Genomic DNA, 57,671 nt, shown 5'->3' on the forward strand with positions numbered 1-57,671 from the left:
TTACACACGTTCTTTTAATTGTTAATTGCGTGTGAAGTAAATCTGTATCATGTCATATATTCAGGATCGACTTCTACAGCGGCAACCAACAGACCAGGTATCTCTACGATCAAACGTTTCACACGGGAACCCCGTATAGAGAGTAAACGCCCCTCGTAGCCATCCAATGGGCCACCCTCGATGCGGATCATGCGACCGTACATCGCAGGAGTTAATTCTTCAACCAAGAAATAACGTGGAGAATCATCGGAATGGACAGCACGGATAAAACGGTTCATCTCCGCATGGCCTACCGTCATCGGCTTACGGTAGCCACCACGCAAATAACGATATTGGAGAGTACTGATCTCTTCTACGATTGGATCCATACACGCACAGGTCGTATGGGCAAAAAGTAAATCGTGCAGAAGAGGAACCTCCTCACGAATCCGCTTACCCTTTCTCTCAACCAACTGCCAACGCATAGGAGTGAAAACCTCTATGCCCTTTTCCTTTAGCAACCTATAGGCCGGGCGTTTAGCATTGGGACGAGTCAGGTCTCGCAATACGAACCAATTGTCTGTCAAAGGATGTTCCACTAGATGATGGGATAATTCTTCTAGTCCTGAAAGAATGCGTATTTTATTAATATCCAATCAGTTACAAAATAAAATCTTATAAGCTAGAAAGCGTATTCGGCGAATAGCATTCGTTTCACGTCGCAAATATAGCAAAAAATAACCAAACGCAAGTAAACATCAAGCCTTGTTTGTGTTTAGTTATTTTTCACTACATTTGTGTTCGCTAAAAAAGGAGTAATTTAAAATGATCGATCAACCTACCATAGACCGGATATTGGACGCGGCGAACATTGTAGATGTTGTCTCTGAATTCGTGACTCTTCGGAAACGAGGGATCAACTATGTAGGATTATGCCCGTTTCATTCGGACAAATCACCGTCTTTTTACGTATCCCCCTCAAAGAATATCTGTAAGTGTTTCGCTTGCGGAGAAGGTGGGACCGCTGTTCACTTCATCATGAAGCACGAGCAACTCAACTATTTCGACGCTTTACGCTTTCTAGCAAAAAAATACAATATAGAGATACAGGAACGGGAACTTACCGAAAAAGAGAAACAAATCCGTAGCGACCGGGAAAGTATGCTTATCGTCAATAGTTGGGCAGGACAATACTTCTCTACTTTATTACATGAGCATATTGAAGGGAAAAGCGTAGGTATGCGCTACTTCGCCGAGCGAGGATTGCGGGAAGATATCATCCGTAAATTCCAGCTCGGGTATAGCTTAGACCAGCGGGATGCCTTATACAAAACCGCTATAAAAGCAGGCTATAAAAAGGAATTCCTCGAGAAAACCGGTTTAGTTATCGCTTATGATAACGGAAACGTGAACGATCGTTTTCGGGGACGTGTCATCTTTCCCGTCCATACGCTAAGCGGAAAGGTCGTGGCATTCGGTGGACGTGTATTGAAAAAGGACGAGAAGACCGCGAAGTACGTAAACTCTCCCGAAAGCGAGATTTATCATAAGAGCAACGAGCTTTACGGTATCTATTTCGCCAAGCAAGCGATCATGAAGCAAGATCGCTGTTTCTTGGTGGAAGGATATATGGACGTGATCGGTATGCACCAAGTGGGCGTAGAGAACGTTGTTGCCTCCTCGGGTACAGCTCTCACGCAAGGACAAATCCGACTCATACACCGTTTCACGAATAATATCACGGTATTATATGATGGAGACGCCGCCGGAATCAAAGCGGCTCTCCGGGGTATCGATATGTTATTGGAAGAAGGGATGAACGTCAAAGTCGTGCTTCTTCCGGCGGGAGAAGATCCGGACTCGTTTGCCCGTAGCCATAGCACGAGCGAGTTCGCAGAGTTTATCAGCCAGAACGAGACAGATTTCATCCGTTTCAAGACAAAGTTACTATTGGCAGAAGCGGATGGCGATCCGATCAAACGTTCTGCCCTGATCTCGGATATTATCCGTACGGTAGCGATCATACCTGATAATATCGCTCGCTCCGTGTATATCCGGGAATGTAGTACTACCATGGAAATAGACGAACAAGTCTTACTCAACGAAGTCAATAAGATCCGCCTCAACAAGGAAGGGAACCAAGCGTCTAAATCCGTAAGGAATACACCGCCCGTTCAACCTCCTGTCAATACGCTCCCTGAGTATCCGGATTTCCCCGGCTACCAACCCTATACACCAGAAGAAGCAAGCACCCTTCCACCGGAAAATATTCCACCTCCACCACCCGAGGATTATATTTCGGAAGAGGAAACGGGTCCACCCTCTACCCCTCCCTACGAGATTCCGACAGCTCCCAACATACAGGTCCAACCGAAACGTTCTCCTTTCGAGGCTTACGAATTGGCTCTTTTACGCTATATCGTACGATACGGCGAACGTGTCCTTTATGACTACGTAGATGAGGAGACCAACGAGCATGTTATCATGCGGGTCGCCGATTATATCCGTTTTGATCTGGAACGCGACGACCTTACGTTTTATACGCCGACCTTCAAACAAATGTTGTACGAGGCCGCCGAGCATTGCCAGAACGAGGGCTTTATGGCCAGTCGTTATTTCCTTGCCCATCCGGACCCGAATATCAGCCGGCTTGCCGCTAACCTTATCAGCGATAAGTATCAACTTAGTAAATATCATACGAAGTTCAGGGAACTGGAACAAGAAGAAGACAAATTGGATTACTTGGTACCCCGGGAGATCTATTCTATGAAAGATGCCTATATCCTCCATAAAATAAAGGATATCCAAGCGAAAATCAAAGAGGCTCAAAACAAGGGAGACATGGAACAAATCTTTGATTTAATGAAACAGAACACTCACCTCAACGAGATCAAGAACGTGCTCTGCAAAGAGCTGGGTGAGCGTATCGTATTAAAAATGTAATAAAAAACATCTATGAATTTCCTTGAGACAGAAAACGTGGTAAAACAGTACGCCGGACATTTGGCACTAAACAAGGTGAGTATCCAAGTTCCTCAAGGAACTATCTTTGGATTACTGGGGCCTAACGGAGCGGGCAAGACTACCTTGATCCGGATCATCAACCGGATTACGGCGCCGGATAGCGGAATCGTTCGCTTCAACGGCCATGAATCCAGCCCGGAAGACATCTATCAGATCGGTTACTTGCCGGAAGAAAGAGGATTATATAAAAAGATGAAAGTCGGAGAGCAGGCTATCTATTTGGCGCAATTGAAAGGTCTCTCCTATTCAGAGGCACGCAAGCGTTTGACCCGTTGGTTCGACAAATTTGACATCATGCCTTGGTGGAATCGCAAGCTGGAGGAGCTGTCGAAAGGTATGCAGCAGAAAGTACAATTCATCATTACCGTGATACACGAACCCGAGTTATTGATCTTTGACGAGCCTTTTAGTGGGTTTGATCCAGTCAACGCCGATCGCCTTAAACAAGAGATACTGGAATTGAAGGCTGCCGGACATACGATTATCTTCTCCACCCATAATATGTCGTCTGTAGAGGAGATTTGTGACGAGATCGCTTTGATCAATCGCTCAGAGGTCGTCCTGTCCGGTAATGTCAAAGAGGTACGGGAACGGTTTAAGAGCAATACCTATATATTAAATGTACGCAAGGGGACTGGAGGAACAGAAAAGTTAAAGATACACAAGGAAGAGAATATCAGTAACTCCGACTGGCTCACCCAGCTGGCGTCCCAATATGAGATTCTTTCCTTCACGGAAGAGATCCCTTCCATGAATGACATTTTTATCAACACCGTTTCCGGTACAAACACATCAAAGGTATGAGCAAAATTGGATTAATCATCAAACGGGAATATCTCCGGAGAGTAAGCAAGAAGTCATTTATCCTGCTCACGTTCCTCACACCGTTTCTATTCGCAGCGCTTGTATTCGTCCCCCTATGGCTCTCTTCCATCAAGGGAGATGAGGTTCATACAGTCGCCATACTCGACGCCACCGACAAATATGCCCCGTTGTTCGAAGATACGGAAAGTTATCGTTTTATCAACGGCGACAAAGATATGGATGAGTACAGGCAAATGTCGGAAAAGGAGATATTCGCATTTCTCAACATCTCCGACGACTTGCAGAAAAATCCGAAAAACGCAACCCTCTATTCCAAGAAACAAATCCCGGCGGATTTGAGCCGACTCGTCAATATGACATTAAAGAAGCAGATAGAGAGTGACAAACTGGCAACATTCAATATCCCCAACCTACAAGAGATCATAAAAGAAAGTAAAGTAGATTTCAACATACAAACGATCAAGTGGGGGGATGACGGAAGCGAAAAACAATCCTCATCCGTAGTGGCATCCATAACCGGAGTAATTTTCACCATGCTTATTTATATGTTCATCCTAATCTATGGAGGAATGGTCATGCAAGGGGTTATGGAAGAAAAGACGAACCGGATCATCGAGATTATGATCTCGTCCGTCAAACCTTTCGACTTGATGATGGGTAAGATTATAGGAATCGGCTTTGTCGGGCTTACGCAAGTATTCCTTTGGACAATTATGACCTTTATTCTCATCACCGGGGGAACTTTCTTTTTGGGAGGAGGTATGGAAAGCGAGATCTTGCGATCAAGCATGGCACTTAACACAGCCCCTAACATGACGGCTATCGCAGCCCAACAGCCGGGAAATGAATGGATAGGGGTGCTTCATACGATTAACTTCACCGAGATAGGCATCTTGTTTATCGCTTATTTCATAGGCGGCTACTTATTATATTCTTCTTTATTCGCTGCTATCGGATCAGCCGTAGATGGCCAAGAAGACACGCAACAATTCATGCTGCCAATCACACTCCTTTTGATTTTCGCCCTTTATGCGGGAATCTATAGCATGGAAAACCCCGACGGGCCATTAGCTTTCTGGTGCTCCATGATCCCATTCACCTCTCCGATCGTCATGATGGTCCGGGTACCATTCGAGGTACCTTTGTGGGAAATACTACTTTCCATTGGATTTTTGTATATATCATCCATCAGTTTCACTTGGTTTTCCGCCAAAATATACCGTGTAGGCATTCTTATGTATGGTAAGAAACCCAGTATAAAGGAGATATTCAAATGGCTTCGTTACAAATAAAAACAAAATATCTACAACAAAAGCCTCGCTACTCTTATCGAATAACGAGGCTTTTATGTTGTTCTACCTGGATTCGAACCAGGACAAACAGGACCAGAATCTGTTGTGCTACCATTACACCATAGAACAATATTTAACAAATCACCAACTCTCTTGTTAGCGAGTGCAAAGGTATATACTTTTTCAAAATTTACAAATAAACCTTCGAAAAAATGTCTAGAAAAAAGACATAGGTGTTTTTTTAAAAGCTTATAACAATCGAGGAAACAATCTTAAACAAGGTATTACACATATATTAATGAAAGAAAAAGACGTATGTAACGAATTAAGAAGTATATTTGCAACTTGGAAAATTATATCAGTAAGAAATAAATGGATCAAACAAAAGAATTAGTAAAAACGATTGTTGAAGGCCTTCAAGAAAAAAGAGGCAAAAATATTGTAACTGTAGATTTAAGCCAGACTTCTGGTGCCATTTGTCAATACATGGTTATTTGTGAGGGAAACACTCCTACCCAAGTTTCTGCTTTATCCGATTCCGTATGGGATTTCGCACGCAAGAATGCAAATGAGAAGCCTCTGTCCATTGATGGTACACAGGGTGCTCAATGGATCGGCATGGATTATGGCACAGTTCTTGTACATATATTCTTGCCGGAGCAACGTGCATTTTATAACTTGGAGAACCTTTGGGCAGACTCGAAGGTTATACAAGTACCTAACATTGATTAAGCCGGCCTAAATATTTGATGATAATTTTTTATGGAAAATAAAAACGACATATTTAATAAGACACCGAAGGGAGGGAAACCCAAAATGTTTCGTTTTAATTTGTATTGGATGTACGGGTTAATCTTTATTATGCTTGTCGCCCTATACATGACAAATGATTCTTCGGGAACGAAAGAGCTTGGCTGGACGGAGTTCCAGAAACTAGCGCAAGAAAACGTATTCGATAAAATGACAGTCTACAACAAGAAGAACTTGGTGGAGGCGACAGTGAAAAACGGACATACCGAACAGGTCTTCGGGAATATGGACATTTCTAAAATCGGGGTTTCTCCGAAAGTATATGTAAAGATCCCATCAGCCGACAAATTTTCCGATTTCTATGACAAAGCGGTAGCCGATAATCATATCGACACGCAAGTTCGATTCGAGGAAGGCGATGACGCTATTTGGAATTTCCTAGTTTCATTTGGCCCGATTATCTTATTGATCGGTGTATGGATGTTCTTGATGAGGCGAATGTCAGGTGGCACCGGCGCAGGTCCGGGTAATGTATTCAGCGTTGGTAAGGCCAAAGCCCAGCTTTTTGATAAAGATAACGACCGTAAGGTGACATTCAAGGATGTTGCTGGATTGGCGGAAGCGAAACAAGAGGTAGAGGAGATCGTCTCTTTCTTGAAGAATCCGGAAAAATACACCGAATTAGGAGGTAAGATACCTAAGGGTGCATTATTGGTAGGTCCTCCGGGAACCGGTAAGACATTATTGGCAAAGGCTGTTGCCGGAGAAGCTAATGTACCATTTTTCTCCTTGTCTGGCTCTGATTTCGTGGAGATGTTTGTTGGTGTAGGTGCCTCCCGTGTGCGTGACTTATTCCGCCAAGCGAAGGAAAAATCTCCTTGTATCGTCTTTATTGATGAGATCGATGCGGTAGGCCGTGCCCGTGGAAAGAACGCAAATATGAATAGCAACGATGAGCGTGAGAACACGTTGAACCAGTTGTTGACCGAAATGGATGGTTTTGGCTCTAACAGTGGTGTTATTATCTTAGCCGCTACAAACCGTGCGGACATTTTGGATAAAGCGTTGTTGCGTGCCGGACGTTTTGACCGACAAATCCATGTTGAATTACCAGATTTGAATGAACGTAAAGAGATATTCGGGGTGCATTTGCGTCCGATCAAGATCGATGAAAGTGTAGACGCTGAGTTCCTAGCAAGGCAGACTCCGGGTTTCTCGGGGGCTGATATCGCTAATGTTTGTAATGAGGCTGCTTTGATCGCCGCCCGTAATGGAAAGAAATTCGTACAGAAAGAAGATTTCATGAATGCGGTAGACCGCATTGTCGGTGGTTTGGAGAAACGTTCGAAGATCACAACGGAGGAAGAACGTAAATGTATCGCAAACCATGAGGCCGGCCACGCTACGTTAAGTTGGTTGTTGGAACATGCCAATCCACTGGTTAAGGTGACAATCGTTCCCCGTGGTAAGGCATTAGGTGCGGCATGGTATTTGCCGGAAGAGAGACAGATCACCACCCGCGAGCAATTACAGGATGAGATGTGTGCCACCTTAGGTGGACGTGCCGCAGAGGAATTAGTCTTGGGAAAAATATCCACAGGCGCATCCAACGATTTGGAACGTGTCACGAAACAAGCATATGCGATGGTCGTTTACTTCGGTATGAGCGATAAGCTTCCTAACTTGAACTATTACGACTCCACCGGACAGGATTGGGGATTTACCAAGCCTTATAGTGAGGAGACCGCAAAATTGATAGATACGGAAGTACAGAAGATCATCAATGAGCAATACGACAGGGCAAAACGGATATTATCCGAGAACAAGGAAGGACATAGCAAGTTAGCACAGGTATTATTGGATCGTGAGGTAATCTACTCAGAAGATGTAGAGCATATCTTCGGGAAACGCGCCTGGATCTCCCGTTCCCAAGAGATTCTGGAGTTGCAGGAAAAGGCTAACGGAAGGAACAGGGAAAATGCGGATAAGGAGGCAGAAGCGGGCGCTACAACGGAAAACGTAACCGATGCTCCTACCGAAGAAAACAAGACAGGAAAAATAGCTTGACCAAAGTCAAGACATTCATAACAAGGAAGGCTGGGGCGTATCTTTGATCAAAAGTTACTATCCAGCCTTCCTTATTGCTGTATTATCAATTTATTAGTTATATTTGCAGCAAAAATTACAAACAAGCAAAAACACTATTGTTTTGAAAAATCTGATTACACGTGCATTGACTGGCGTCATTTTCGTAGCGGTATTAGTCGGTGCGATCTATTTCCACTCCTATTATTTTCTTGCGGTATTTGGACTCATTACCGGGCTTTCTCTATGGGAGTTCTACGGATTGGTCAAACATTATGAGAATGCCGCCATCAAACGGTTTGTCAGTTCCTTAGGGGGTGCCTACCTTTTCGCCGCCACATTCGGTTACGCCAATGGGTTGGTAGGAGGCAATATATTTCTACCCTATCTTTTATTTTTAATATATACCATGATCACCGAGCTTTACGATAAAGCCAGCAATCCGATCAATAACTGGGCTTTGACCTTATTCGGCCAAATCTATTGCGCAGGCTCTTTTTCTCTACTAAACTTTATCACATCGGTTCCCAACACACCGGGCGAGATCATACATATCCCCTATTTTGCCTTGGCTATTTTTGTTTTCGTATGGGTAAATGATACGGGAGCTTATCTGGTAGGATCTATGTTCGGAAAAAGAAGATTGTTCGAACGTATCTCTCCTAAGAAGTCATGGGAAGGTTTCTATGGGGGATTAACGTTCGTTTTAATAGCTTCCCAAATATTCGCTTGGTTCATGCCGGCCACCAATTGGTACACATGGCTTGGACTAGCCGTGGCGATCGTAGTATTCGGGACTTGGGGAGACTTGATCGAATCTCTAATGAAACGTACGCTAGGCGTGAAAGATTCCGGGTATATATTACCCGGACACGGAGGCATGCTGGATCGCTTCGATAGCGTAATGATGGCAATTCCAGCCGCTTATATCTATATCGAGTTATTTATTCGAAATTAAATGTCAAGATCACCATACGGGAAGTAGCCTTCGATAGCGCATCCGTATATTTGATATTTACCTGATCTACCAAGTCCGGACGATCTTTCTCCAATAGGTTAACCAATCCGAAACAGAATTTAAGCTCCGGACATAACTTAAAATAGGGTAGATAGATATCACATCCCAAGCCGAACTCAAATCCGAAGTCCGTACTTTTCAATAGAATCGGATTACCTTTCTTACGCCCTATATCCACAGCCCCATAGATACCGCCGATCAAATAAGGACGATAATTGTTCAAGCGCAAGGCCGTATATTTAACGTCTAACGGGAAATTCAGATAACTGGAACGAACGTTCGTAATGAATTCCTCTCCCGTAGCCTGCTCCCGGAACTTAAATTTCTTATCTCCGAAATGGATAGAAGGCGTAAAGCGTAAATTAAAATAAGGATTCATATACATATCTCCGATCACCCCGACACTGAAGCCAGGTGAATAAGAAGGAATCTCCGCAAACCAAGTCTCTCCATTAGCCGTACTACCAGTATGGGTCAATAACAAATCTTGAGAGTGGATACCCACATGAAACCCAAGATGAAGCCATTTCAAATCAGCGTACGGCTGATTCCTCACTCTCTCCTTCTGAGCCATGGCTCCCATGGAAACCAAGCTTACTACATATAATATAAGTAATAATCGTCTCAAATCTCAACCTAATTTTGTTTAATAACGAAAACGGAACAAAGATATTGCAAAAAACAAGATTTTTGAAGAAAATAAGCCAGTAGATATTTTTTAAATAGAAAGAAAGCTATATTTTTGCACTTACTAATAGTTATCAATTTAAACGTTAAAAAAATGGCTTACGTAATTAGCGATGATTGTATTGCATGCGGAACTTGTATTGATGAATGTCCGGTAGGAGCAATTTCAGAAGGTGATAAATATAGCATCAACCCTGAAATGTGTACAGATTGTGGAACTTGCGCTGACGCATGTCCTACAGAGGCTATCCATCCGGCTGAATAATTCGCAGCAAAGAATAGGATTTTCCTTTACGGGAAGTACCTAACACATAACGGGCTGTTTTCTCATAAAGAGAAACAGCCCGTTATCTTTTTTTCTTCGTGTTACATTAAAACTCAATATCCAACTTTATATCACCGGAAGACATATCCTCCTCCGGAGAATCGTTTGGTATTGTTTCCTCCTCTTCGGATTCCACCACCTCTTCCGCAGATTTCTTCAGATTTGAGCTCTTGATATAACTGATTACATCTTGCATTCCCTCCATGAACTTCTCAAAGTCTTCCTTATAAAGGAAAATCTTATGCTTCTCAAATGAGATTTGCAAGCCATCCTTTGATTGAACTTTCTTACTTTCCGTAACAGCAACGAATAGGTCATCTTTCAAATTCCTCTTCACATCCAGATAATAAATCCGTTTTCCCGCCTTAATGGCTTTGGAATACAAAATCTCCCTGTCGCCACCTTCAACATGTTTTTTCTTTATTGATTCTTCCATGACAGCTAACATTCGTTAAAAACCCACCCTCTTTATATAAATTGCTTCAAATATGTGCATTTTTTTTTAATTAGCAACTATTTTTACGATCGAAAATACGCTCATTCAGGCTAAATTTATAAAATATCATCTAACACATATAAATTTAAGTGAATCCGGATTCTTTTATGGAAAAAACAACTACCTTTGCAACCTAATTTATAATAAGAAGTTCCTTCAAACGATGATCAACAGAATTTTAATCCGCATTAAAGTTTTACAGATAGTATATTCTTACTATCAAAACGGAAACGGTGACCTCAAAGTTGCGGAAAACGAATTGCTTTTCAGCCTTCAGAAGTCATATGACTTATATTATTATTTTTTACTCCTAATTATCGACGTTACCAACCAGCAAAGAAGGATCCTTGACACCCGGAAGTGCAAATACATGCCTACTGACGAGGAGTTAAACCCGAATACACGCTTCATAGACAATCGCTTCGTCGCTCAATTAGCGGAAAATGATACGTTGAAAAAGTATATAGACGAGCAAGGTCTCTCATGGAGCAACGACGAGGAGTTCATTAAAAACGTATTGGATACGATCTTAAATTCTGAGATCTACGCCGAATACTTGAAAAACGAAGAAGACTCGTACGAGACGGATCGTGAGTTCTGGCGCCAGATCTTTAAGAAAGTAATCTGTGGAAACGAGATGATAGAGGAATATCTAGAAGATAAAAGCATCTACTGGAACGACGATATTGAGATCGTAGAGACTTTCGCCTTAAAGACTATCAAAAAATTCGAGGAGAAGAAAGGTAGTAGACAAGCCTTATTGCCCATGTTCAAGGATTTGGAAGACAAGGCTTTCGCAATCAAATTATTCCGTCAAAGTTTGTTGAAAGGTAAGGAATATCGTGAACGCATCGACAAACATATGAAGAATTGGGAGACCGAACGTATCGCTAACATGGACTTGATCATCATGCAAGTTGCCTTAGCCGAGATTTTATCGTTCCCGACCATTCCCATCAGCGTTACCTTAAATGAATATATCGATGCCGCAAAGTATTATAGCACACCAAAAAGCGGAACATTCATTAACGGAATTCTGGATTCAATCGTCAACGAATTAAAAAAAGAGAAGTTATTGCTCAAAGATTAATTATTATCATTACATTTGTGCATATCATTATTGATATTAACTTGTAAAACGATTATTATAGTATGAACTTACTCAGTATTTTACTTCAAGCTCCAGCTGGAGGAAGTCAGTGGTCCGGTATTTTGATGATGGTAGTTATCGTAGCTATCTTCTATTTCTTCATGATCCGTCCGCAACAAAAGAAACAAAAAGAAATCCAGAAAGCCCGTGAGGCGTTGAAAACAGGCGATAAAGTGATTACCGCCGGGGGTATCTATGGAAAGATCAAAGAGATCGGTGACACTTATATGCTAATTGAGGTAGCGGATGGAGTACGTATCCGTGTAGATAAAACGTCTATTTTCGCTTCAGCGGAAGACGCTCAGCAGCAGAAATAATCTAACTACAGAATATGTCGCGACTTGAGAACATACAAAATTCCTTCAAGTCTATCCAAGCAAAGACTAAGGCTTTTTTCCACGGAGATAAATGGAAAGAGGCCTTGGTCTTTTTCTTTTTCGTCCTTTTGGCTTTCGGCTTCTGGCTACTCCAAAGCTTGCAGCAGGAATATGAGATAGAGCTTGTTTTTCCGGTTAAGTATAAAAACGTACCTGCCGATATAGCATTTAATGCTCCTGAGGTGGAAACGATCACCGCAAAGGTAAAAGATAAGGGTAGCGTTTTACTCAACTATACTTTTGGAAGATCGTTTGCCCCGATCGAGGTGAACATGAAGAATACGAAGAAAAAAAATGGTTCGGTTCAAGTAAGTAAAAGGCAGATCGAGAACGATATTCAAAAACAATTGATAGCCACTACGGCATTACAAAGTTTTGATCCGCAACAAATTGATCTAGATTTCAGTCAACGGGTCCATAAGGAAATACCGGTCGTTTTTAATGGTGATATTCATATGGAAGCTGGCTTTCAATTATCCGGAGATATCCAGATTAATCCCCAAAAGATCAATGCTTATGCTACCGCAGCGATCTTGGATACGTTGACCTCGGTTAAGACGGTTTTCACCGAAGTTAAAAAGGCGAATAAAAACATTACGAGAACCGTACAACTGATCAAGATAGACGGCGTTAATTTTGATCCGGAAAGCGTATCTATGACGATTCCGATAGAGGAGTACACAGAGAAGACGCTGGAAATACCGGTCTCTTGCAGTCATATACCGCCACATTATACGGTACGAATGTTTCCGGCAGTCATAAAAGTGACTTGTAGTGTACCTTTGTCCCGGTTCAAAGGACTTTCGGAAGATATGTTCTCGATTCATATACCTTTTGAGGATCTGGAGCAAAACGTATCCGGTACCCTACCAGTCAAACTCACCAAGAAACCAGACTGGGTACATACGGCGACCTTATTACCTGATAAAGTAGAATTTATTTTGGAACACAACAATAAGCATGATTAAAATAGGTATTACAGGAGGGATCGGAAGCGGTAAATCCGTCGTAGCCTCATTATTAGCGTTATCTGGTGTACCAGTCTATATAGCGGATGAGGAAAGTAAGTTATTAACTAACACCTCCCCTGTTATCCGCAAAAAACTGATCGAGCTTTTCGGCAAAGAGCTTTATACGGACAATGGACTAGATAGGAGGCTCCTCGCTTCCCATATCTTTAATAATCCAAAACAATTAAAGAGGGTTAATGAGATTATACACCCAGAAGTAAACCGTCATTTCTCGACTTGGGTAAAAAGGCAGAATACGCCATTATGTGCCATAGAATCTGCCATATTATTTGAATCAAGCTTCAATAAAGCAGTAGACGTTAGCCTAATGGTCTACGCCCCCAAAGAACTTCGAATCAAGAGAGCCTTGAGCCGTGATGCCGTACCTAAAGCGGAGATTGAGCGTCGGATCAATAATCAAATGCCGGACGAGGAGAAAAAAGAACGTTCCGATTATGTCATATATAATGATGACAAGAGGGCACTCATTCCACAAGTCCAGCACTTGATCCACCATCTTCTCACCCAAAAACACAGTTCTTTCATTTAAAATCAAAATTATCCTGTATGAAACATCGATTATCCATTATTATTATTCTAGCATCCTACGCAACCATCGTTTGCGGTCAGATTGTACTTCCCTCCCCCAATCAAGTGGAAATAAAAAAAGGTAAACTGACTTTACAGAAAGACATTTCCATATGCACTACGGATACCGCCGCTTTTTATGTAAGCCTTTTCCGTAGCGAAGTACTCCACAATGCTCCCATCAGATGGCAACCCAAAGCATCCGACGCCCATATCTGCTGGATGAACGATCCGTCACTCCCACCCGAAGGATATAAAATAACTATCAATCCGAGACAGATGACAGTTAGTGCCTCAAATGAAAGAGGATTTATCTATGCTATACAGACCTTGCGGCAATGGGTTACCGGTTCGACAGGGAAATTGACATTTATCTGTGCTGACATCACCGATAGTCCTCGCATGCAATGGCGTTGCTTCCTACTGGATTCCGGACGCCAATACCAAAAAATATCTACCATCAAAAAGTATATAGACATGGCTTCTCTACTTAAAATGAATTATTTCCATTGGCACCTGACAGAAGGATTGGGATGGCGGATAGAAATCAAGAAATATCCGTACCTTGCACAAGTAGGAGGTTCGGTAGGAAAGGGAGAAGAACAATGCGGATTCTATACACAGGAAGAAATACGGGAAATCGTTCAATATGCCAGCCAACGCAACATCACCATTGTTCCGGAAATAGATATGCCAGGACATGCAGAAGCCGCTCTTTCCGCTCATCCAGAACTGGGATGTTTCGGTCAGCCCGTCAAAGTGCCACAACAGGGATTCACCCAAAACATATTCTGTGCCGGAAAAGAAGAAGTACTAACTTTCTTGAAAAACGTATTGGACGAAGTATGCTCGCTTTTCCCCTCCCCCTATATCCATTTGGGGGGAGACGAAGCACCGAAAGGTAATTGGAATAAATGTGAAGATTGCCAAAAGAAAATCGCTACGTTGAACTTGAAAGACAGTAACGACCTTCAGCTTTGGTTCTCTGCTCAAATGGCAAAACACTTGAAGCAGAAAGGACGCAAAGCCATATTTTGGGGCGATGTGATTTATCAAGACGGCTATCCACTACCCGACAACACTGTAATTCAATGGTGGAACTATCGCGGCCACAAGGACCTAGCACTTCGCAATGCGCTCAAACACCACTATCCAGTCATTTGTAGTTCCAACTACTATACATACTTGAATTTTCCGCTCACTCCTTGGCGGGGATACACAAAAGAACGCACGTTCGACTTAAAAGATCTGTATTTGGACAACCCTTCCAATCAAGCATACAATGAAAAGAATCCTTTGATTCTCGGTATGAGTTGCGCATTGTGGACTGACGAAGGAGTGACAGAAGGCATGATAGACCAACGTCTGTTTCCCCGTATCCTCGGATTGGCAGAACAGATGTGGCATCAAGGAAATCCATTGGATTTTACCCATTTTTATCAACACGTACTTCAAAAGAAAGGATGGTTCGAGCAACAGGGATTCGGATTCGGTCCTGCTTTAAAAAGCGAAGTCGAAAAAGATTATAAATGGGACTAAAGAAAAGACCGTCTGCTGTTCTGTCTCGCAATGATATATCGTATCATCCTTATATCTTTCGATATAGTATGTAGAACAATTTATAATCATTCATTTTTTGGGATATGTCCACAGGTGGTTCTCTTCTGAGCCTATTTGTAAATGAAAGAGCCATATCCAAAAAATGGATTTTTATCAAAAATCTATCGTTTAATTCACATAGTTATACTACATTTGCAACTTTGAAGTTTAACATTAATAGAAAATAAAGAACATTATGTTGAAGACTATTTTGTCTATTTCGGGAAAACCCGGTCTGTATAAACTAGTTTCCCATGGAAAAAACATGTTGATCGTTGAATCGCTGACTGATAACAAGAGAGTACCCGCATACGCAAAAGATAAAGTAATCTCATTAGGCGATATCGCAATCTATACAAATGAAACAGAGGTGCCTTTGCACGAGGTATTGACTAGCGTAAAGAACAAGGAAGAAGGAAAAACCGCTTCTTTAGTACCTTCAAAAGCCACACCAGACGAGTTGCGTTCCTATTTCGCAGAAGTATTACCGAACTTCGACCGTGAGCGTGTTTACCCAAGCGACATCAAGAAATTACTCTCTTGGTATAACATCTTGATCAACGCAGGTATCACTGATTTCACCCCGGAAGATGCTCTGACAGAAGAGGAAGCTACAGAAAAAGGAGCAGAATAACAGCATACGACATAAAGATTAAAGAAAGGACTGTTCAATATCCATCGTTCAGTCCTTTTTATTATAGCCACATTAACCAACAAAAGCACTTATACAAAAATAGTCCACTATTTTAGGCTAAATCTCACATTATCTAAGGCAGGCAACTCCTCTATCTTTACCAACAAATAATTAATTCACTCTATTGACCTCATAAAATAAAGAGCAAAGATGAAAAGCACCAAGCATTATCTCGGTCTGGACGTTGACAGCACCAATATGGTGCTCTGCGCAGTAGATGAGAATCACCAAATTATCGCAAAGGAAAGTATACCAACACAAGCCAGACGCATCAAAGTGGCGCATTAGAAAAACCTCACCGACAAGCAGAAAGACGCTACATGGGGAACCGGGATCTTACCGATAAAAGCGTTCGTCAACGATTGGAATTCTTACAGAAATGCTCTAAATAAAAGTACACGCTTCCCTTAAAAACACCTATATCGGCGTAGGCCCACACGTATATACGTATAAGCCCACACCTATATATACCTAAAAAGTCGTTATCAGAACAAAGGATTATCCACCTTTTCTCTCAGTAACGCCAGATCCACCACCTGTTGAATGTCATTCACATAATGGAACACCAAGCCTTTCAAATACTCTGGTTTGATCTCATTGATATCCTTTTCATTCTCCTTACAAAGAATCAATTCCTTAATCCCGGCACGTTTAGCCGCCAAAATCTTCTCCTTGATACCTCCTACGGGAAGCACTTTGCCACGCAGCGTAATCTCACCGGTCATAGCCAAGTTCTTTTTCACCTTACGCTGGGTAAAGGCGGAAACAAGAGAAGTCACCATCGTTATTCCAGCACTCGGCCCGTCTTTCGGGATCGCCCCTTCCGGTACGTGGACATGCACATTCCAATTCTCGAACAACTCCTCGTTGATATTAAACTGGGCCGCATGCGCATGGATATACTCAAGTGCCAACATGGCAGATTCTTTCATCACATCTCCCAGATTTCCGGTCAAAGTAAGTTTTGATCCCTTACCTTTACTTAAGCTTGACTCCACGAAAAGAATCTCACCACCAACAGCCGTCCAAGCTAATCCCGTAACCACGCCGGCATAGTCATTCCCTTGATATTTATCGCAGGAATATTCGATTGCCCCTAGATATCCATACAAATCTTCCGGCTTAATACTAGTCGGGATAGGCTCGTCGCTAGCAACCTTACGGGCTAGCTTACGCATGATTTTGGCGATTTTCTTATCCAATTCCCGGACACCGCTCTCATGCGTATAGGCTTCTACGATCACTTGTAAGGTTTTCTTAGGGAATTTCACGGAACCTTTCTTCAAACCGTGTACATCCATCTGCTTAGGTACAAGATGCTTCACGGCGATCTCTACCTTCTCCTCCATGATATAACCGCTCACCTCAATCAGTTCCATACGATCCAGCAACGGCTGGGAAATCGTATTCAAATTGTTAGCGGTAGCGATAAACATTACCTTACTTAAATCGTAATCAATATCCAAATAATTGTCGTGAAACGCATTATTCTGCTCCGGATCTAAGACCTCCAATAAAGCGGATGCCGGATCCCCCTTGAAATCATTCGTGATCTTATCGATCTCATCTAAGATAAAGACAGGGTTCGATGTTCCCGCCTTCTGTATATTCTGGATGATACGTCCGCACATAGCACCGATATAGGTACGACGATGTCCGCGAATCTCGGCCTCATCGTGCAATCCACCTAAAGAGACACGTACATATTTACGGTGCAAAGCCTCTGCAATGGAACGCCCCAACGAAGTCTTGCCGACTCCCGGAGGACCATACAAACAGATGATCGGAGATTTCATATCCCCTTTCAGTTTCAATACCGCCAAATGCTCTATAATACGTTCTTTCACCTTCTCCAAACCATAATGATCACGATCCAAGACCTTTTGGGCATGAGATAAGTTGAAATTGTCCTTGCTATACTCGTCCCACGGCAAGTTAACGATATTCTGGACATATTGTGTCTGTACAGAATAATCCGGAGATTGCGGATGCAATCGTTCCAATTTTCGCAATTCCTTCTCAAAGATCTGCGCTACCTCGGCAGGCCATTTCTTACAACTGGCTTTCTCCCGTAATTCTTTTATCTCCAACTCATTGATATTCCCGCCAAGTTCCTCTTGAATGGTCTTGATTTGCTGCTGAAGGAAATATTCTTTTTGTTGTTGATTGATATCCTCATGCGTCTTCATTTGGATGGAAGCTTTCAACTCCACCAGCTGATACTCGCGGTTCAAGATAAAAAGTAACCGATACGCACGTTCTTTTAAATCCCCGATCAATAACAATTGCTGTTTCTCGGCCGATCCACTCGGTATATTGCTACAAGAGAAATTGACCACATACAAGACATTCTTATTATTCTTGATCGAGAATATCAAATCCCGTGGAGGTTCAGCCACGGCACCAAGCATCTTGATTGTCAAATCCTTGATCGTGGAGATCAAAGCTTCGAACTCCCGATCGGTCTTGTCCGGCTTCGTATCCTCCAACACGGTGATCTTACCGGAAAGATACGGATCGGTCTCGGTCAACTCATTCAATTCAAAACGTTTCTTACCTTGAAGAATAACAGTAGTGCTACCATCCGGCATCTCTAAGACACGAACGATGTCAGCGATTACCCCAGTAGTATATAAATCCTCTAAAACCGGATCTTCCGTATCCATCTCTTTCTGGCAAACAACTCCGATCAAACTCTTTTTATGTACAGCTTCTTTGATCAAGCGCATCGATTTAGGACGCCCGACAATCACCGGCATGGCAACACCTGGAAAGAGTACCATATTCCTTAACGGAAGAATGGGTATGGTGTCTCCAACTTTCTCTACTCCTTCTGTGAAATCTTCATCTACATCGCATTCTGTAAGTATTGGCATTACGATACCAATATTATCATCCAAGTCATCAAACGAATTCTGGCAAAATATTCTCGTCTTTTCTTTCATATATACATTCATCAAAATTGTATATGTTAATACAATAAACGTGCCAAAGTTACAGTTTTTCATTCAATTCTTACTAATTTTGCGGCATACAATCGACAGAGATATGGCAAATCCTTATTTTCAATTCAAGAGATTTACGGTATGGCACGACAAATGCGCTATGAAAGTCGGAACGGATGGCGTTTTGCTTGGGGCATGGGCTAACATAGAGAGATGTCAGAGGACTTTGGATGTGGGAACTGGAACGGGATTGATCGCCCTCATGCTGGCTCAGCGCAGCACCGCAATCCTAGACGCTATCGATATAGATCCAGACGCATGTTTACAAGCCCGGGAAAATATCGCTAAATCTCCTTTCACCAACCGGATACAAGTCTATCAAACCTCACTCTCTGAATACAAACCGAATGAGAATATCAAATACGACTTGATCGTATCCAACCCTCCTTATTTTATTGATTCATTGAAATGCCCGGATACTAAACGTAATCTAGCCCGGCATACAGATACCTTATCTCTCCCTGATTTATTGCGTGATAGCCGAAAACTGTTGGCACCAGAAGGAAATATCGCCTTGGTGCTTCCCTTCGAGCAACGGGAGTATTTAATAGGTCTCGCTCGAGAAGAGTCTTTGTCTCCATCAAGAGAAACCCACGTTTCCCCCATACCGGACGCCACACCTAAGCGCTTATTAATAGAACTTTCAGCGAAGCCGGTAGCAGAGCCCAAGTTGTCTCATCTGACCCTAGAAATCAAGCGGCATCGATATACCGATGAATTCACCGCTCTAGCTAAAGACTTTTACCTGAAAATGTAAGGAAGCTTTTTATCGAAGAAGCGAGTTACCTCGTCAAATAAATTATGTACCTCCTTGGTAAAAGACACAACCTCAGGAGTCAGCACATGTAAAGCCTTTGGTTCCACCGTAATATCAATACGGCGATCTGCCATAATCGGTTCTCCATCCAAGTGCATCACGCCCGGATGTTGGCGAATAATCGTGACTTGCCGGGCTTTCATCGTCTTAATCTTACTATTCCGATCAATCTGTTTGGTAAACAATTGAATGGCTAAAGGAGCGATATCCAATGGCATAAAAGGGGATAAGATCGTAACATCCATCCGTCCGTCCTGTATATTCGCATGCGGAGCGATAAATGCGTTATTACCATATTGCGAAGCATTCGCACAAGCGACTAGAAACGCTTTCTCCTTGATCGTCTGGTTATCCACCACCAACTCATAAGGTTCAGGCTTATAACTCAGATACTCCTCTATCGTATTCTTTATATAAGTAAGAGACCCGCGCCGTTTCTCATTTGCGAATTTTTGGCTGACAGCGGCATCAAAGCCGACTCCACACGTACAGAAAAAGACTTGTCCGTTCGCCCGGCAACAATCTATCGTCGTAACATGCCCTTTCGAAATCAGATCGATAGCCCTTTTCACGTCCATCGGTATGTGCAATTCTCTAGCTAAGCCATTGCCCGAACCTTTCGGGATGATACCCAAGATTGCATTCGAATGGATCATAGCTCTCGCTATCTCATTCACTGTCCCGTCACCTCCTACCGCCAAAATACATTCAGCTCCCCCTTCGATGGCTTGACGAGTCAACTCGCTGGCATGACCCGCATACTCTGTAAAAGATATGTTTAACGAACAGTTCTTTTTCGAGCAGATTCCCTCAATCATTTTAGGTATCTTGCGCTTCGATCCTACACCAGATATAGGGTTTATGATAGCTTGTACTTTTATATCCCGTTCGCTCATCCTCACTTCTTCTTTTTATTTGAGAGGACAAAAATAATGCTTTTATAAAACTTTTAAAGCATTTCGACTACTATAAGTTATTTTTTTACTACTTTTGTGGCTGGATTTGCCGAAACATAGGATTATGTATGCGGCGAATCTGTGTTCTTTAGTAAGAATAAACAAATAGCGAGATAAATCATTCTCTTTTATAATAATATGAAACTTTTACAAGAGAAACTAGCAAAGTACGACGCTCCTCAAAGAGCCATGGCAATGGGAATCTATCCTTACTTCAGGGAAATCCAGAGCGATCAGGACACGGAAGTTCTAATCAGTGGGAAGAAAGTCTTGATGTTTGGTTCTAATGCGTACTTAGGATTAACCAATCATCCTAAAGTAAAAGAAGCAGCGATCGAGGCCATTAAAAAGTATGGTACAGGTTGTGCCGGCTCACGTTTCTTAAACGGAACGTTAGACTTACACCTCCAGTTGGAAAAACGTTTAGCAGAATTTGTTGGTAAAGAAGATGCCATCGTATACTCAACAGGTTTCCAAGTTAATTTAGGTGTTGTATCCTGTATCACCGGACGTGAGGACTATATCCTTTGGGATGAGTTGGATCATGCATCCATTATCGAAGGACATCGTCTTTCTTTTTCCACGAAATTGAAATTCAAGCATAACGATATGGATTCTTTGGAGAAACAACTCCAGAAATGCGAGCCAGACAAGGTGAAACTTATCGTTATCGACGGGGTTTTCAGTATGGAAGGTGATGTCGCTAAATTACCGGAAATCGTAGCTCTCGCAAAAAAATACAACGCAAGTGTAATGGTTGACGAGGCTCATGGTATCGGTGTATTCGGTGATCATGGCCGCGGTACTTGTAACCACTTTGGCGTTACAAACGATGTCGATTTGATCATGGGAACTTTCAGTAAGTCTTTTGCTTCCATCGGTGGTTTTATCGCATCGGATGAATCTGTCATCAATTACTTACGTCACCACTCTCGTTCCTATATCTTTAGCGCAAGCAATACTCCTGCCGCTACTGCCGCAGCGAACGCAGCATTAGATATTATGTTAAGCGAGCCAGAACGTATCCAACATTTATGGGATTTGACTCATTACGCATTGGACGGTTTCCGTAACATGGGTTGTGAGATCGGACAAACTTCTACTCCGATCATCCCGTTATTTATCCGTGACAACGACTTGACATTCCTTATCGTAAAAGAATTATTTGAGGCCGGAATCTTCGTAAATCCGGTAGTAGCCCCTGCGGTTGCTTCCGAAGACACACTGATTCGCTTCTCCCTTATGGCTACCCACACAAAAGAGCAACTAGATTACGCCTTGGAGACAATCCATAAGGTATTTAAGAGCCATGGGTTGGTAGACTAATCGTGTAAATATATAAAAAAAGGCCCGAAGATTAGGTATAACACCTATCTTCGGGTCTTTTTTATAACTGAAAAAATCATAACTATGATTTTGAATGGGAATAAATCACTATTTTTGCATATTTAGATAAATTGGGTGGTTATGTCGATACCCCTCTTACAAATTAAAAATAAATGGATTTCATATTAGATAAAGGAAGTAGCCATATGGGCTGCAAAGGTTGCAGCAAAAGGCAAAACAATAAACTGAATACTTATGATTGGTTGTGCGATGTACCCGATGCGGAAGGCTCAACCGATTTCGTAGAGGTTCAATTTAAAAATACCCGCAAAGGGTATTACTTGAATAGTGCTAAAATCCCTTTGGAAAAAGGAGATATAGTAGCCGTTGAGGCAAGTCCCGGTCATGATATAGGTACGGTTTCTTTAACGGGCAAATTGGTTCTGCTGCAAATGAAGAAAAACAATGTGCGCACAGAAGCCGAACCTAAACGGATTTACCGAAAGGCTAAGCCAACCGATATTGAGAAATATGAGGAAGCAAAAGCAAAGGAACACGCCACGATGATTCGCTCGCGGCAAATCGCAGCTGATTTAGGATTGAATATGAAAATCGGTGATGTAGAATATCAAGGTGACGGTAATAAGGCGATTTTTTATTATATAGCGGATGAACGTGTGGATTTCCGTCAACTAATTAAAGTACTAGCGGAGGCATTTCGGGTTCGCATCGAAATGAAACAGATCGGTGCCCGTCAAGAAGCCGGACGCATCGGTGGTATCGGCCCTTGCGGTAGAGAACTATGCTGTTCCAGTTGGATGACAAGTTTCGTATCGGTCGCTACCGGAGCTGCCCGTTATCAAGATATTTCCATGAATCCCCAGAAATTGGCCGGACAATGCGCAAAATTGAAATGTTGCATTAATTATGAGGTAGACACGTATGTGGAAGCCCAAAAACGCCTTCCTTCCAGGGAGATTGTCTTGGAGACAAAAGATAATAATTACTACCATTTCAAAACAGATATTTTCAAACGGGAAATTACCTATTCTACGGATAAATCATTTGCGGCTAATCTTATCACAATTCCGGCAAGCCGTGCTTTCGATGTCATTAACATGAATAAGAAAGGCATGAAACCAATATCTCTAGAGGCGGATACGAAGCCACAACCACCGAAACGAGATGCTCAAGATATTCTTGGCCAAGAAAGTGTCACACGTTTCGACTCTGTTAAGAAGAAAAAGAAAAAACGTCCTGCCAACAAGAATAATGGCGAGAACAATGGAAACGGGAACGGAGCTAATACTACTGCGGCAGCAGTTACTAACACGGACACACCTGCTTCTGAGAATAAGAACAACGGAGCCGGTGGCAATAATCGCCGTAACGGAGGAAATAATAGGAATAACAATCGGGAGAATAACCGAGAGAATCGGGAGAATAACCGAGAGAATCGGGAGAACAACCGAAACAATCGCCCGAAACAAAGACCGAGAGCTAATAACGATAAGCAATCCAACAACAATAAGCCTGCGAATAATGACAAACCTCAGCAACCGATCAAACAGGCCAGACCTGATAAAACGGAGAATAAGCCAGAGACAAAACCTGAGGCTTAAAAAGTTCATTGCCGTTTGCGCATGCTTCTTATGCTTCTCTTGCGAGAATGAAGCTGTATACGATCAGTATCAAGCTATCCAAAACACCTCGTGGGAGAAGAATAAGGAGTACTATTTCACTTTCCTGATTGAAGATATATCAGTTCCATACGACCTAACCTTGGAAGTACGGAACAATAATATGTATCCGTATCAGAACCTATGGGTATTTTGCAGCGAGGAATTTCCGATTGGTCCTTTAAAAAGGGATACAATCGAATGTATGTTAGCGGATGAATTTGGGAAATGGTATGGGCACGGGATCTCCCTGTTTCAATCCAGTTTCCCGATACGGTCTGCTTACTATTTCCCCGTTAAAGGGCAATATACCTTTAGCTTCCGACAAGGGATGCGCAACGATCAACTTCCGGGTATTCAAGAAATCGGCTTACGAGTCTTACCTTCTTCCACTAACGCTCCTTCCGGGAAGCGTCCAAACGAAGAAAAATAAACAATAAAATCGTAAATCCCCAAAGCGAGGAGCCTCCATAGCTAAAGAAAGGCAAAGGAATACCGATAACCGGAGTCAATCCCGTCACCATGCCGACATTAATCGCCAGATGGAAAAAGAATATAGAGGCTACGCTATAACCATAGACTCGTCCGAAAGCATTATCTTGCCGTTCCGCCAATACAATCAGACGAAGAATAAAAAGTCCGAATACGATCAATACGGTGGAGGCACCCAAAAAGCCTTGCTCCTCGCCTACCGTACAAAAGATAAAATCCGTATCCTGTTCCGGCACATACTTTAATTTGGTCTGCGTCCCATTCAAGAATCCCTTTCCGGATAATCCTCCGGAACCGATAGCGATCTTGGATTGATTCACATTATACCCCGCCCCGCTAGGATCATCCTCCAAGCCCAAAGAGACTTTAATACGGATTTGCTGGTGAGGTTCCAATATATCATTAAACACATAATCCACAGAAAATAGGAAACCAATAGAACCTAAAGCAAACAGAGCGATTAACGCATAATGCCATACCCAGTTTCGAATGGATAAATAGAATAAATAGATAGATGCGGCTCCGACCAAGCCTATCGATATCCACGCGAAATTTACCGGGACAAATAAAGAAACGACATACCCAACCAAGAAGGTCGAAGCGATCCCCCCAAGCATGATCTTAACGCTTATATAATCCTTACGGACACTCCCTACCAATCCCATGGTTATTAATAAGATAAAGCAAGACACTATTAATTCACCCAATGGGGTAATACCCACCATCACCTCTGAATATTTCATTCCCGTAACGAAAAAGACGACCGCACAGACTCCTATCAATAAAATATATCCGGTCATTCCCTCCCGGTATAGCATCAAGAAGAATGCCAAGTAAACCAAGGCCGACCCCGTCTCTTTCTGTAAAAGGATACAAATCATCGGTAAGAAGATCAAGAACAAGGTGATTGAGAAATTCTTGACCATCGTTAGCTTAAAGCCATAGCCATTCATAAACTTCGCCACGGCCAAGGCGGTAGCGAACTTAGCCAACTCCGCAGGTTGTAAACGAATAGGTCCTAATACGAGCCAAGAATACGATCCCTTGATATTGGGTGCTAAAAAGATAGTGGCGATCAACAATACGATCACACACACATAGATCAGATAGGCGAATATATCGAAGAAGTCACTTTCCAACATTAATATGACGAAAATAAGGGCGAGTGAGGTACCGATCCAAATCATCTGCATTCCCGGACGGCCTGACGGGTCGAACAAGCCAACGTTATCAAACTCGTAGCTCGCCCCACAAATACTAAACCAACCAGCGGTCACCATAATCAAGTATAACAAAATGGTAATCCAGTCGACCGACTTCCATATTTCCGTTTTCCTATAGCGCATTGTTCGGTAATATTACAGCATTCATAATATATTCCTCCGTCGCCTTGTTAGCCTCGGATATCTCTCCTTTCAAATATTTCTCTAACATCAATTTACCGATAGGCACCGCATAAGTAGCACCGAATCCGGCGTTTTCCACAAACACGGCAATAGCGACCTTGGCGTTCTGATAAGGGGCGAACCCCATAAAGATAGAATGATCCTTACCATGCGGGTTTTCTGCTGTTCCCGTCTTTCCACAAACCTCGATATCCGGTAAAGCCGCCCCACGACAGGTTCCCCCATAAGCGGTTCCCGTAACAGCTCCTCGCATACCTTCGGCAATATAACTATAATAATGCGTATCCACCGATGTATAATGCCTCTTACTATATAACGTATCCAGCGGAGTGTCTTGGATCTCTTTCACGACATGCGGAGTGATATAATATCCCCGATTAGCGACAGTAGCCGCTAAATTACAGATTTGCAAAGGCGTAGCCAATATCTCGCCCTGTCCGATAGCGATCGAGATAACCGTACTGGAATTCCAACGTCCCCGGTACACCTTATCATAGAACTTACTATTCGGAATGAACCCTCGTTTCTCACCAGGAAGATCAATTCCCAACTTATAACCATATCCCATCGAGACCATGTGGTTCTTCCAAACCTCAAAAGCCTCCTGTACCGAGGGGTATCGCTTCCGGCTGTCGATCATATCATGCAGTCCCCAAGGGAAAAAAGAGTTACAAGAGGTCGCCAACGCCCCGACCAGATTCAGAGGAGACGGATGCCCGTGACAAGCCGGCTTACCACCCCGGAAGGTATATCCATGCGCACAGGTATATTGAGTTTCCGGAGTAATCACCCCTTCTTGCAAGAAGATCAAACCTTGGGTCGGTTTAAAAGTAGATCCGGGAGGATATTGTGCCATGAGCGGGCGATTGAATAAAGGTTTTAACGGATCCTTCTGCAAAGCCACGTAGTTCTTTCCCCGCTGACGCCCGATCAAGATACTCGGATCATACGTAGGAGCGGAAACCATACAAAGTACCTCCCCTGTCTCCGGCTCTATCATTACGATACCGCCTAATTTATTCTGCATTAACTTCTCCCCATAAGCCTGCAAGTCCATATCCAAGGATAATTTCAAGTTCTTGCCGGATTCCGGCTGGATATCGCGCAAACCTTCCTCATATCGCCCCTTGATACGTCCATGAGCGTCACGCAACAGGATCTCGACTCCTTTCACGCCCCGCAAATATTCCTCATACGATTGCTCGATCCCAGTCCTGCCAGAGTAATCACCTTGTGTATAATAAGAGTCACTCTCTATATCTTTCCGATTCACCTCACCGATATTTCCCAGCACAAGAGCGGCATTGGGATACTCGTATTGACGGATCGTGCGATTCTGGATATAGAAACCGGGGAATTTATATAACTTTTCCTGCAACACGCCATATTCTTGTGCGGAAAGCTGATTCATAAATACTTGAGGGACATATGAGGAATAACCGGGATTTAACCGCCGGTTCTTAATATCCGCTATACGTTTAAGGAATTGCTCTTTCGTAATGCCCAGTACATCACAAAAATCGAGGGTATCAAAAGGCTGTATCTCACGCATGATAAGCATCACGTCGTAAGCGGGCTGGTTATAGACCAATAATTTACCATTACGATCGTACATCATGCCTCGGGAAGGATATAAGGTCTTTTTCAAGAAAGCATTACTATCCGCCCAAGCTTTATAATCGTTGTCGACCACTTGAAGGATGAACAAACGGATAATAAAGATGATAACCAACAGGATCACCGCCCCGCCTAAGACATAGCGCCTGTTCTCAAACTCATACTTGGTATTATTCTCCACTTTTCTGAGACTCTATATTGAAAGCTTCTACCGTACAAATCAATAAGGTTGTCATCACCACGCTCGAGAGGATACGGACAACCAGAAACAAGGGGTCAAATAAAGTCAACGACTCAATCACAAAAAGAGTCGTATGTTGTATCAACACAAACGATAACACATATCGGAAAAAGCCTCCGAAACCAAAGGTCTTATAAGACGGGTAAATACCTTCCGGCAAATCTTTCCCCATGAATACACGGATTAACGGCTCCCTGCAGAATCCCACCAATGTACAAGCGGCCGCATGCATACCCGGCGTGTTGCTGAACGTATCAATAACCACTCCGGCTATGAAGGAGAAGAAAACGACTTGCATCCGTGAGCAACCGACCGGCATCTTAATGATGAAATAGAGATACAGAAACGGGGTAGCGATCCGCAAGAAATGAATGTTGTTTAAGATCAAGACCTGGACCAACACAAACACCACGAAATATATGAAACCACGCAGTAAATTATTAATCATTTCTCTTCGCCTCTTGTTCTACACCAATTTGCTCCGTCTGACGGAAATTCTTGATAATACGCACATTGTTCAACGCCTGAAAATCCGTAGCTAGCTCGACTTGTAATGAATAGAAATTATCATCGTGCTGTTTCTCGAAATCAGCGACCGTACCTACGATAATTCCCGAGGGGAATACGGCAGAGTAGCCGCTCGTCACGATCGTATCGCCTTTCTGGAACTCCACATGGCGCGGCAACTCATCGAGGTTGGCGTACAACGTACTACGGCCATTCCAGCTTAAAGACCCGAAATAGCTACTACCTAACACCTTACAACTCAACCGGAACTTAGGATTCAGTAACGGAATGATCACGGAGAAATGATCGGAAACGGTCGATACGATACCAACCACACCCCGTTCCGAGACAACTCCCATATCGGGCAAGATTCCATCCAGCTTCCCTTTATCCACGGTAATATAATTGGACAAATGCGTGACACTGTTGTTCACTACATCCGCCACGACAAACGAATAAGGAAATTGCTCCGTCGAATCCGGCGTAAATCCCTTAAAACTAACCGTATCCGCAATCAGCGCATCCAACTGATCTTGCAGATCCAACATTTGCAATTCCAACTGTCCGTTACGCTCCAATAACTCCTTATTGATATCCCGAAGATTCAAATAAGAAGTAACAGATCCAGATATCGAGGCGATATATCCTGTCACGACATTCGCTGAGCTGAATATGATATTCCGTTGGTACGCATTATTACGATAGACTAACGTCAATGAAACAGCCTCAAGCAGAATGAACAAGAACCAATGCCTCTTCCTGATCAGGAACTCTAGTAACTTACGCATAGGAATTGAAAACTGAAAGTTGAGAATTGAAAATTGAAAAGAACCAGACCTATCGGCTCGCCAGTTTTCAACTTTCAATTCTCAATTCCCAATTATTTACTCTTATCGGATTAAGAAATTAAACTTCTCCACATTCTTCAAAGCGACTCCCGTACCTTTAGCCACGGCATGCAACGGATCCTCGGCGATATGGAACTGGATATTCATCTTATCCCGCAAACGCTTATCCAAACCGCGAAGCATAGCGCCACCTCCAGCCAAATAGATACCGTTTTTCACGATATCGGCATATAACTCGGGAGGGGTTTGCTCCAAGGCACTCAAGATAGCCGCCTCGATCTTCGAGATAGACTTATCCAAGCAGTGGGCGATCTCCTGATAAGAGACAGGTACCTCCATCGGTAAGGCAGTCATCTGATTCGGACCATGAACCACATAATCCTCCGGAGCGTCCTCCAATACAGTAAGCGCGGAACCCACGTTGATCTTGATACGCTCGGCCATACGTTCACTCACCTTCACGTTGTGTTGACGACGCATATACTCCACGATATCAGCTGTTAAATCGTCACCCGCCATACGGATTGATTTATTCGACACGATACCACCTAAGGATATGACAGCGATCTCGGTAGTACCACCTCCTATATCCACGATCATATTACCCTCGGGAGCCAAGACATCTATACCGACACCGATAGCGGCAGCCATCGGTTCAAAAACCATGTACACATCACGTCCGCCGGCATGCTCGGCAGAGTCTCGCACAGCACGTATCTCTACCTCCGTACTACCTGAAGGGATACCGATCACCATACGTAAGGACGGAGCGAACCAGCGCTTCCTTCCGCTCGCCATCTTGATAAAGCCGCGAATCATTTGCTCGGCAGCGTAGAAATCCGCGATAACTCCCTCACGAAGCGGTCGTACAGTACGAATATTCGGATGCGTCTTCTCGTACATCTCACGGGCTACCTTACCGACAGCCAGCACCTTGTCCGAGCGAGCATCCAAAGCAATCACCGAAGGTTCGTCTACCACCATCTTATCATTACACGTGATAATGGTATTAGCAGTACCCAAATCTATGGCAACTTCTTGTGTGAAAGAAAACAATCCCATTAGTCTTAATTATTAATGTTTAAAATGACGAACACCTGTCTTCACCATAGCCAAGCCATGTTGGTTACAATACTCGACAGACAACTTATCATTGATAGAACCTCCCGGCTGGATTACGGCCGTGATACCTGCCTGATCTGCGATCTCAACGCAATCGGGGAACGGGAAGAAAGCGTCGGAAGCCATCACGGCACCATTCAAGTCGAAGCCGAACGATTTAGCCTTCTCTATGGCCTGTCTCAAAGAGTCCACACGAGAGGTCTGTCCGATACCGCTGGCGCAAAGCTGCTTGTTCTTCACCAAGGTAATCGCATTGGACTTGCTGTTCTTCACGATCTTATTAGCGAACAATAAGTCCTCGACCTCCGAAGCCGTCGGCTGCTTATCCGTCATAGGCTCCAAATCCGCCTTACCCTGGATGCTCAAGTCCTTCTCCTGCATCAAGACACCGTTCAATAAAGAGCGGAACTGCATCGGGCAAGTCTTGCAATCCTTACGGATCAATATGATACGGTTCTTCTTCTGTTGAAGTACCTCCAACGCGTCAGCGTCGTAAGCCGGAGCGATAATCACCTCGAAGAAAATCTTGTTGATCTCCTCGGCCACTTCCTTGTTAATCGTGGTATTCGTGATCAAAATGCCACCGAAAGCGGAAACCGGGTCACCGGCCAAAGCCTCTTTCCAAGCCTCAAGCACATTACCGCGGGAAGCGATACCGCAAGCGTTATTATGTTTCAAGATTGCGAACGTCAGCTCGTCGAACTCATCGATCAAGTTCACGGCAGCGTCGATATCCAATAAGTTGTTGTAAGAAATCTCTTTTCCATGGATCTGATCGAACATATCGTTGAACTTACCATAGAACTTAGCGGCTTGATGAGGATTCTCGCCATAACGCAAATGCATCGGGCTATCTACCGTAGCACGGAAATGGGAACCTTCGCGGCCATCAAAATAATTGAAAATAGCGGAGTCGTAACCCGAGGAAACGGCGAACGCTTCTTTGGCGAACCATTTACGATCCTCGATACTGGTCTCTGCGCCCTTCTCGTTCAAAAGATCCATCAACGGCTGGTATTGCGCCTTGGAAGCTACGATTACCACATCCTTGAAGTTCTTCGCGGCGGCACGTATCAAAGAGATACCGCCTATATCTATTTTCTCAATAATTGCTTGTTCCTCCGCGCCGGAAGCGACAGTCTCCTCAAAAGGATATAGGTCAACGATAACCAAGTCGATTTCCGGGATCTCATATTCGGCTAATTGTTTCTGGTCATTCTCATTCTCGCGGCGAGCCAAGATACCACCGAATACCTTCGGATGAAGCGTCTTCACACGACCGCCCAAAATAGACGGATAAGAAGTCAAGTTCTCTACCGCATCACAAGGCAAACCCAATGACTCGATAAATGATTGAGTACCACCTGTTGATACAAAGCTCACACCCTCGCTATGCAATTTCTTTAGGATTTCGTCCAGCCCGTCTTTGTGAAACACAGAGACCAAGGCACGTTTCATTCGTTTCGTTGCAGCCATCTTTCTATTTTCGTTTACTTTAATGTTTTAGAGCACAAAAGTAGCTATTTATTTCCAATCCTGCCTTATTATTCAGATAAAAACAAGGTAACCACAGCAAATTTCATCCATAGCCAAAGAAACATGAATCCATCGCACATGTTGCGGGAGACGCTCTACAACCTATGGCATTCCCCTAAGATAATGGGATTTCCTTTGCTAATATATAGTAGATCGCCCAATTTGACATTCTGACACTTTGCAACTTAAACTCCCGGAGAATTGATTATTCCGGGGCAAAGTACGACCAGCGTCCAAATTCGAGAATGATTCTCAGCAAATAACTGGCATACAGCCGACTAGTAATTTTCAACCGTTTATTCTAGCGAGGAATCCCATCTCCTATCAGCCTCAAGCGTACGAGAAAACGCTCTTTTGTCCGAAAACAATAGACTTTTCCTCCGAAAACAATAGGAACCGGACTCGAAAACAATAGGAATCGCAGTCGAAAACAACTAACAACTCCGTCGTAAACACCTTACAATCGGGATCCAAACACCCTTACAATGCCCATTTACGGCATGAAAAGACAGCCAAATCCGCTTTTTCTCCCTTATATCCTCGCTATCTCAGCCAATTCGAAGAAAGGACTTATCAGCGAAAAGCGCCTATTCCAAGCAAAAAGACACGAATAGACGAGTTACGCCGACAAGCTATCTTAACGGTGAAACTATCGTCCACCTGTAATCAGCGAGAGAGCTACCGGACAAACATAAATCCTGAGACAAAGGCCGTTTCGCTTTCCCTAGAAGCGATATGGCAGATGGCTCATTCATGACATAGCTGGATATAAAATGTATAATGCAAAGATAAACAATATTTTTCGTACCTTTGCGTCCTCAATCGCAATTTAATAGGTATACGAAATATGATAACAGTTAACAATCTGGACGTACAGTTTGGAAAACGCATCCTTTTTCAGGATGTGAACATGAAGTTTACACCGGGCAATTGCTACGGTATTATCGGTGCTAACGGAGCCGGAAAATCTACGTTTCTCCGTGTAATCAGCAAGCAATTAGACCCTACCAGAGGTAGCGTTAACCTTGGACCGGGCGAACGCCTTTCCGTACTGAGCCAAGATCACTTCGCATTCGATGAATATACGGTTATGGATACCGTATTGATGGGACATACGACCTTGTGGGAGGTGATGAGCGAGAAAAACGCCCTTTACGAGAAACCTGATTTCAGTGACGCCGATGGTATCCGCGTATCGGAACTGGAAGAGAAATTCGCAGAGATGGAAGGCTGGAACGCAGAGAGCGACGCCGCCAACCTATTGAGCGGACTAGGCATCAAGGAGGATTTGCATTATATGTATATGAAGGACTTGAGCGGTAAGCAGAAAGTCCGTGTCTTATTGGCCCGTGCCTTGTTCGGACAGCCCGATAACCTATTATTGGATGAGCCGACGAACGACTTGGACCTTGAAACGGTTTCTTGGCTGGAGAATTATCTCTCTAATTTCGAGCATACCGTATTGGTTGTCAGTCACGACCGTCACTTCCTCGACTCCGTTTGTACACATACCGTGGATATCGACTTCGGTAAATTGCAATTATTCGCCGGAAACTACAGTTTCTGGTACGAGTCCAGCCAGTTAGCGCTTCGCCAACAGCAGAACCAAAACAAAAAGGCAGAGGAGAAGAAGAAAGAGTTGGAAGAATTTATCCGCCGTTTCAGCGCCAACGTAGCGAAGTCTAAGCAGACTACCAGCCGCAAGAAGATGTTGGAGAAACTGAATATCGAGGAGATCAAGCCGTCTTCACGCCGCTATCCGGGAATCTTGTTCACGCCTAACCGTGAGCCGGGCAACCAGATCCTTGAGGTGAATGGACTGACCAAGAGCATTGACGGGCAAGTATTGTTCAAGGATTTGAATTTCAATGTGGAGAAAGAAGATAAGATCGTATTCATCAGCCATGACCCTCGTGCCATGACCGCCTTGTTCCAAATTATCAATGGCGAGGAAAAAGCGGACGAAGGCACTTATCAATGGGGACAGACCATTACGACTTCTTACCTTCCACTAGACAATACGAAATATTTCAACTCAGATTTCAACCTAATTGATTGGTTATGCCAGTTCTCGCCGGATACCAACGAGGTATTCTTGAAAGGCTTCCTCGGACGTATGTTATTCTCCGGAGAAGAACTATTGAAGAAGGTAAGCGTGCTTTCCGGAGGTGAGAAGATGCGTTGTATGATCTCACGTATGATGCTTACCGACGCAAACTGCATCATATTGGATACACCGACCAACCACTTGGACTTGGAGTCCATCCAAGCCTTCAATAATACGTTGAAGACATTCAAGGGCAATATCCTGTTCTCCAGCCATGACCACGAGTTCATACAAACCGTGGCAAACCGTATCATCGAGCTGACACCAAATGGCATCATCGATAAGATGATGGATTACGATGATTACATCACAGATCCGGCTATCGCTGAGTTACGGGAAAAGTTATATTCGAAATGAAAAAAAGATTATTATTCATACTAATCGTTTTTATCGCATGGCTACCGGTTTTTGTTATTCAAAAACCGGTATTTATGTTTTATCAGCATGCGTTATCCGAAGCTTGTACCTTCACGGACTTCCTACAGGTTATGCTTCATGGGCTGAAGCTGGATTGTACGATAGCGGGATACCTTACGGCCATCCCTCTCCTATTGGCTTTAGTATCGGTTTGGCTTCCGGGCACTTGGCTGAAGAAGGTATTGAAAGGGTACTTCCTGATCATGGGAATTCTGGTATCCGCGATCTTCTCCGTAGATGTGGCCTTATATGGCTTTTGGGGATTCAGGTTGGACGCTACCTTATTCTTCTATCTGCAATCGCCCGCCGATGCGATGGCGAGTGTCCCGTTGGGAATATTCTTTATCCAATTGTTGGTATTCGCGGTATATGCGCTCGGCATCTATGCTTGGTTCACTTTCATCCTCCGGTTTGCGCCCGTAAAGCCCAGCTTTCCGCCTACGGGATTGGAGCAATCGGGAAGTACATTCGCCATCCTCTTATTAGGAGGAGTACTATTTATCCCGATCCGGGGAGGCGTAACTACGTCTACGGCGAATGTCGGCATGGTTTATTTCAGCCAAAACCAGTTCTTGAATCATTCGGCAATCAACCCCTGTTTCAGTCTGATAGCCTCATTGAGTAAGCAGCAGGATTTTGCCTCGCAATTCGATTTCTATCCGGAGGAAAAGCGGAAAACCTTATTCGATACGCTCATTCAAGCCCAAGACTCTCTATGTCCGGGAGATTCTATCCCGGCAGAGCCTGTTAAGCTATTGACAACGGCTCGTCCCAATATTCTCATCATCATCATGGAGAGTTTCACGGCTAACGCTATCGAGGCTGTTGGCGGTGAGCCGGGAATTACCCCAAACTTGAACCGATTGAGCAAGGAAGGCGTATTATTCACGAACCTATATGCCAACTCGTTCCGTACCGATCGAGGCTTAGTCTCCGTATTGAATGGCTATTTAGCCCAGCCAACCACCTCCATCATGAAATATCCAGTGAAAAGCCAGACCCTTCCATCCATTGCGAAGAGTCTTAACAAAGAAGGATATACGGCAGATATGCTCTATGGGGGTGATATCAATTTCACGAATATGCAAAGTTATTTCTATAGTTCCGGCTACAGCAAAATAACGGCAGACCGTGATTTTCCCTTGAGCAGCCGTCTGAGTAAATGGGGAGCAAACGACGATATCACGTTCTCGCATCTTTACGAGGATATCAAGCAAAGACCGATCGACGGTAAACCTTGGTTAAGTACATTCCTGACATTAAGTAGCCATGAGCCATTCGAGGTCCCGTTTCACCATTTGGAGCATCCCTATCTAAACTCCGTTGCCTTTACGGACAGCTGCATCGGCAATTTCATCGATAAGTTCAAGAAGCTGCCGGCATGGAAAAATACGGTAGTCATCTTTGTCTCCGACCACGGATACCGCTACCCTGAAAACATGCGGGAGTACGGTCCCTTGCGTTTCCACATACCTATGTTATGGTTAGGTGGAGCGATCGCCGAACCTAAAGTGATCGATACGTATGCGAACCAAACGGATTTAGCGGCCACTTTATTAAATCAGATGGGGCTCCCCACGCATGAGTTCTCATTCAGCAAAGATATCTTGAATCCTTGCGTTCCGCATTACGCTTTCTATACATTCAATAATGGATTTGGCTTTATAGACGAATCCGGTGTTTCCGTATACGACAATGAAGGGAACAAGATCTTAGTGGTAGAACCCGAAAGCGGAAACGAGACCCGCTTGGAGAAAGGAAAAGTCCTATTGCAAACTTTATACGATGATCTGGGAAATCGATAACGACAGATATAAAAAAGGCCGGCTTACGTAAGCCGGCCTTTTCTATTTATATTAAATAGCTTCTTACTTAGCGTAGCTTACCGCACGCGTCTCGCGGATCACCGTGATCTTAACCTGTCCCGGATAAGTCATCTCATCCTGAATCTTCTTAGCGATCTCAGCGGACAAGTTCTCGGTATCCTTATCGTCAATCTTATCAGCGCCAACGATTACGCGCAACTCTCTACCCGCTTGGATAGCGTAAGTCTTGACAACACCCGGATACGATAAAGCCAATTGTTCCAAATCATTCAAACGCTTGATATAAGCCTCTACGATCTCACGACGTGCGCCCGGACGAGCACCGGAAATAGCGTCGCAAACCTGTACGATCGGAGCCAACAGCGTCTGCATCTCCACCTCATCGTGGTGAGCGCCTACGGCGTTGCAAATATCCGGTTTCTCCTTATATTTCTCACAAAGCTTCATACCCAAGATAGCGTGCGGCAATTCCGGCTCATCATCGGGCACTTTACCAATATCATGTAACAATCCGGCACGTTTCGCTTTCTTCGGGTTCAAGCCCAATTCAGAAGCCATCACGGCACAAAGGTTGGCCGTCTCACGAGCATGTTGCAACAAGTTTTGTCCATAAGAAGAACGATACTTCATCTTACCGATCATACGGATCAATTCCGGATGCAAACCGTGCACTCCCAAATCGATCACGGTACGCTTACCTGTCTCTACGACCTCGTCTTCCACTTGTTTCTTCACCTTCGTTACCACCTCCTCGATACGAGCCGGATGGATACGTCCATCTTGTACCAATTGATGCAAGGCCAAACGAGCGATCTCACGGCGAACCGGGTCGAATCCGGAAAGGACGATAGCCTCAGGCGTATCATCCACCACGATCTCAATACCGGTAGCGGCCTCCAAAGCACGGATATTACGTCCCTCACGACCGATGATACGGCCTTTGATCTCGTCCGATTCAATATGGAATACGGTAATAGAGTTTTCGATAGCCGTCTCCGTCGCTACCCGTTGGATAGATTGGATCACGATCTTCTTCGCCTCCTTATTAGCGGTCATCTTCGCCTCTTCAACGATCTCGTTGATGTAAGAAGCGGCTTGCGTCTTCGCCTCATCCTTCAAGGACTCGATCAAACGCTCTTTGGCTTCCTCGGCGGATAACCCGGAGATAGCCTCTAAATGCTCCACCTCCTTTTGATGAAGTTTATCTAAGTCTTGCTTCTTCTTCTCCACCAACTCCAGCTGAGAGGATAAGTTCTCCTTTACAGCCTCTACCTCGTTATTTTTACGCTGCAACTCTTCCTGACGTTGATTCATCGTCAGTTCTCTTTGTTTCAATTTAGTCTCGACAGACTGGATCTTAGCGTTACGCTGTGATACCTGTTTTTCTAAATCCGCTTTCAAATGAAGAAACTTCTCCTTAACTTCCAGCATCTTGTTCTTCTTTATCACCTCGGCCTCCTTCTCCGCCTTTTGAAGCACAGAGTCGTACTTCGACTTCAGAAGGAAACGCATGCCCAACCACGCAAGCAACCCACCTACGATGAAAGTTACTATCGGTATGATTATATACATTCCAACCATTTAACTAATAATTTAAGATTCATTTATTTATATACCAAAAAAGCACTACCGTCACACGGTCTCACCGTGCGAAGCAGTGCGGAAACTCTCTTCTTACAATATGTATATTATTTCTTCAGATATCCTTCCAACTCAGTTGTAAGCTCCTGTATCTTATCCGTAAAAGGACTTGTATCATTTCGCTCTTTTAACACCACATTTTGTAACGCAAGATCAAAAGCAGCCATCGCTAACAAGTCTTTCATATCCAACTCTCCGTTTTTGTTATATTTTTCGCCATACGCCAAAATCTTCGATTGAAGTTGCTTCGCCGCCTTACGGTAAAGTTCTTCTCTCTCCCGATTGATCGGAAGTGGATACTTCTTTCCTGCAATATCTATATTTATAAGAAATTCTTCGTCCATCGCTTCTATTCATTTAAAAGTGCGATGCACTTGTCTACTTCCCGCACTAATTTCGATAACCGCATCCGAGCGTTCTTTATCTCTTCCTCATTCGTGGAAACAATTCGCGCCGTCAGCATGTTATCACATTTGGTATTCAATCCTTCAATCATATCCTTCGCCTGCCGCAACTCCTCTTCTTTAAGGCTCAAAGCAACTGTAAGTTCGTCTATTCTACGTTTCTGCTGATCGCATAACGCCATCAAATCACGAACTCTAACCTCAAATACAGCTAACAATCTCTTATGATCTTCGGTCATTTCACACCAAATTCTACACAAAAGTAAGATTTTGAATTGAATTAACCAACTGTAGACTTAATTATTTTGGCAGAAAACGTATGGACAAATAAAAAGGCCGTCCAAAAAATCGAACAGCCCTCCCTAACTCTTGTAAACGTTCCTCTTGTTTACACTAAAGAAACATACATTTCACCTTCAATCTCCTCGAAAGCCAATTTACCTTCTTTCGCCAACCAACCAAAAGCGGCGTACATATCTTTTTCCGCTCTAATCTTCGTGCCTTTCTTCACTGCCTTAAAACTCATTTTACCGCCTTCATTTAAAACGTTCCATACAAGGCCAGCGTTCGTACCAATTAATTCGATCATTTTATGATAACATTTGATTATAGGGAACAAATTTATAGATTAAATGATTAAAACAAAAGATTATAGATGTTTTTTAGCATAAAAGACGGTTTTTTTTACTTTATAAACAATTTTAACACAGTTATAACGTTATTTTCCCACCGCTTTCTCGGCATATTAGTTCCGCTTCCACGTTTGCCGCTGAAACATATCTTCTTAATAAGTCGACCGAGTAATGACCCGCTTCCAATAAGCCTTCCTTGCCGGAATAACCATTCAGAATCATTAACAATGAAGTGGTCGACATTTCAATTTTAGTACGCTCCTCATCGCTGGTAGGCGTTCCGACACCCGCTACCTCATCCCGGTAGACTGGGAGACCGGCGATATTCAATTCTCCACGTCCGATACCGTGATAAAGCTCCCCCTCTTTTCCGACACCAAGTTCCAATCCACCGACAATCTTATCCGCATCAAATCCTCCGATAGAACAACCGCTACGGATAGAAACCAAATTGATGATATCTACCAATGTATCTATCTTATATAAAGGAAGCCCACGAAGTATTCTCCGTCTTAGCGCCTCAGCGGAAGGGCGATACCGATTCGGATCTTTCCCCAGACGTTTATAAGCCTGACGGGTAGCGAAAATAGGAGTCCACTTATTAATATCCTCTATCCTACAGGTAGAGCGGATCTCCTCCTCAACACGGGTTATTTCTTCCCAAAGTCGTTCATCGGGCTCCGTGTTCTTTACTTGGCAAGCGATAGCCAACACATGAAGATCGGGGCAAGCCTCCGATATCTCAGATGAAAGAGTGATTGAAATCATGTCTATTACAAATTTGAGCCAATATAACTAAAATTTTCTCAAGCATATCCCAGTAAGAATCCGGCCGCTTTTGACACCAAGGCGACGAGCGGAGAAATAATCCTCATGTCGCATATAAGTACAAATGCTAGCGATCTCTATATGCTCGGAGAGCAACCCTGCCTCTAACAATTGTAAACGGTTAGTTTCCCATAGATCAATATGCGCTTTTTGAGTCTCCGCATTACATCGAAGAATCCGCTCCATTGGGAAGTCTGCCGCATGAAACGCTTTTACGACCTCCTCTCCTACCTCAAACGCCGCTTGACTGATAGAGGGGCCTATTCCGGCAATCAATTGAGCGGGATCGCAATCGTATGCCTCGATCATCAAGCTTGCCGCCTTACGAGCTATACGTAAAACCGTCCCCCGCCAACCCGCATGGACGGCTGCTACCACTTTACGGTCCGGCGCATATAACAAGACCGGAACGCAATCCGCCGTAGATACGGCTACACATACATCCGGGACATTCGTCACCAAAGCGTCCACGCCTTCCAAACGTAGCTTTCGCTCTTTATCATTCAGCGAAAAGAAAGACGCATCGATCGCCAATACTCGATCCTCATGGGTCTGATGAGGTATAACCATATTCTCTAGGGAAATCCCGACCGCATCCGAAAGAAGTTCCAAGTTTTTCCGGATGGAGCCCGGATCATCCTCGGTATAAACGCCCGGATTCAGCGAAGCGTACGTTCCCGTACTCACGCCGCCATGACGTGTTGTCGTAAAATGAGAAATGTCGCGGTATCCGCTTAACCCGGAGAACCGCGACACCTCTATTTGCTTATTTTCTTGTATCTTCATCTTCATCATCGTCCCAGTATTCCTCGTATTCCTCATCCGGATCATCCTCGTCCTCGTCCACAGGGAAGATGTATTCGTCGTCATCCTCAAACTCCAACGTGCTTACATCTATGTTCTTATGGACAATTCGCTCAGCCTCATGGAAATTCTCCTTGTTCAGCTCTTTCCATAAAAGGTCTTTCAGCTCGACAATACCCAGTCCTGTGATAGAAGATATAAAGACATACGGAATTCCCTCCGGCAAGTCTTGCGACAAAGCCTCGATCAATTCCTCATCCAGCATATCGCTCTTGGTGATGGCCAGTACACGGCGTTTATCCAGTAATTCCGGATTATACTTCACCAACTCATTATGCAAGATCTCGTATTCTTTCTTGATATCATCCGCATCAGCAGGAACCATGAACAATAATAATGAGTTTCGTTCGATATGACGCAAGAAACGAAGTCCCAAACCTTTACCCTCGCTCGCTCCTTCAATAATACCCGGTATATCGGCCATTACAAACGAACGGTTATCGCGATAACTCACGATACCTAAATTAGGCTCCAAGGTGGTAAAAGGATAATTAGCGATCTTCGGCTTAGCGGCAGATACGACAGAAAGCAAAGTAGATTTACCTGCGTTCGGGAATCCTACCAAACCGACATCGGCCAGCAATTTCAGCTGAAGAATCACCGTACGTTCCAAAGCCGGCTCACCCGGTTGCGAATAACGGGGCGCTTGATTGGTGGCCGTCTTGAAATTAAAATTACCCAGACCGCCACGACCGCCTTTCAGCAACATCACTTGCTGACCGTCTTCCGTAACATCGCAAATGAATTCGCCGGTCTCAGCGTCGTAAACAACCGTACCGCAAGGAACCTCGATCACTCGATCCTCCCCGTCTTTGCCCGAGCTACGCTTTGCGCTGCCACTCTCACCATTGGTGGCCATGATATGACGCTCATATTTCAAGTGAAGAAGCGTCCAGTAATTCCGGTTGCCACGGAGATACACATGACCTCCTCTCCCTCCATCGCCCCCGTCGGGACCTCCTTTCGGAATGTATTTCTCACGACGGAAGTGAGAAGACCCTCTTCCACCCTTTCCTGAGCGGCAATAGATCTTGACATAATCTACAAAGTTCGATTCAGCCATATTAGTTTATTTCAATTACTTTACGTTATTAACCGCCTCTTTGATACGACCGAAGATCTCCTCGATTGTTCCCATCCCTTTGATGGCTACGTGCTTGCCTTCACCTACATAGTAGTCTGCTAAAGGAGCTGTTTGAGTATGGTAAACATCCAGTCTGGATTTGATCGTCTCCAAGTTATCGTCAGAACGTCCGGATACTTTACCGCGCTCCAATAAACGCTTGATCAACTCCTCTTCCTCTACTTGAAGGTTCAACATAACGGAAACGTCTGTTCCACGCTCGTTCAACATCTTCTTCAAAGCTTTCGCTTGAGGGATCGTACGAGGAAAACCGTCGAAGATTACGCCCTTAGCTGGCTTCTTGCTATCCAATACATTCGCCAACATATCAACGATCAGCTCGTCCGGAACCAATTGTCCCTTCTCGATATAATCTTTAGCGATCTTGCCCAGTTCAGTCTCAGCCTTCATCTCGCCACGCAATACGTCGCCAGTAGAGATATGATCCAAACCGTATTCTTTAATAATCAACTCACTTTGTGTTCCCTTACCTGAACCGGGAGCACCAAAAATAACCACGTTCAACATACTATTGTTCCTTATATTATATATAATGTATACTATTTTATTCCACAACCTTGTAGATATCCTTATATGAACAGCCCAATTCATCATAATCCAAACCGTGTCCCACGATAAAATCAGCGGGTATCTGCAAGCCTACATAATCCGGAGTCAAATCGCATTTCAAGGATTCCGGCTTGAAAAGCATCGTTGCCAATCTCACATCGGCGGCACCCTCGCTCCGGAGCTTCTCCTTCACGTAGCTCATCGTAAAGCCCGTATCGATAATATCTTCCAACAAAACCACCATACGTCCGCGAATATCAGCCTGCACAGGCATAATCTCATTCAATATGCCCGTACTGGAAGTTCCTTGATACGAGGAATAACGAGCGAATGTCAGTTCATACGGAGCATCCAGCTCACGCATCAGCTCGGCGACAAACATAAAAGCCCCGTTTAACACACCCACGAATAGAGGATTCTTTCCTTCCACATCCGCTTTAATCTGAACAGCCATTTTAGCGATAGCCGCCTGAATATCCGACTCCGGAATAAACAGTTCAAATTCTTTGTCTTTTAGACGAATTCTGCCCATAAATCTTTCGGTTTTCGAGGGGACAAATGTACAACTTTTTCGGCGATGCACAAAAAAGTGTAGCAACATACCAAAGTTTGTTATACATTTGTAAGCTGAATAAACCCCCAGACATCTAGATTATGATTAAGATATTCGCGACAGACAAGGTAAAGGAGCTCGACCAATATACGATTCAACACGAGCCAATTAGTTCGATCGACTTAGTGGAACGTGCCGCCACGATGTTCGTCCATGAGTTTTGCCGGCGCTACTCCAAGCAGATCCGCATCGTGATTTTCGCCGGTCAAGGCAACAACGGAGCCGACGCTTTAGCTATCGCCCGCCTTTTGAACGAGGAATCATACCGGGTAGAGACGTATTTATTCAACCCGACGGAGCATCTGTCCGTAGAGTGTGAGCAAAACAAGCAGCGTCTGCTCGACATCGAACGAATCGAATTTACGGAAGTGGTCCGAGACTTTGAACCGCCGACGCTAACCGACCGGGACGTGGTGATCGACGGCCTGTTCGGTTCGGGATTAAACCGTCCTCTCACAGGAGGTTTCGCCGCTATGGTCAATTATATTAACCAATCTGAGGCAGAAGTCGTAGCGATCGATATTCCTTCAGGGTTATTTGGGGAAGATAATCGAAAAAATGACTCGGAAGCGATCATCAAGGCCAGCTTAACCTTGACATTCGGTTTCCCGAAACTGGCGTTCCTCTTTCCGGAGAATGAGCAATACGTAGGCGAGTGGAAAATACTGGATATCGGAATCCATCCGGACGCTATTTATGAGATGGCTTCCCCTTACGCATTGGTCACGGAGGAGGATATCTCCTATTCATTAAAGTCTCGCAAACGTTTCTCACATAAAGGAACATTCGGACATGCCTTATTAATCGCCGGAAGCAAAGGGAAAATGGGAGCTGCCCTATTATCCGCGAAGGCATGCTTACGGAGTGGAGCCGGACTATTGACCGTGCATATCCCGACCCGAGGCGAATCAATCTTTCAGACCGCTTTCCCGGAAGCGATGTTAAGTTTTGACGCAAATCCGGATTATTTCTCTACGGTTCCCGAGATCGGTAGCTACTCCGCTGTCGGTATGGGACCTGGGCTCGGACAGCACTTGGAATCCGCCGCCGCAATCGAACGCATCCTGCAATCCAGCGCGAAACCGGTAGTTATCGATGCGGACGCTATTAATATAATAGCATCCAACAAGGACTTATTCAATAAGATCCCGCCACGAAGCATCCTTACTCCCCATCCGAGGGAGTTCGACCGGATAGCAGGCGAGAGCACGAACTCATACGACCGTTTGATGAAAGCGCAATCTTTCGCCGCCGAACATAAGATTTGTATCGTATTGAAAGGTGCTTATACCGCCATCTGTTCTCCGGCAGGAAACATTTATTTCAATAGTTGCGGCAATCCGGGCATGGCAACCGCTGGTAGCGGAGATGTGCTGACGGGTATCATCCTCAGCTTATTAGCGCAAGATTATTCTCCGGAAACTGCCGCTGTAGTCGGAGTATTCTTGCACGGTACAGCCGGTGATCTCGCCGCCGCTTTCCGCTCGGAAGAGAGCATGATCGCCAGCGACATCACGGATATGCTCGGAAAAGCGTTTAAGCAAATCAAATAAATCCTGCAAAAACAACAGGCGTTTTTACTCTCGTTTGTTACAATTACTACCGCTATTCCATATATTATACGGACTTACAGTGTACATACGGAATGGTGGTAGTAAATTTCTCATATTGCTTTATCCTTTGTGATGACCATAGAGGAAGAGGAAATATGTTTCTTGAGCCTTATGGAAAAGTCCTCATGACCTAATATATACTTCATTCAACGACAGCGAACGATCGTTCGGCGGCAGTGAATATATATTCGGCAGCAGCGAATGATCGTTCGCTGGCACCGAACGAAGAAGGTATACTTATCATTCACAGAATTAAACGGTTACAATACAAGAATACAAACAACTCCTTAAGACTATAAACAACAACATCCCAAGCTGACCGATATCAACTCCCTAAGCAGGCCGGCATCTGCTTATCACATGAGCCGGTCTATGAACAAACGACCGATTGCCATACACTCCCGTTAAAATAAATAAAAAAGGAAAAAGAGCTTACGTATCCCTTGCCCCAGAGTTGTCTCATATATAAAACACCGACAAATTTGTATTAACAATAAAGCTATACGTACATGAAAATAACAATCGTATCATTCGCAATGGCAGCTGCTTTCGGTTTAACCGCCTGTGATAACACGAAGCATAACACATTGACCGAACAAGAGAAAACGGAAGGTTGGGAACTTCTATTCGATGGGGAAACCCTGGATGGCTGGCGGGATTATAACGGAACCGCCTTGACCGGACCTTGGGAAGTTGTAAACGGAACCATCCAAGCGGACGGGCAAGGTAGCGATGCCAGCGGATACATCGTCACCGACAAGGCTTATGAGAATTTCGAGCTTTCATGGGACTGGAAAATCTCGAGAGGTGGGAATAGCGGCTTATTGTATCATGTGGTAGAACGTCCTCAATTCCCGGTTCCCTACGTTACCGGCCCCGAGTATCAATTGATCGATGATGTCAATTTCGCGGAACCATTGGAAGATTGGCAACGTTGCGGAGTGGATTACGCTATGTATTTACCGGACTTCAACACGATAAAAGTGCATCCGGCCGGCGAATGGAACAACTCTAAGATTATTTTTGACAACGGACATGTCACCTACTTTATGAACGGACACAAAACCGTAGAGTTCGACGCCTGGTCCGACGATTGGTTCTCTCGTAAGAACAGCGGCAAATGGGCGAACGCTCCCGAATATGGATTGGCGCATAAAGGATTGATTTGCTTGCAAGACCACGGTTATCCCGCATGGTTCCGTAATATCAAGATCAAGGAACTTCCCCGCAAGACACGAGAGGCTCGTTTATTCAACGGCGAGGACATTACGAACTGGGATAAATACGGAACAGAATTATGGTATGTAAAAGATGGTTTACTAGTATGCGAAAGTGGCCCGGATAAACAATACGGCTATCTAGCCACCCGAGAATATTACGACGATTTTGACCTTACCGTAGAATTTAAACAGGAAAAAGATGGTAATTCTGGCGTATTTATTCGTTCCTTTGTAGAAGAAAAAGACGTAAAGGTAAACGGCTGGCAAGTGGAAGTCGCCCCCAAAGGCTTTGACACGGGTGGTATCTACGAATCTTACGGACGAGGATGGTTGATACAGATCCCGGACGAGAAGGAGAACATCCTAAAACAAGGGGAGTGGAACACGATGCGTATCCGGGTACAAGGAGATAATGTACAGACTTGGCTCAACGGAGAGGAGATGGTAAACATCCGGGATGAAAAGATCGGAGCCGGTCAAGGGCGTATCGCGTTACAAATATATGATGGTGGCGGCATCAAGGTTCTTTGGCGCAACCTTCATTTACAAACATTATAGTATATCGTTTTCTTAAAATTTAATAGTTATGAAAAACATTTCGAGAAGAAGTTTCCTCAAGACCGGAGCCGTAGCGGCAGCCGGACTAACGATCGTTCCGGGTTCCGTGCTCGGTAAATCCTTTGGCTATACAGCTCCTAGTGACAAACTGAACATCGCAGGTATCGGTGTCGGCGGTATGGGACGTCGTAACCTCGCCAACATGAACACGGAGAATATCGTAGCTTTATGCGATGTGGATTGGCACTATGCGGACAAGACCTTCAAGGACTATCCGAAGGCTAAACGCTTTAAAGACTGGCGTGTCATGTTCGATGAGATGGGTAAGTCCATCGATGCGATTATGGTAGCCACCCCAGACCATACACATGCCGGCGTGACCGCCCACGCAATCACGCTAGGCAAGCATTGCTATACGCAAAAACCGCTTACCCACTCCGTTTACGAATCGCGTTTGCTTACCAAACTGGCGAAGAAATATAAGGTAGCCACCCAAATGGGTAACCAAGGTAACTCATTCGACTGGTGCCGGCAAATCGCGGAATGGATACAGTCTGGCGTAATCGGCGATGTATACGAGGTACATTGTTGGACAGACCGCCCCATCTGGCCCCAAGGCTTGATGAAACCGAGCGATACCCCGAAATGCCCGAAGACACTGGATTGGGATTTATGGATCGGCCCGGCTCAAAAGCGGCCTTATAATCCGGTCTATACCCCTTGGAACTGGCGCGGGTGGTGGGACTTCGGAACCGGAGCCTTGGGCGATATGGCTTGCCATATCATGGACCCGTTGTATTGGGCACTCGACTTGAAATATCCGACCAGCGTAATCGGTAGCTCTACTTTGAGTAACCTGTACTCCCCTCCTCACGCGCAGATCGTAACGTATACATTCCCCGCACGTCCGCCCAAAGGAAATGTCAAGATGCCGGAAGTGAAGGTCTATTGGTACGATGGTGGTCTGATGCCTCCCCGTCCGGAAGAATTGAAAGACGGGCAGATGATGGGCGACGAGAATGGCGGTATCATCTTCATCGGAACGAAAGGAAAGATCATGACAGGCTGTTACGGAATGAACCCGACCTTATTACCGGTTTCCGACATGGAACATTTCAACCAGCCCAAACCGACGATCCCGAGAGTGAAAGGTGGCAATGGAGACATATGGTCCACCAACGCCCATGAGCAAGACTGGATCCGGGCTTGCAAGGAATCCCCGGAAAATCGTACGGAAGCCTCATCCAACTTCCAGTTCTCCGGTCCGTTCAACGAGATGGTCGTGATGGGAGTCTTGGCCGTTCGCCTCTCCGGACTGCAAGGTTTGCATCGTGAGTTGCAATGGGATGGAGAGAACATGCGGTTTACGAACATCTCCCCGAACGATAAGATCAAGATCGTCACGGTGGATGATTTCAAGGTAATTGACGGAGATCCGCGTTTCGACCGTCGCTTCGCCGAGTTTAACGCCGCAGAGATGGCCAACGAATGGATCAAGCATACGTATAACAACGGTTTCTCTTTGCCGGATATGCCAAGATAAACCTTTTAATAACAGCAGAACATGATAAGACATATCTATAAAATAATGATAGCGATCGTTTGCTGCCTATTGGCTATTCCAACCGAAGCGCAAACGAAAGCCGAGAAGAACGGATGGCGTCTAGGTATGCAATCCTATAGTTTCCATCTGTTCCCTCTGACGGAAGCTCTTGACAAGACGCAAGAACTCGGATTGAAATATATCGAGATTTATCCCGGTCATAAACTTGGCGGTAAATGGGGGGATAAAGTATTCGATTTTAACCTCGATACACAAACTCAGAAAGAGATAAAGGAACTTGCGGCATCCAAAGGTATCAAGATCGTAGGAACCGGTGTGTATGTAGCCGAAAAGTCATCCGATTGGGAAAAGATGTTCAAGTTCGCAAAAGCGATGGACCTAGAATTCATTACTTGCGAACCGACTTTAAGTGACTGGGACTTGGTAGAAAAATTGTCTAGGCAATACAACATTAAGATCTCCGTCCATAATCATCCGCAGCCTTCCGACTACTGGAAACCTGAGAACCTGTTGAAAGCCATCTCCGGATGCAGTCAATCGCTTGGTTCTTGTTCCGACGTAGGCCATTGGCGCCGGGAGGGATTAAACCAGATCGATTGCTTAAAACAGCTCAAAGGCCGGATCATCTCTTTGCACTTCAAGGATATCGCCCCCAAAAAAGCAGGAGAAAAAGAGCAACACGACGTGATCTGGGGCACAGGCATCCTAGACGTAAAGGGTATGTTGAAAGAGCTCAAATCCCAAAATTTCAAGGGAGTATTCTCTATCGAGTATGAATACAACTGGGAAAACTCAGTACCGGATATTAAAGAATGTATCCAATATTTCAATAAAACCGCAAACGAAATCTTATAATAGGGTTAGCATTAATTGACAGGCAGTAAGCGTATAGGTTCAAGGAATGTTTCCTAGCCTATACGCTCCACCTTTCTAATAATACACGGGAATAAAATGGCATCAGACAACAAAATAATCGAATTGATCAAACAAGGAGATATAGCCGCCTTTAATACCCTGTTCAAGTCTGTTTATCTCCAACTTTATATACATTGCCGGAAATTTATCCCCGACCCGGAAGATGCAAAAGACATCTTACAAAACGTCTTCCTCCGCTTCTGGGAAAAGCGTGAGAACATTGATATTCACACGTCTTTAAACGCTTATTTATACAGGGCTATACAGAACGAATGCCTCAATTACCTTCGTTCTACCGGAACTCCCTACTTGATTAGCCATAATTAATAAATTTAAGATTAATAATAAGATCTAACAATGTTACGTTTTTATCCGTATTACACTAAAAATCATCCATTTCTCATAAGCAAGACTGTTTTTAAGATTAATAATTCAATGATTTATTATTTGATTACTATAGTATCTTTCAGTATTTGATAGCGAATGCCCGTATTCGTCTTTATCACATTGAGAATCTCCGATAAATCTTCGTTGTTACGGAAACTACCGCTAAACCTTAATTTTTTTATTCCTTGATTTTCATAATGAAATACAACGTTATAGTTCCTTTCCAACAACTTTGTTATATCTTGCAGATACATCATTTCGAAAGACAAGAAACCTCCTCTCCATTGAGCAAATAGTTTCTGATCGTAAGGCACTACTTCTATCTTATTTCTACTTTTATCATAAACCGCCACTTGGTTTGGCTCAAGTAAGACCTCTTGTTTAGTCAACGTAGGTTGTACGGCAACCTTGCCATTGAACAAGGTTGTGGTTAGTCGCGAGTCTTCCATATAAGCGGAAATATTGAAGGCCGTACCGAGAGCCTTCACATCGATACCACTTGCTTTTACAACAAACGGTAAATCCTTGTTCTTCGCAACTTCAAAATAAGCTTCTCCATCTAAGCAAATGTCACGATTGGAATGACCATAATTCTCCGCATATTCTATAGTTGTACAAGAATTGAGCCACACCTTCGTTCCATCCGGTAATTGCAAATAACTTTTCTCTCCTTTGCTCGTTACTAATTTATAACTGCCGACAGTCGAAGAGTCCTCTTGTCTAGCCAGGTATAACATTGATAATGAAATACCTATACCAAAAATAACAGCTGCGGCATACTTCATGTATTGAATGAATTGCCTTCTTGTTTTCATTTTGGGAATAGCTTTTACCTCTATGGATGAAAACAAACGCTCCCATTCCTTATTAACCTCTACCTCATCTTTAAGGCATTCCTCGATTATATCTTTTATATATTTCTTCATTGTTTTTTCTCGACTCTATATGTATGACACACTAAAGGGATGTGTTACTTACAAGATTGATAGTTTTTTGTATTATATTTTCAAGAAGCCAAATAATCTTTTAATCTACTTTTTAAAGTCTTAAGGGCTCTATATATCTGCGTTTCCACCGTACGGACGGAAATATCCAGTTTATCTGCGATCTCTTGGTTCTTGAGTCCATTTATACGACTCAATTTAAATATGGATTTACATTGATCGGGTAATTCCTCTATCGTATTTTCCGTGATTCGCTCTATCTCAAGGACACTAAGTGTAGAATGAGGATCATTATCCTCCACTTCCTCTCGAAATAACACACCAGCAGTCTCATATCGAGGGACTTCAATAGTTCCGGTAGAACTAATTACAGTACCCTGAAAAAATCATTATTTTTAGGTTTGTGCTTAACCTTTTCCCAGCCGTACACAGCAGCGGCATCAGCACAAATTATATCCTTAAATATCACAAAAGGAACTATCACTGAAGTTTTTAAAGCGATTGAAGACCAAAGTGAATATAAATTCTTTTATAATGACAATCAAATCAATCTGAATAAACGGGTTGATGTCAATATCCATGGAGAATCCATAGAACAAGTATTGAACAATGTCTTTAGAGGTACGGATATTACGTATAAGATCGTCAAGAATCACGTAGTACTTACCAACAAAACCATGAAAGATACGGAGTTACCATCCATCAACCAAAATCGCAAACGGCTAACCGGACAAGTAGTAGGACAAGATGGGGAGCCTCTGATCGGAGTAAACGTCGTGGTGAAAGGTACAACGATCGGATCTATGACTGATATGGACGGAAACTACATTCTAGAGAATGTTCCCTCCAACGCTACTGTTGAATTCTCGTACATCGGCTATCTCCAACAAAGTATCAACGTAGGCAATAAAAGTAACCTCAACGTCACTTTAGCGGAAGACACTCAAAAGTTGGATGAGGTGGTAGTTGTCGGTTATGGTTCGTTCAAGAAAAGAGATTTGACAGGAGCCGTCACCCAAGTAAAAGGAGATGAAATCGCCAATCTTCCTCTTCGAAGTGCTGCGGATGCCTTACAAGGAAAAGCGGCCGGAGTTACCATTACCTCCAGCTCAGGAAGTCCGGGTTCCATCGGAAACGTACGTATTCGCGGTGTAGGTACTATCAACAATAATAACCCATTATATGTTGTGGATGGATTGCCTCAAGATGATATAGGCTGGCTAAACGCACGTGATATTGAAAGCCTAGAAGTACTAAAAGACGCATCCGCACAGGCCATTTATGGAGCTAGAGCGGCAAACGGCGTGATCCTTGTTTCCACCAAACGCGGGGCTTCAGGTGATAGTTATAGAAGCAACATCGAATTTGACATGAATGTAGGTTTCCAAAGTATCCCTAAACGATATGACGTACTGGATGCTGAAGGTTTCATGGAGTACAAAAACCGTGCCTATACAGCGGCAGGCAAGACTCTGATTGACGATTTCTCCACACCGGAAAAAAGAGAACAAATACTCTCCTTCCTTGATAAGAATGGTGGGCGTGAAGGTACAGATTGGTGGGAAGCGACAACCCGCAAACCATCCGAGGCTATCAACCAGAATTACAACCTTGCGTTTTCAGGTGGTATGAATAAGTTGAGATATCGTACCAGCTTCGGCTATATGAACCAAAAAGGTATTCTGAAAGGTTCTGACTATGAACGCTTATCCGGACGATTAAATCTTGATTCGGAGGTCACGAAATGGCTCAATCTGTCAGCAAACATAAATGTAGTTTATGAATCTAGGAGAAACTTAGACGAAAACAACTCCTATTCCGCTACTGTATTTAGTACAATCAGTGCCGATCCGATCACACCGATTTATCGTGATAACCTCGTGGATATCCCCGACTTTCTGCAAAATCGTATCATGAGTGGTTATGAACCGACTAATCCTTGGTCTCGTTATACCGGGGTTATCTACTCCAATAAGCCGAATACGGTAGCCCAAGTAGATCGGCAAGCTCTCAGCCAATGGCACGGGATCGCAACAAAGAGTAATATTTCCGGTGAATTCAAATTATTCCCATTCTTGACCTTCAAGTCTAGTATTGCTCTTGATTTGATCCGGAACCAAAGTGATTCTTTCAGGCCTAAATACTATTTGGATGGAGATGAGTACTCGACCTATGCAGGAGTAGGACGTTCTGTTGGAAATACGGATTATTGGGTATTTGACAATTACCTCACATACAACCAAAAATTCAATAAACATGCCATCACTGCCATGGCCGGAACCTCGGCTGAAAAGAGACGCTACGAAGATATCTATGCCTACAAGGAGGGTATGGTTAATAATAATCCAAGCCAGCAAATCATCAATGCGGGAACTTTAAACCCGGGAGCGGCCGGATACATCTCAACGACTTCGTTGAATTCCTACTTCGGTCGTATTTTCTATTCGTTTGACAATCGCTACATGATCACGGCCAATATCCGTTGGGATGGATCGTCTATGTTTGCTACAGGCCATAAATGGGGTTGCTTCCCATCTGTTTCCGCAGGATGGAACTTCTCGGAAGAAAATTTCCTTAAGGATGTTGATTGGTTATCACAAGGTAAATTGCGTGCCGCATGGGGTGAGATTGGAAACCAAACAATCTCGGCCGGCGCTTACATGAACACATTTGGCAACGGCAGTTATTACATCTTCGGTAATCCTAACGCTGCCACTTTATACGGAGGACGTAACCAAGTAGGTAATCCTGACTTAAAATGGGAAACTACCCGCCAACTAGATTTTGGTTTGGATTTAGCGTTCTTTGATGGATCGTTAAGAGCCACATTCGATTACTTCGATCGTGAAACAAAAGATATGTTGGTGCAAGTTCCCATCCCAAGCTCATTAGGTTTTCCGAATACACCTTGGATGAACGCAGGTAGTGTAAGCAATAAAGGTTTTGAAATTTCATTAGGATACGATGGTAAAGCCGGCAAAGACTTCAAATATCACATCAACGGTAATATATCGACCTATCGCAACAAGGTGAAGAGCCTAGGTAGCGGAGCTAATATACCGGGTAAGGGCGTTCACCTCGGTTATTTCTCTTACACAATGACCGAACCAGATAAACCTATCGGTTACTTCTATGGATTCAAGACAGATGGAGTATTCCAGACTCAAGATGAGATTGATAATTACAAGAACAATGGGCAGGTTGTCATGCCAGGCGCAAAACCGGGCGATTTGAAGTTCCAAGACCTAAACAAAGATGGTAAATTGGATGACGAGGATCGTACGATGACAGGAAATCCGCATCCGGACTTCACTTTTGGCCTTACCTTAGGGGCAGAATGGAAGGGATTTGATTTCACAGCCTTCTTCCAAGGTTCCGTAGGCAACGACCTCCTGAACATCTTGAAATATGACATCTATTCAGGAACCGGTTGGTACAACGCTCCTAAAGACATCTTAACTACTTTCTGGAATGGGCCAGGTAGTACAAACAAGAATTTCGCCATCGACGCAGATAGCCGTATGAATCTTGAAATGTCTGATTGGTATGTCGAAAACGGTTCTTATGTACGTTTGAAGAACTTACAGATTGGTTATACCCTCCCGTCTTCGCTAACAAAAAAGATCACGCTCAACAATCTTCGCGTTTTTGTAGCGGCACAGAACTTATTTACGATCACCGGTTATTCCGGACTTGATCCCGAAATCGGAGAGATCAACAACAATCCGCAATATAAAGGTTGCGACATGGGATTCTATCCACAAGCAAGGACATTTATGTTCGGTATTAGTATGAAACTATAATTTAAATTCGGATACATTATGAAATCAATAATAAAAACAGGAAAGATATTCGCTTTTGTTCTAAGCATCAATGCCCTCACAATTAGCTGTAATAGTGATTTCCTAGAAAGACCCACTTTGGGTAATTTGGATGAAGAGACCTATTTAAGTACCGAAGACGCAGGTTTCAAGTTATTGGTAAACTGTTACCAGCCAATATGGAACCAATGGGATTATCAAACCATGAAATTCGATATTGGAGATCAATTGACAGACGATTGCGCCAAAGGAGGTTCCGATGCAGGTGACCGTTCCGCCATCACGGAGATCAGCCGAGGTAATCCGATCGCTACCAGTAGCCTGCTTACGCAGCTTTGGGATCATCGTTATAAACAAGCGATCTCTCCTTGTAACGTATTTTTATCACTAATCACTCCAGAGACACAATTGATTCAATCCGGAGGAGCTTTAGTAAGTACCGAGGTTAAACAAAGATGGATAGCGGAAGCCCATTTCATGCGTGCATTCTACTATTTCGATCTGGCTATGATATTCGAGAACATTCCAATCATAAATAAACCATTGAACGCAACCGAGAAAGAAAGCATCACGAAAGCGAACAAGGAAGAGGTCATGCAGTTTATCCTTTCAGATTTGGCGACAGCCATTGATGAACCAAATCTTCCTAGTGCGAAAAACTTACCTAGCTCGGAAATTGGACGTGTAACAAAGGAAGCCGCAATGTCTTTCCGTGCTCGTGTAAACATGTTTTATGGTAATCTAGAAGCCGCAAAGTCTGACTTAAAGGCCGTTATAGAATCGGGATGCTATCAACTCATCGACAATTACGAGACCTTATTCAATAGTGCCTCAGAAGGATATATATCCAAAGAATCTGTCTTTATTTCTTTACGTTCTTATATCCCGAACTATACAGGTGGAAGTGTATGCCCGCAGATGAATGTAGGTCGTGCCGGGACCGGCGGTTGGGGAGGCGAATGCCCAACCAACGATTTGGTAAATGAATATGAGGTAGGTGATCCCCGTTTGGTACATACCGTATTATCCTCCGGAGACATATTCACCAAAACGGATGGAACCGAAGAGATCCACGATTATTCAGGATATGATAACTTTACGTTGCAACATAGCCGCAAGCAATATCCGGATTGGTCAAGACGGCCTATCGGCGATTTGATGAATACAGACTGGACATTCTATCATATCCGTTACGCCGACGTATTATTAATGTACGCGGAATGTTTGATTGAGACAAACGACAATAAGCAAAAAGCGGTGGACTTGATCAATGAGGTGCGTCACCGTGCTTTTGTCACCACATCCCCCACTGATAGTTATGCCAAATATCGTAAATTCAATGTTACCGAAGACAAAAAAGTGACAGAAGAAATATTTAATACGAAATACAAAGTAAAAGTATCGGATGATTTACGAAAAGCCCTCCGCCACGAACGACGTGTCGAACTAGGAGGCGAAGGACTGCGTCTGTATGATTTACTTCGTTGGGGAACTTTTGTCTCCACGATGCAAGCTTTCGGAAAAACAGCCGAAGGAAAATATTCAAGTGCCGGGACACATGTCACGGACAAGACCTATCCTTACCCCATCCCCCAAAATGAGATCGATTACGTAGGAGGAGCGTTAACTCAAAATGACAATTACTAAAGAGTAGTATTTCATATTTGTAGAAAACCGGGCTTTTTCCAAGTCCGGTTTTTTTATAAAGACTCTTTACTGGTTGGTTTTACGCAAAATATTTCCTAGTTTTGCACAATAATATACAGATTAAATAAACTGGGATATGAAGAATATAATCATTATAGCTAGTTTACTCCTTGGGATGCCGCTTATGGCACAAACCAAGGTGGTAAAAAAGAACGCCGTAAAAGCAAATAATTTCGGAATCACCTATTCGTTACCCAAAACCTCGCTGGTCGTTGATGCCGAAGTGACTAAAATCACCTGTAAAGCCGGGCCTTACTTTCAATATGCCGAGAAGTACCTGGGCGTGAAAGATGCGGTCACGGAAGATAAGATTTATTTCGATCTTGGGAAAATCAGTCTGATCAACCGGGGATTACCCGATGCGGATAATACCTATATCGTAGAATTCAAGCAAGGCACGGTCGCCCCTTACGCTTATCTTACCGAAGATGGACTATTATGCTCGATAAACGCAGAATATACACCGGTTGAATCCGAGCTAGATGCCGCAAAGAAAAATAAAGGCTCCCAACAAAAAGTGACAGACGCTTCCGTTTTCTCAGAGGAATTACTAATGGCAGGCTCCACCGCCAAACAAGCAGAGGTGGCCGCTAAACAAATTTACCGTATCCGGGAAAGCCGTTTGAACATCTTGACCGGCGAGGCGGATAATTTACCTCCCGATGGTGAAGCTATGAAGCTAGTGATCCAGCAATTGGAGGAGCAAGAAAAAGCATTAACAAACCTATTCACCGGAATCTTGACCAAAGAAACCGATCATTATGAGGTAAGTATCATCCCCCACGATAACCTAGACAAAGAAGTATTGTTCCGTTTCTCCAAGCAACTAGGCATCGTAGACGCTGACGATTTGGGCGGTACCCCTGTCTATATGAACTTGAAAGCGACAGAAAGGGCTCCGATCCTAGATGCCAAGGAAGCCGAGAAGAAAGACAAATCATTGAAAGGAATTGTCTACAATGTTCCAGGTAAAGCCAGCATAGAAATACTAATGGACAAAAAAACACTCTACAAAGGAGAGGCCCAAATCACTCAATTCGGAACACGGGAAGGACTAGCTCCTGTTATGTTTGAAGATAAGAAAGCCCCCGTCAAGGTTCTTTTCTATCCGGAAACCGGCGCCATAAAGCAAATTATTCAATAAGTATAAACTAATATTATCTAAAACACATGTTACAAGGACAACCTAAAGGTCTCTATGCCCTAGCGCTCGCAAACACGGGCGAACGCTTCGGCTATTACACTATGCTTGCGATTTTCACATTATTCTTGCAAGCGAAATTCGGCTATACGGCCGCAGAGACATCAACGATTTTCGCTAGCTTCTTAGCGTTCGTGTATTTTATGCCATTAATTGGCGGTATGATGGCCGATAAGTTCGGTTATGGAAAGATGGTTACCTCAGGTATCATCATCATGTTTGTCGGTTATCTTTTATTAGCCATCCCAACAGATGCTGCCTCGGGAAAAATCATGATGTTCGGATCGCTCGCTCTGATCGCTTGCGGTACCGGATTATTTAAAGGTAACTTACAAGTGATGGTAGGTAATCTTTATGATGCCCCGGAATACAGAAGTAAACGTGACCAAGCCTTTAGTTTATTTTATATGGCGATTAATATCGGTGCCATGTACGCACCTACGGCTGCCACAAAAATGACAGACTGGATGTTGGGTAAATACAACCTTTTCTACGAGTCACAAATTCCGGCACTCGCTCACCAATTCTTAAACGGTACAATCTCTGCGGAAAATAAAGAGGCACTCGCCGCTCTGCAAAGCGCACAAGGTTTCACCGGCGATATGGCTACGTTCTGTTCCACGTATATCGAGAAGTTGTCCGAGGCATACAACTATGGATTCGGTGTGGCTTGTATCTCATTGATCATATCGATGGCTATCTATATGGGATTCCGCTCTACCTTTAAGCATGCGGATGTCAATACCAAACAAGCAAAGGCTTCCCACGCTCCGCAAGAGGAATTGTCACCCGCCGAGACGAAACAACGTATCACCGCCTTGCTGCTGGTATTCGCCGTGGTATTGTTCTTCTGGATGGCTTTCCATCAAAACGGTCTGACGATGACGTTCTTCGCTCGCGACTATACGGCTAACCAAGTGACCGGACTGGATCGTATCGGCTTTGATGTGATTAACTTAACGTTATTGGTTATCGCCGTGTATGGAGGATTCGCTATCGCACAATCCACAACAAGCAAAGGCAAAACAATCGCCAGCATCGTAACCGTGGCCGCATTAGCCGCTCTAGGCATCAAATATATGGCTATGCCGGAAACCGTAACGATCCTTCCGCAGACCTTCCAGCAATTTAACCCGTTCTTCGTGGTTGTATTGACTCCGGTATCATTGGCGATCTTTGGTTATCTGGCTAATAAGAAGAAAGAACCGTCCGCTCCCCGTAAGATCGGATTGGGTATGATGATAGCCGCTTGCGGTTTCTTGATC

At 43.9% G+C, this 57,671-nt stretch carries 50 protein-coding genes, 1 tRNA gene and 1 pseudogene (1 of these 52 running past the window's edge); 29 read left to right on the forward strand and 23 right to left on the reverse strand.

All coding sequences use genetic code 11. The annotated features are described in order from the left end of the window. Positions 1–47: 47 nt before the first annotated feature. Positions 48–578 (reverse strand): UpxY family transcription antiterminator, encoded by a 531-nt coding sequence (locus tag E5342_RS00895; RefSeq protein ID WP_135958671.1) that lies wholly within the window; start codon positions 576–578, stop codon positions 48–50. Positions 579–804: 226 nt separating this feature from the next. Here E5342_RS00895 and dnaG point away from each other — a divergent pair, with 226 nt between their 5' ends. Genes dnaG through E5342_RS00910 form a run of 3 tightly spaced genes read left to right on the forward strand, consistent with a single transcriptional unit; the run spans position 805 to position 5,120 of the window. Beyond that, on the forward strand, positions 805–2,922 hold the full coding sequence (dnaG, locus tag E5342_RS00900; RefSeq protein WP_121735580.1) for a DNA primase: 2,118 nt from the start codon (positions 805–807) through the stop codon (positions 2,920–2,922). 12 nt (positions 2,923–2,934) lie between these two features. Continuing rightward, the gene (locus tag E5342_RS00905) at positions 2,935–3,807 is read left to right on the forward strand and encodes an ABC transporter ATP-binding protein (RefSeq protein WP_121735579.1); all 873 of its coding nucleotides are present in this window, start codon (positions 2,935–2,937) and stop codon (positions 3,805–3,807) included. After that, positions 3,804–5,120 carry an ABC transporter permease gene (locus tag E5342_RS00910; protein ID WP_121735578.1) on the forward strand — a complete coding sequence of 439 codons (1,317 nt, stop codon included), beginning with the start codon at positions 3,804–3,806 and terminating at the stop codon, positions 5,118–5,120. The genes E5342_RS00905 and E5342_RS00910 overlap by 4 nt, the downstream gene beginning before the upstream one ends. A gap of 58 nt (positions 5,121–5,178) precedes the next feature. Here the strand turns inward: E5342_RS00910 and E5342_RS00915 are convergent. Further along, positions 5,179–5,249 (reverse strand) — tRNA-Gln (locus E5342_RS00915). A 243-nt stretch (positions 5,250–5,492) separates the two neighbouring features. Here E5342_RS00915 and rsfS point away from each other — a divergent pair. From rsfS to E5342_RS00930, 3 genes are all read left to right on the forward strand, one after another. After that, positions 5,493–5,852 carry a ribosome silencing factor gene (gene rsfS / locus E5342_RS00920; RefSeq protein WP_005854895.1) on the forward strand — a complete coding sequence of 120 codons (360 nt, stop codon included), beginning with the start codon at positions 5,493–5,495 and terminating at the stop codon, positions 5,850–5,852. 30 nt (positions 5,853–5,882) lie between these two features. Then, entirely contained in the window at positions 5,883–7,937 is a 2,055-nt protein-coding gene (gene ftsH / locus E5342_RS00925) for an ATP-dependent zinc metalloprotease FtsH (protein WP_135958617.1), read from the forward strand. A gap of 142 nt (positions 7,938–8,079) precedes the next feature. Next, entirely contained in the window at positions 8,080–8,913 is an 834-nt protein-coding gene (locus E5342_RS00930) for a phosphatidate cytidylyltransferase (RefSeq protein WP_121735576.1), read from the forward strand. Here E5342_RS00930 and E5342_RS00935 read toward each other — a convergent pair. Next, positions 8,900–9,601 carry a porin family protein gene (locus tag E5342_RS00935; protein ID WP_121735575.1) on the reverse strand — a complete coding sequence of 234 codons (702 nt, stop codon included), beginning with the start codon at positions 9,599–9,601 and terminating at the stop codon, positions 8,900–8,902. The two genes, E5342_RS00930 and E5342_RS00935, sit on opposite strands and share 14 nt — an antisense overlap. Before the next feature lie 153 nt (positions 9,602–9,754). On the opposite strand from E5342_RS00935, the gene E5342_RS00940 reads away from it, so the two are divergent. Beyond that, the gene (locus E5342_RS00940; protein WP_005854886.1) at positions 9,755–9,925 is read left to right on the forward strand and encodes a DUF362 domain-containing protein; all 171 of its coding nucleotides are present in this window, start codon (positions 9,755–9,757) and stop codon (positions 9,923–9,925) included. A 106-nt stretch (positions 9,926–10,031) separates the two neighbouring features. On the opposite strand, the gene E5342_RS00945 is transcribed toward E5342_RS00940, so the two are convergent. Further along, positions 10,032–10,421, reverse strand: a complete 390-nt coding sequence (locus E5342_RS00945) for a DUF3276 family protein (RefSeq protein WP_121735594.1) — start codon at positions 10,419–10,421, stop codon at positions 10,032–10,034. 223 nt (positions 10,422–10,644) lie between these two features. Between E5342_RS00945 and nusB the strand changes: the two genes are divergently transcribed. The 7 genes and pseudogenes from nusB to E5342_RS20070 form a co-directional block, all read left to right on the forward strand. Continuing rightward, the gene (nusB, locus tag E5342_RS00950; RefSeq protein WP_121735574.1) at positions 10,645–11,571 is read left to right on the forward strand and encodes a transcription antitermination factor NusB; all 927 of its coding nucleotides are present in this window, start codon (positions 10,645–10,647) and stop codon (positions 11,569–11,571) included. A 62-nt stretch (positions 11,572–11,633) separates the two neighbouring features. Further along, positions 11,634–11,948: a preprotein translocase subunit YajC gene (yajC, locus tag E5342_RS00955; protein ID WP_121735573.1), complete on the forward strand. Its 315-nt coding sequence runs from the start codon at positions 11,634–11,636 to the stop codon at positions 11,946–11,948. A gap of 14 nt (positions 11,949–11,962) precedes the next feature. Continuing rightward, on the forward strand, positions 11,963–12,976 hold the full coding sequence (locus E5342_RS00960) for a YbbR-like domain-containing protein (RefSeq protein WP_121735572.1): 1,014 nt from the start codon (positions 11,963–11,965) through the stop codon (positions 12,974–12,976). After that, positions 12,969–13,568 carry a dephospho-CoA kinase gene (coaE, locus tag E5342_RS00965; RefSeq protein WP_135958618.1) on the forward strand — a complete coding sequence of 200 codons (600 nt, stop codon included), beginning with the start codon at positions 12,969–12,971 and terminating at the stop codon, positions 13,566–13,568. The genes E5342_RS00960 and coaE overlap by 8 nt, the downstream gene beginning before the upstream one ends. Before the next feature lie 17 nt (positions 13,569–13,585). Next, positions 13,586–15,145 (forward strand): beta-N-acetylhexosaminidase, encoded by a 1,560-nt coding sequence (locus E5342_RS00970; RefSeq protein WP_135958619.1) that lies wholly within the window; start codon positions 13,586–13,588, stop codon positions 15,143–15,145. Between the two features lie 256 nt (positions 15,146–15,401). Continuing rightward, positions 15,402–15,839, forward strand: coding sequence for a DUF5606 family protein (locus E5342_RS00975; protein ID WP_121735569.1), 438 nt, complete (start codon positions 15,402–15,404; stop codon positions 15,837–15,839). Between the two features lie 327 nt (positions 15,840–16,166). Next, a pseudogene (locus tag E5342_RS20070) lies at positions 16,167–16,262 on the forward strand (sugar phosphate isomerase/epimerase family protein); the annotation flags it as partial. Between the two features lie 122 nt (positions 16,263–16,384). Here the strand turns inward: E5342_RS20070 and lon are convergent. Further along, on the reverse strand, positions 16,385–18,856 hold the full coding sequence (gene lon / locus E5342_RS00985) for an endopeptidase La (RefSeq protein WP_135958672.1): 2,472 nt from the start codon (positions 18,854–18,856) through the stop codon (positions 16,385–16,387). 91 nt (positions 18,857–18,947) lie between these two features. Here lon and E5342_RS00990 point away from each other — a divergent pair, with 91 nt between their 5' ends. Beyond that, entirely contained in the window at positions 18,948–19,661 is a 714-nt protein-coding gene (locus E5342_RS00990) for a tRNA1(Val) (adenine(37)-N6)-methyltransferase (protein ID WP_168354436.1), read from the forward strand. Here E5342_RS00990 and E5342_RS00995 read toward each other — a convergent pair. Continuing rightward, positions 19,646–20,617, reverse strand: coding sequence for a diacylglycerol/lipid kinase family protein (locus E5342_RS00995; RefSeq protein WP_121735568.1), 972 nt, complete (start codon positions 20,615–20,617; stop codon positions 19,646–19,648). The two genes, E5342_RS00990 and E5342_RS00995, sit on opposite strands and share 16 nt — an antisense overlap. A gap of 198 nt (positions 20,618–20,815) precedes the next feature. On the opposite strand from E5342_RS00995, the gene spt reads away from it, so the two are divergent. From spt to E5342_RS01010, 3 genes are all read left to right on the forward strand, one after another. Beyond that, complete coding sequence (gene spt, locus E5342_RS01000) at positions 20,816–22,003, forward strand: serine palmitoyltransferase (RefSeq protein ID WP_135958620.1); 1,188 nt, start codon at positions 20,816–20,818, stop codon at positions 22,001–22,003. Positions 22,004–22,176: 173 nt separating this feature from the next. Beyond that, positions 22,177–23,625 carry a PSP1 domain-containing protein gene (locus E5342_RS01005; RefSeq protein WP_135958621.1) on the forward strand — a complete coding sequence of 483 codons (1,449 nt, stop codon included), beginning with the start codon at positions 22,177–22,179 and terminating at the stop codon, positions 23,623–23,625. After that, complete coding sequence (locus E5342_RS01010; RefSeq protein WP_121735565.1) at positions 23,546–24,115, forward strand: gliding motility lipoprotein GldH; 570 nt, start codon at positions 23,546–23,548, stop codon at positions 24,113–24,115. The genes E5342_RS01005 and E5342_RS01010 overlap by 80 nt, the downstream gene beginning before the upstream one ends. On the opposite strand, the gene rodA is transcribed toward E5342_RS01010, so the two are convergent. The 6 genes from rodA to purH form a co-directional block, all read right to left on the reverse strand. Beyond that, positions 24,075–25,520, reverse strand: a complete 1,446-nt coding sequence (gene rodA, locus E5342_RS01015) for a rod shape-determining protein RodA (RefSeq protein WP_121735564.1) — start codon at positions 25,518–25,520, stop codon at positions 24,075–24,077. The genes E5342_RS01010 and rodA overlap by 41 nt on opposite strands. After that, positions 25,510–27,378, reverse strand: a complete 1,869-nt coding sequence (mrdA, locus tag E5342_RS01020; protein ID WP_121735563.1) for a penicillin-binding protein 2 — start codon at positions 27,376–27,378, stop codon at positions 25,510–25,512. The genes rodA and mrdA overlap by 11 nt, the downstream gene beginning before the upstream one ends. Beyond that, positions 27,368–27,886, reverse strand: a complete 519-nt coding sequence (gene mreD, locus E5342_RS01025; protein WP_135958622.1) for a rod shape-determining protein MreD — start codon at positions 27,884–27,886, stop codon at positions 27,368–27,370. The genes mrdA and mreD overlap by 11 nt, the downstream gene beginning before the upstream one ends. After that, complete coding sequence (gene mreC, locus E5342_RS01030) at positions 27,879–28,733, reverse strand: rod shape-determining protein MreC (protein ID WP_121735561.1); 855 nt, start codon at positions 28,731–28,733, stop codon at positions 27,879–27,881. Before mreC ends, mreD begins: the two co-directional genes overlap by 8 nt. A gap of 102 nt (positions 28,734–28,835) precedes the next feature. Then, positions 28,836–29,855, reverse strand: a complete 1,020-nt coding sequence (locus E5342_RS01035; protein ID WP_008773378.1) for a rod shape-determining protein — start codon at positions 29,853–29,855, stop codon at positions 28,836–28,838. Positions 29,856–29,867: 12 nt separating this feature from the next. Next, positions 29,868–31,391: a bifunctional phosphoribosylaminoimidazolecarboxamide formyltransferase/IMP cyclohydrolase gene (gene purH / locus E5342_RS01040; RefSeq protein WP_121735560.1), complete on the reverse strand. Its 1,524-nt coding sequence runs from the start codon at positions 31,389–31,391 to the stop codon at positions 29,868–29,870. 907 nt (positions 31,392–32,298) lie between these two features. Here purH and E5342_RS01045 point away from each other — a divergent pair. After that, positions 32,299–33,915, forward strand: a complete 1,617-nt coding sequence (locus tag E5342_RS01045; RefSeq protein WP_121735559.1) for an ABC-F family ATP-binding cassette domain-containing protein — start codon at positions 32,299–32,301, stop codon at positions 33,913–33,915. Next, positions 33,912–35,780 carry an LTA synthase family protein gene (locus E5342_RS01050; protein WP_135958623.1) on the forward strand — a complete coding sequence of 623 codons (1,869 nt, stop codon included), beginning with the start codon at positions 33,912–33,914 and terminating at the stop codon, positions 35,778–35,780. The genes E5342_RS01045 and E5342_RS01050 overlap by 4 nt, the downstream gene beginning before the upstream one ends. A gap of 63 nt (positions 35,781–35,843) precedes the next feature. Here the strand turns inward: E5342_RS01050 and rny are convergent, their stop codons facing one another. From rny to E5342_RS01095, 9 genes are all read right to left on the reverse strand, one after another. Then, positions 35,844–37,382, reverse strand: coding sequence for a ribonuclease Y (gene rny, locus E5342_RS01055; RefSeq protein ID WP_135958624.1), 1,539 nt, complete (start codon positions 37,380–37,382; stop codon positions 35,844–35,846). A gap of 107 nt (positions 37,383–37,489) precedes the next feature. Beyond that, positions 37,490–37,786, reverse strand: a complete 297-nt coding sequence (locus E5342_RS01060; RefSeq protein ID WP_121735556.1) for a cell division protein ZapA — start codon at positions 37,784–37,786, stop codon at positions 37,490–37,492. 5 nt (positions 37,787–37,791) lie between these two features. Then, positions 37,792–38,085 carry a hypothetical protein gene (locus E5342_RS01065; RefSeq protein WP_121735555.1) on the reverse strand — a complete coding sequence of 98 codons (294 nt, stop codon included), beginning with the start codon at positions 38,083–38,085 and terminating at the stop codon, positions 37,792–37,794. 149 nt (positions 38,086–38,234) lie between these two features. Then, a complete protein-coding gene (locus tag E5342_RS01070) occupies positions 38,235–38,435 on the reverse strand; it encodes a winged helix-turn-helix domain-containing protein (protein WP_121735554.1) in 201 nt (66 codons plus the stop codon). Positions 38,436–38,556: 121 nt separating this feature from the next. Beyond that, on the reverse strand, positions 38,557–39,246 hold the full coding sequence (locus E5342_RS01075; protein ID WP_121735553.1) for a B3/B4 domain-containing protein: 690 nt from the start codon (positions 39,244–39,246) through the stop codon (positions 38,557–38,559). 27 nt (positions 39,247–39,273) lie between these two features. Further along, positions 39,274–40,101: a peptidoglycan editing factor PgeF gene (gene pgeF, locus E5342_RS01080; protein ID WP_121735552.1), complete on the reverse strand. Its 828-nt coding sequence runs from the start codon at positions 40,099–40,101 to the stop codon at positions 39,274–39,276. After that, complete coding sequence (gene obgE / locus E5342_RS01085; protein WP_121735551.1) at positions 40,073–41,233, reverse strand: GTPase ObgE; 1,161 nt, start codon at positions 41,231–41,233, stop codon at positions 40,073–40,075. Before obgE ends, pgeF begins: the two co-directional genes overlap by 29 nt. A gap of 15 nt (positions 41,234–41,248) precedes the next feature. Beyond that, on the reverse strand, positions 41,249–41,821 hold the full coding sequence (locus tag E5342_RS01090; RefSeq protein WP_005854805.1) for an adenylate kinase: 573 nt from the start codon (positions 41,819–41,821) through the stop codon (positions 41,249–41,251). A gap of 37 nt (positions 41,822–41,858) precedes the next feature. Then, complete coding sequence (locus E5342_RS01095; protein ID WP_135958625.1) at positions 41,859–42,395, reverse strand: phosphoribosyltransferase; 537 nt, start codon at positions 42,393–42,395, stop codon at positions 41,859–41,861. 122 nt (positions 42,396–42,517) lie between these two features. Between E5342_RS01095 and E5342_RS01100 the strand changes: the two genes are divergently transcribed. From E5342_RS01100 to E5342_RS01120, 5 genes are all read left to right on the forward strand, one after another. Then, positions 42,518–44,029, forward strand: coding sequence for an NAD(P)H-hydrate dehydratase (locus E5342_RS01100; RefSeq protein ID WP_121735549.1), 1,512 nt, complete (start codon positions 42,518–42,520; stop codon positions 44,027–44,029). A gap of 569 nt (positions 44,030–44,598) precedes the next feature. Further along, positions 44,599–45,867: a 3-keto-disaccharide hydrolase gene (locus E5342_RS01105; protein WP_121735548.1), complete on the forward strand. Its 1,269-nt coding sequence runs from the start codon at positions 44,599–44,601 to the stop codon at positions 45,865–45,867. A 28-nt stretch (positions 45,868–45,895) separates the two neighbouring features. Further along, on the forward strand, positions 45,896–47,410 hold the full coding sequence (locus E5342_RS01110) for a Gfo/Idh/MocA family oxidoreductase (protein ID WP_121735547.1): 1,515 nt from the start codon (positions 45,896–45,898) through the stop codon (positions 47,408–47,410). Between the two features lie 21 nt (positions 47,411–47,431). Then, positions 47,432–48,286, forward strand: a complete 855-nt coding sequence (locus E5342_RS01115; protein ID WP_135958626.1) for a sugar phosphate isomerase/epimerase family protein — start codon at positions 47,432–47,434, stop codon at positions 48,284–48,286. 96 nt (positions 48,287–48,382) lie between these two features. Beyond that, positions 48,383–48,673: an RNA polymerase sigma factor gene (locus tag E5342_RS01120; RefSeq protein ID WP_008778163.1), complete on the forward strand. Its 291-nt coding sequence runs from the start codon at positions 48,383–48,385 to the stop codon at positions 48,671–48,673. Positions 48,674–48,789: 116 nt separating this feature from the next. On the opposite strand, the gene E5342_RS01125 is transcribed toward E5342_RS01120, so the two are convergent. After that, positions 48,790–49,659 (reverse strand): FecR family protein, encoded by an 870-nt coding sequence (locus E5342_RS01125; protein ID WP_135958627.1) that lies wholly within the window; start codon positions 49,657–49,659, stop codon positions 48,790–48,792. A gap of 80 nt (positions 49,660–49,739) precedes the next feature. After that, a complete protein-coding gene (locus E5342_RS01130; RefSeq protein ID WP_121735544.1) occupies positions 49,740–49,997 on the reverse strand; it encodes a sigma-70 family RNA polymerase sigma factor in 258 nt (85 codons plus the stop codon). A gap of 81 nt (positions 49,998–50,078) precedes the next feature. Here E5342_RS01130 and E5342_RS01135 point away from each other — a divergent pair, with 81 nt between their 5' ends. From E5342_RS01135 to E5342_RS01150, 4 genes are all read left to right on the forward strand, one after another. Continuing rightward, entirely contained in the window at positions 50,079–53,480 is a 3,402-nt protein-coding gene (locus tag E5342_RS01135) for a TonB-dependent receptor (protein WP_121735543.1), read from the forward strand. A gap of 18 nt (positions 53,481–53,498) precedes the next feature. After that, the gene (locus E5342_RS01140) at positions 53,499–55,145 is read left to right on the forward strand and encodes a RagB/SusD family nutrient uptake outer membrane protein (protein ID WP_121735542.1); all 1,647 of its coding nucleotides are present in this window, start codon (positions 53,499–53,501) and stop codon (positions 55,143–55,145) included. A 136-nt stretch (positions 55,146–55,281) separates the two neighbouring features. Further along, entirely contained in the window at positions 55,282–56,349 is a 1,068-nt protein-coding gene (locus tag E5342_RS01145) for a DUF4831 family protein (RefSeq protein WP_121735541.1), read from the forward strand. Between the two features lie 26 nt (positions 56,350–56,375). Beyond that, a protein-coding gene (locus E5342_RS01150; protein WP_135958628.1) for a peptide MFS transporter crosses the window boundary here: on the forward strand, positions 56,376–57,671 show its 5' portion. 360 nt of this gene lie beyond the right edge of the window; the window shows 1,296 of its 1,656 coding nt (coding positions 1–1,296); the start codon lies at positions 56,376–56,378; the stop codon falls past the right edge of the window.

The sequence above is a fragment of the Parabacteroides distasonis genome (genome assembly GCF_004793765.1).
Classification (GTDB): Bacteria; Bacteroidota; Bacteroidia; order Bacteroidales; family Tannerellaceae; genus Parabacteroides; species Parabacteroides distasonis_A.

Coding starts and splice junctions, on each gene's coding strand:
- E5342_RS00960 (WP_121735572.1), top strand. CDS start 11,963: ATGTCGCGACTTGAGAACATACAAAATTCCTTCAAGTCTATCCAAGCA.
- E5342_RS00975 (WP_121735569.1), top strand. CDS start 15,402: ATGTTGAAGACTATTTTGTCTATTTCGGGAAAACCCGGTCTGTATAAA.
- E5342_RS01100 (WP_121735549.1), top strand. CDS start 42,518: ATGATTAAGATATTCGCGACAGACAAGGTAAAGGAGCTCGACCAATAT.
- E5342_RS01095 (WP_135958625.1), bottom strand. CDS start 42,395: ATGGGCAGAATTCGTCTAAAAGACAAAGAATTTGAACTGTTTATTCCG.
- coaE (WP_135958618.1), top strand. CDS start 12,969: ATGATTAAAATAGGTATTACAGGAGGGATCGGAAGCGGTAAATCCGTC.
- E5342_RS01005 (WP_135958621.1), top strand. CDS start 22,177: ATGGATTTCATATTAGATAAAGGAAGTAGCCATATGGGCTGCAAAGGT.
- obgE (WP_121735551.1), bottom strand. CDS start 41,233: ATGGCTGAATCGAACTTTGTAGATTATGTCAAGATCTATTGCCGCTCA.
- yajC (WP_121735573.1), top strand. CDS start 11,634: ATGAACTTACTCAGTATTTTACTTCAAGCTCCAGCTGGAGGAAGTCAG.
- dnaG (WP_121735580.1), top strand. CDS start 805: ATGATCGATCAACCTACCATAGACCGGATATTGGACGCGGCGAACATT.
- pgeF (WP_121735552.1), bottom strand. CDS start 40,101: ATGATGAAGATGAAGATACAAGAAAATAAGCAAATAGAGGTGTCGCGG.
- mreC (WP_121735561.1), bottom strand. CDS start 28,733: ATGCGTAAGTTACTAGAGTTCCTGATCAGGAAGAGGCATTGGTTCTTG.
- rsfS (WP_005854895.1), top strand. CDS start 5,493: ATGGATCAAACAAAAGAATTAGTAAAAACGATTGTTGAAGGCCTTCAA.
- E5342_RS01070 (WP_121735554.1), bottom strand. CDS start 38,435: ATGATCGAATTAATTGGTACGAACGCTGGCCTTGTATGGAACGTTTTA.
- rny (WP_135958624.1), bottom strand. CDS start 37,382: ATGGTTGGAATGTATATAATCATACCGATAGTAACTTTCATCGTAGGT.
- E5342_RS01120 (WP_008778163.1), top strand. CDS start 48,383: ATGGCATCAGACAACAAAATAATCGAATTGATCAAACAAGGAGATATA.
- E5342_RS00995 (WP_121735568.1), bottom strand. CDS start 20,617: ATGAGCGAACGGGATATAAAAGTACAAGCTATCATAAACCCTATATCT.
- spt (WP_135958620.1), top strand. CDS start 20,816: ATGAAACTTTTACAAGAGAAACTAGCAAAGTACGACGCTCCTCAAAGA.
- E5342_RS01105 (WP_121735548.1), top strand. CDS start 44,599: ATGAAAATAACAATCGTATCATTCGCAATGGCAGCTGCTTTCGGTTTA.
- E5342_RS01145 (WP_121735541.1), top strand. CDS start 55,282: ATGAAGAATATAATCATTATAGCTAGTTTACTCCTTGGGATGCCGCTT.
- E5342_RS00945 (WP_121735594.1), bottom strand. CDS start 10,421: ATGGAAGAATCAATAAAGAAAAAACATGTTGAAGGTGGCGACAGGGAG.
- nusB (WP_121735574.1), top strand. CDS start 10,645: ATGATCAACAGAATTTTAATCCGCATTAAAGTTTTACAGATAGTATAT.
- E5342_RS01010 (WP_121735565.1), top strand. CDS start 23,546: ATGACAAACCTCAGCAACCGATCAAACAGGCCAGACCTGATAAAACGG.
- lon (WP_135958672.1), bottom strand. CDS start 18,856: ATGAATGTATATATGAAAGAAAAGACGAGAATATTTTGCCAGAATTCG.
- mreD (WP_135958622.1), bottom strand. CDS start 27,886: ATGATTAATAATTTACTGCGTGGTTTCATATATTTCGTGGTGTTTGTG.
- E5342_RS01125 (WP_135958627.1), bottom strand. CDS start 49,659: ATGAAGAAATATATAAAAGATATAATCGAGGAATGCCTTAAAGATGAG.
- E5342_RS01075 (WP_121735553.1), bottom strand. CDS start 39,246: ATGATTTCAATCACTCTTTCATCTGAGATATCGGAGGCTTGCCCCGAT.
- E5342_RS01115 (WP_135958626.1), top strand. CDS start 47,432: ATGATAAGACATATCTATAAAATAATGATAGCGATCGTTTGCTGCCTA.
- E5342_RS01060 (WP_121735556.1), bottom strand. CDS start 37,786: ATGGACGAAGAATTTCTTATAAATATAGATATTGCAGGAAAGAAGTAT.
- E5342_RS00905 (WP_121735579.1), top strand. CDS start 2,935: ATGAATTTCCTTGAGACAGAAAACGTGGTAAAACAGTACGCCGGACAT.
- E5342_RS00990 (WP_168354436.1), top strand. CDS start 18,948: ATGGCAAATCCTTATTTTCAATTCAAGAGATTTACGGTATGGCACGAC.
- E5342_RS00910 (WP_121735578.1), top strand. CDS start 3,804: ATGAGCAAAATTGGATTAATCATCAAACGGGAATATCTCCGGAGAGTA.
- E5342_RS01090 (WP_005854805.1), bottom strand. CDS start 41,821: ATGTTGAACGTGGTTATTTTTGGTGCTCCCGGTTCAGGTAAGGGAACA.
- E5342_RS01065 (WP_121735555.1), bottom strand. CDS start 38,085: ATGACCGAAGATCATAAGAGATTGTTAGCTGTATTTGAGGTTAGAGTT.
- rodA (WP_121735564.1), bottom strand. CDS start 25,520: ATGCGCTATAGGAAAACGGAAATATGGAAGTCGGTCGACTGGATTACC.
- ftsH (WP_135958617.1), top strand. CDS start 5,883: ATGGAAAATAAAAACGACATATTTAATAAGACACCGAAGGGAGGGAAA.
- E5342_RS00940 (WP_005854886.1), top strand. CDS start 9,755: ATGGCTTACGTAATTAGCGATGATTGTATTGCATGCGGAACTTGTATT.
- E5342_RS01045 (WP_121735559.1), top strand. CDS start 32,299: ATGATAACAGTTAACAATCTGGACGTACAGTTTGGAAAACGCATCCTT.
- purH (WP_121735560.1), bottom strand. CDS start 31,391: ATGGCTGCAACGAAACGAATGAAACGTGCCTTGGTCTCTGTGTTTCAC.
- E5342_RS01035 (WP_008773378.1), bottom strand. CDS start 29,855: ATGGGATTGTTTTCTTTCACACAAGAAGTTGCCATAGATTTGGGTACT.
- E5342_RS01140 (WP_121735542.1), top strand. CDS start 53,499: ATGAAATCAATAATAAAAACAGGAAAGATATTCGCTTTTGTTCTAAGC.
- E5342_RS01110 (WP_121735547.1), top strand. CDS start 45,896: ATGAAAAACATTTCGAGAAGAAGTTTCCTCAAGACCGGAGCCGTAGCG.
- E5342_RS00970 (WP_135958619.1), top strand. CDS start 13,586: ATGAAACATCGATTATCCATTATTATTATTCTAGCATCCTACGCAACC.
- E5342_RS01050 (WP_135958623.1), top strand. CDS start 33,912: ATGAAAAAAAGATTATTATTCATACTAATCGTTTTTATCGCATGGCTA.